This is a genomic window from Pseudomonas sp. Sample_20 (assembly GCF_004307585.1).
GTDB lineage: Bacteria > Pseudomonadota > Gammaproteobacteria > Pseudomonadales > Pseudomonadaceae > Aquipseudomonas > Aquipseudomonas atacamensis.
Genome location: NZ_RCOA01000035.1, coordinates 1 through 42405 on the forward strand (window position 1 = coordinate 1; position 42405 = coordinate 42405).

Sequence of the window (42405 nt, forward strand, 5' to 3'; positions counted from 1 at the left end):
CGCAGGCCGTCGCCACCACCGGTTTTCTCGATCAGGATGCGCGCCAGCAGACGGCCGATACGACCGAAGCCGTAAAGAACAACGTCGGTGCCTTTGCGGGCCGAGGCGTTCTGCTGGCCAACCACGTCAGCCATCTCTTCACGCACGAACTGCTCGGCGCTGCGGCCGTTGCCTTCATTGCGGAATTTGAACGCCAGCTTGCCCAGATCCACCGACGCCGCGCCGAGCTTGAGCTCGCTCATGGCCTTGAGCAGTGGGAATGTTTCGTGGACGGAGAGTTCGCTGTCGTCCGAAGAACGGTGGCGAGCAAAGCGGTGAGCTTTGAGAATCGCGATGACAGACTGGTTGATCAGGCTGCGGCCATAGATCGAGCTAACCACGTTGTTATTGCGGTAGAGCTGACCGATAAGCGGGATCATCGCTTCTGCGAGTGCTTCACGGTCGATCCATTCACCAAGACACTGGTCGGGCTTCTGAGTCACGGTAACCTTCCACATGTAGGGGCAGAAAAAAGGGGCTACATTATGCCGCCGACAAGCCCTTTCAGCAATGCGCGCTTGTCGCGCAATCGGTAACAAAATCCCGTTCAAAAAATTTACGCCTTTCTCCAGCCCAGTAAAACCGGGGCTTTCAGCGCAGTCAATTTTTCGACGACTGTTAGACGATGTCTGTAACCCTCCGTAACACTACCCCGTTTCGGCACTACATAATCATGAAAAAAGTGCTCGTTTTTATGGTTACCACTACATTTCGTCCAAACCGTGAAGATAGACGCAGTCTGCAACTGACAGGCGGCACCGGAGGCCGCTACAATTACCGACTTTGTCGCAACGCCTGGAGCTCAACCTTCCGTGCCTGTTCTGCGTCTACCGCTACTCCCTGCCGAAGCAGGTAAACAGCACTGGGGCAATCTGCCCGGTGCCGCCCTCAGCCTGGCGATTGCCGAGGCTGCCAGCGCTGCCAAGCGCTTTACCCTGCTGCTGACCGCCGACAGCCAAAGCGCCGAACGGCTGGAACAGGAGCTGAGTTTCTTCGCCCCGGATTTGCCCGTACTGCATTTCCCCGACTGGGAAACCCTGCCCTACGACCTGTTCTCGCCGCACCAGGACATCATCTCCCAGCGCATCGCCAGCCTTTACCGCCTGCCGGAACTGGCCCACGGCGTGCTGGTGGTACCGATCACCACCGCCCTGCATCGCTTGGCGCCGACCAAATTCCTCCTCGGCAGCAGCCTGGTGCTCGATATCGGCCAGAAGCTCGACGTCGAACAGATGCGCGCGCGGCTCGAAGCCAGCGGCTATCGCTATGTCGACACGGTGTACGAGCACGGCGAGTTCACCGTACGCGGCGCGCTGATCGACCTGTTCCCGATGGGCAGCAAACTGCCGTATCGCATCGACCTGTTCGATGACGAAATCGAAACCCTGCGCACGTTCGATCCGGAAACCCAGCGTTCGATCGACAAGGTCGAGTCGGTCAAGCTGCTGCCGGCCCGCGAGTTTCCATTGCAGAAAGACGCAGTCACCCGCTTCAAGGCGCGTTTCCGTGAGCGCTTTGACGTCGATTTTCGCCGCTGCCCGATCTTTCAGGATTTGAGCAGCGGTATCACCCCGGCCGGTATCGAGTACTACCTGCCGCTGTTCTTCGACGAAACTTCGACGCTGTTCGATTACCTGCCTCAGGACACACAAGTGTTTTCGCTGCCGGGCATCGAGCAAGCGGCGGAAAACTTCTGGAACGACGTGCGCAATCGTTACGAAGAACGCCGCGTCGATCCTTCGCGTCCTTTATTGCCACCGGCCGAACTGTTCCTGCCGGTAGAGGATTGCTTCGCGCGCCTGAAGAATTGGCCACGCGTCGTTGCCAGTCAGCAGGACGTTGAAAGCGGCGTCGGCCGTGAGCGCTTCCCGGCCCATGCGCTGCCGGACCTGGCCATCGAAGCCAAAGCCACGCAACCACTGGCGGCGCTGGCCGGTTTCCTCGAAGAATTCCCCGGTCGTGTGCTGTTCACCGCCGAATCGGCGGGTCGTCGCGAAGTCCTGCTGGAACTGCTGGAACGTCTGAAGCTGCGGCCGAAAACCGTCGACAGCTGGCCGGACTTCGTTGCCAGCAAGGATCGTCTGGCGATCACCATCGCACCGCTCGACGAAGGTCTGCTGCTCGACGACCCGGCGCTGGCGCTGGTAGCGGAAAGCCCGCTGTTCGGCCAACGAGTGATGCAACGTCGCCGCCGCGAGAAGCGCAGCGACGTCAGCAACGATGCGGTAATCAAGAACCTCACCGAACTGCGTGAAGGCGCGCCGGTGGTACATATCGACCACGGCGTCGGCCGCTACCTGGGCCTGACGATTCTGGAAATCGACAATCAGGCCGCCGAATTCCTCACCCTCGAATACGCCGAGAACGCCAAGCTTTACGTGCCGGTGGCCAACCTGCACCTGATCGCGCGCTACACCGGCAGCGACGATTCGCTCGCGCCGCTGCATCGCCTCGGCTCGGAAACCTGGCAGAAAGCCAAGCGCAAAGCCGCCGAGCAGGTGCGTGACGTCGCCGCCGAATTGCTCGACATTTATGCCCGTCGCGCCGCCCGCGAAGGTTATGCCTTCGCCGATCCGAAGGCCGATTACGCGACGTTCAGCGCCGGTTTCCCGTTCGAAGAAACACCCGATCAGCAAGCCACCATCGAGGCCGTGCGCGAAGACATGCTCGCGCCGAAACCGATGGATCGCCTGGTCTGCGGCGACGTCGGCTTCGGCAAGACCGAAGTGGCCATGCGCGCCGCGTTCATTGCCGTGCACGGTGGTCGTCAGGTGGCGATTCTGGTGCCGACCACCCTGCTCGCCCAGCAGCACTACAACAGTTTCCGCGACCGCTTCGCCGACTGGCCGGTGACCGTGGAAGTGATGAGTCGCTTCAAGTCGGCCAAGGAAGTCAACGCGGCGATCGCCGATCTGGCGGAAGGCAAGATCGACATCGTCATCGGCACGCACAAACTGCTCTCCGACGACGTGAAGATCAAAAACCTCGGGCTGGTGATCATCGACGAAGAACACCGTTTTGGCGTACGCCAGAAAGAACAGCTCAAGGCCCTGCGCAGCGAAGTCGACATTCTGACCCTGACCGCGACGCCGATTCCGCGCACGCTGAACATGGCGGTGTCGGGCATGCGCGATCTGTCGATCATCGCCACGCCGCCAGCGCGTCGCCTGTCGGTGCGCACCTTCGTCATGGAACAGAACAAGAGCACGGTCAAAGAGGCTTTGCTGCGTGAACTGCTGCGTGGCGGTCAGGTGTACTACCTGCACAACGACGTGAAGACCATCGAAAAATGCGCCGCCGATCTCGCGGAACTGGTGCCGGAAGCGCGCATCGGTATCGGCCACGGGCAGATGCGCGAACGTGAACTCGAACAGGTGATGAGCGACTTCTACCACAAGCGCTTCAACGTGCTGATCGCCTCGACCATCATCGAGACCGGCATCGACGTGCCGAGCGCCAACACCATCATCATCGAACGCGCCGACAAGTTCGGCCTGGCCCAGCTGCACCAGTTGCGTGGTCGTGTCGGCCGCAGTCACCACCAGGCTTACGCCTACCTGCTGACACCGCCGCGCCAGCAGATCACTTCCGACGCGGAAAAGCGTCTGGAAGCGATCGCCAATACCCAGGACCTCGGTGCCGGTTTCGTGCTGGCGACCAACGACCTGGAAATCCGTGGCGCCGGCGAACTGCTCGGCGATGGCCAGAGCGGGCAGATTCAGGCCGTCGGTTTCACCCTGTACATGGAAATGCTCGAGCGCGCGGTGAAGTCGATCCGCAAGGGCGAGCAGCCGAACCTCGATCAACCGCTGGGTGGCGGCCCGGAAGTCAATCTGCGGGTGCCGGCGCTGATTCCGGAAGATTATCTGCCGGATGTGCATGCGCGGTTGATTCTGTATAAACGCATCGCCTCGGCCACCGACGAGGAAGGCCTCAAGGACCTGCAGGTGGAGATGATCGACCGCTTCGGTCTGTTGCCGGAACCGACCAAGAACCTGGTGCGGATCACCGCGTTGAAATTGCAGGCGGAAAAGCTCGGCATCAAGAAAGTCGACGGCGGGCCGCAAGGCGGACGCATCGAGTTCGAAGCGCAAACGCCGGTTGACCCGATGACCCTGATCAAGCTGATCCAGACGCAGCCCAAGCGCTACAAGTTCGAAGGCGCGACGATGTTCAAATTCCAGGTGCCGATGGAGCGCCCGGAAGAACGTTTCAATACTGTCGAGGCGCTGTTTGAGCGTCTCATCCCGAAATCCGCTTGAAGGACGCCCGATGCGCCTGTTCCGCTCTCTGACTTTGTTGCTTGCACTTGCAGCACCGACGGCGTTTGCCGATGACACGTATCAGGTCGAAATGATCCTGGTGCGCCAGAATGCCGTCCCGGCCATCGTCAGCCGCGCCGCCCCGGAAGACTGGGCCGCAGGCGCCCAGCGTCTGGGCAGCGACAGCCAGCGCACCCCGGCGCTGAATGATGTAGTGAACAAACTCACCGCCAGCGGCGAGTACACCGTGCTGATGCACAAAGCCTGGCAGCAGAGCCTCGGCGAAGCGCCGGCGAAAGTCGCAGTGAGCGAAGGTCAGGAGCAGTTCGGCCAGTTCCCCATCGAGGGCACGCTGGAAATGAAACTCGGCCGCTTCACCGACGTGACCGCCGATTTCTGGGTCAATCAGATCGACGCCAATGGCCTGGTCACTGCCAGTGAGCGCCTGCGTCAGGACAGCCACACCAAGAACGGCCAGCTCAATTACCTCGACAACGGCCACCTGGCCCTGCTGATCAAGATCACTTCCCTGACCGCGCCAGCGCCTCGCGAAGCGCCTGAAGTCGTGCCGGACTGATCGAAGTCCTTATGCCGCCGCCCCTGAGCAAACCGCTGGCCCCGTCGTGGGTCAGCCGATTCAAAGAACAGAGTCTGGAGCGCGGCCGCCGCTACGCTTTGGAGAATCGAGTGCGCATCGCCCAGGTCGGCGATGCGACCATCACCGCCAGTTGCGAAGGTTCTGGCGGCAGTGTCTACCGGCAGACCATTCATTTGCGCGAATCAGCCAAAGCGACGCTGCTGCTGGTCGACGCCACCTGCACCTGCCCGGTGCGCAGCAACTGCAAACACTGCGCGGCGGTGCTGCTGAAAATCCAGGAAACCCTCGACTACCCCGCCGCCGCTAAAGATGCCGAGCTGCTGGAGAAGCTCCAGGCCGTGCTGGAAAACCGCAGCCCGAAAGCGCCGCCGCAAGTGTTGGTGGACAACGTGCAACCGGTGCCGCGCCTGTGGCTGGCGAGCGTCGAGTTCAGCGCCTTCGAGCCGCGCAACGGCAAGATGCAGCGCTACATTCAGCATCGTGCGGCGCTGTCGTTCAGCTATCTGGACGAATACGTCAGCGGGCAAAAACACAGCGATATCCTGATCCGTCAGGAAGCCCAGACCCTGCGGATAAAACGCCACCCGGATGTCGAACAGTCCTACCGCGAACAGTTGCGCATCCTCGGTTTCCGCATCGCCACCCGGCAGAGCAAAGCGCTGCCGGAAAGCGCCGGCGAACTCTACGAGATGGTCAACGACAGCGCCTGGCTGACCTTCACGCTGAATGACTTGCCGAAATTGCGCAGCCAAGGCTGGGAGTTGCAGATCGATGAGGAATTCGGCTTCGACCTGACCGCCGTCGACGACTGGTACGCCACCGTCGAACAGGCGCCGGAGCGCGACTGGTTCGATCTGGAACTGGGCATCATCGTCAACGGCGAGCGCCTGAGCCTGCTGCCGATTCTGCTGAATCTGATGCGCTCGCACACCGAGATCCTCAACCCGGAACGCCTCGCCCGCCGTCGCGATGACGAGCTGATTCTGGTGAACATTCCGCAACGCACCAGCGAGCATGGGCCGTTGCAAGTGGCGCTGCCGCTCGGTCGCTTGAAGCCGGTATTGATGACGCTGGGCGAGTTCTATTTGCAGGAGCCGGGCGAAACCACCCTGCGCCTGAGCAAGGCTGACGCCACCCGGCTCAATTCGCTGGAAGGCCTGCCGCTGTTGTGGGAAGGCGGCGAGCAGATGCGCACCTTCGCCCAGCGCCTGCGCGACATCCGCGATTTCAGCGCCGAAGCGCCGCAAGGTCTGAATGCAACGCTGCGCCCGTATCAGCTCGAAGGTTTGAGCTGGATGCAATCGCTGCGGCAACTGGAGGTCGGCGGGATTCTTGCGGATGACATGGGCCTGGGCAAAACCCTACAGACCCTGGCGCATATTCTCAGCGAGAAGAACGCCGGACGCCTCGATCGTCCGTGCATGGTGGTGATGCCGACCAGCCTGATCCCGAACTGGCTCGATGAGGCGGCGCACTTCACCCCGCAGCTGAAAGTCCTCGCGCTGTACGGCGCCACGCGCAAAAAGCACTTCGACAATCTGGCCGACTTCGACCTGATCCTCACTACTTACGCCCTGTTGCCCAAGGACCTCGAGCGCCTGGCCAAACAGCCGCTGCACGTGCTGGTGCTGGACGAAGCGCAATACATCAAGAACCCCAACAGCAAAGCCGCTCAGGCCGCGCGCGAGCTGAACGCGCGCCAGCGCCTGTGCCTCAGCGGCACGCCGCTGGAAAACCACTTGGGCGAGCTGTGGTCGCTGTTCCACTTCTTGCTGCCGGGCTGGCTCGGCGACGTGAAAAGTTTCAATGCCGATTACCGCGTGCCGATCGAAAAGCGCGGCAGTGAAGTCAGACTGCAGCACCTCAACGGTCGGATAAAACCGTTTCTGCTGCGCCGTACCAAAGAGCAGGTCGCCACGGAGCTGCCGCCGAAAACCGAAATCATTCATTGGGTCGAACTCAACGAAGCGCAGCGCGACGTGTACGAAACCATGCGCTTGGCGATGGACAAGAAGGTCCGTGACGAGATCACTCGCAAAGGCGTGGCACGCAGCCAGATCATCATTCTCGAAGCATTGCTCAAGCTGCGCCAGGTCTGCTGCGATCTGCGCCTGGTCAACGACGCCACCCTGCCCGCGCGCGGCAGCACTTCGGGCAAGCTCGACAGCCTGATGGAAATGCTTGAAGAATTGTTCGAGGAAGGTCGGCGGATTCTGCTGTTCTCGCAATTCACTTCGATGCTGACATTGATCGAAGAGGAATTGAAAAAGCGCAAGATCGCTTACGCGCTTCTCACTGGCCAGACCCGTGACCGGCGTACACCGGTGAAGGAATTCCAGAGCGGCACGCGTCAGATCTTTCTGATCAGCCTGAAGGCCGGTGGCGTCGGTTTGAACCTCACCGAAGCCGATACGGTGATTCACTACGACCCGTGGTGGAACCCGGCAACCGAGAATCAGGCGACTGACCGGGCCTATCGAATCGGCCAGGAAAAACCGGTGTTCGTCTACAAGATAATTGCCCGGGGCACAGTGGAAGAGAAGATTCAGCACCTGCAGAAGGAAAAGTCAGACCTGGCAGCGGGCGTGCTCGATGGGCGCAAGGCCGGGGACTGGAAGTTGCAGAGCGATGATATTGAAGCGCTGTTTGCGCCGTTGCCGGACAAAATCGACAAGCGTTGAAAGCGGCGTCGCTGGTTAGATAGCTATCGCTGGCAAGCCAGCTCCCACAGGGTTATGAGCTGTACCGAAGATTGTGACTCTACTCGATATCTGTGGGAGCTGGCTTGCCAGCGATGGGGTCATCCGATATTGCGCAGTCACTCAGTGCTCAACCCTTGGAAGCCGGCAACGGCGCAAACAGCGCCTCGATATCACTCTGTTCCAGTTTGAATCCGCCCGTCGTGCCACCCTCAAGCACCGCCCCGGCCAGCGCCGCTTTCTCCTGCTGCAACGCCTGGATCTTTTCCTCCACGGTACCTTTGGCAATCAACTTGTAGACGAACACCGGATTGTTCTGCCCGATGCGATACGCCCGATCAGTCGCCTGATTCTCCACTGCCGGGTTCCACCACGGATCGAAGTGAATCACCGTGTCCGCCGCCGTCAGGTTCAGACCGGTACCGCCGGCCTTGAGGCTGATCAGGAACAACGGCACCTTGCCGCTCTGAAAATCCTTCACCGGCGTGCGCCGATCGGTGGTGTCGCCGGTCAGCAACGAGTAGGCAAGCCCGCGTTGCTGCAACTCCTGCTCAATCAGCGCCAGCATCGAGGTGAATTGGGAAAACAGCAGAATGCGCCGACCTTCGCCGAGCAATTCTTCGAGCATCTCCATCAGGCTGATCAGCTTGCCGCTGCCCGAGCGCAACGCCTTCGCCGTGAGCGGCATATTGACCAGACGCAGATCGCAGCAGACCTGGCGCAGCTTGAGCAGCGCATCGAGGATGATGATCTGACTGCGCGCCACGCCGCTGCGGGCGATTTCGTCGCGGACCTTTTTGTCCATCGCCACACGCACCGTCTCATAGACGTCGCGCTGACCATCGCTGAGTTCGACCCAGTGGATGATCTCGGTTTTCGGCGGCAACTCGGTGGCGACCTGATCCTTCTTGCGCCGCAGCAAAAACGGCTTGATGCGCGCGGTCAGGTGCTGCATGCGCTGGACATTGCCGTGTTTCTCGATCGGTGTGCGGTAATCGCGGTTGAAGGATTTGCTGTCGCCGAGCCAGCCGGGCATGAGGAAATGGAACTGTGACCACAGCTCACCGAGGTGGTTTTCCAGCGGCGTACCGCTCAGACACAAGCGCTGACGGGCCTGCAAGTCACGCGCGGCCTGGGCGGCTTTGCTCAGCGGGTTCTTGATGTTCTGCGCTTCGTCGAGAATCAGCACGCTCCACGACTGCGGCTGCAAGATTTCCAGATCCCTGGGCAGCAATGCGTAAGTGGTCAGCACCAAGTCGTATTCGCCCAGATTGGCAAAGTCCTTTTGCCGCCCGGTGCCGTGCAGCGCCAGGACTTTCAACTGCGGCGTGAAGCGCTCGGCCTCGTCGAGCCAGTTGGGAATCAGGCTGGTCGGCATCACCGCCAGTGCCGGACAGTCCAGACGCCCGGCGTGTTTCTCCGTGAGCAGATGCGCAAGGGTCTGCAAAGTTTTGCCCAGGCCCATGTCATCACCCAGAATGCCGCCGACCTCCAGCTCGCGCAGGGTCTGCATCCAGTTCAGGCCTTCGAGCTGATACGGACGCAGCTGCGCGTTGAGGCCGGCCGGCGCAGCAACCTGGGCGTGGCTGGAATTCTGCAGACGCTTGGCAAAAGTGCGCAGACGTTCGCCGCCCTGCCAATCCAGCGGCACGCCATCGAGCATACTCAGACGCGCGGCGTCTGGAGCGGTCAAGCGCAGCGCATCACCATGATGGCCGCCCAGGTACAACTCGCCTAGCGTCGCCATCAGCGGTTTGACCCGACTCAGCGGCAACGCGACTTTGGCGCCCGCCGGTTCGCCAAAACCGCTGGGCTTGAGCTCGATCAGGAGTTTTTCATCATCGCTGCGCTGCGCCAGATTGACCGGGTCGAGCAAGCGCGGCTGGGTCCGCAACAGGTGTAGAAGAATCGGCAGCAAGCTGTAGCGCTCGCCGTTGACGACGATACCCAACTGCAAATCAAACCACTGATGCGTAGCCTCTTCTTCAACCTCCGCGTACCACTGCTCAACCGGTTGTACATCGAAATGGAAACCGGGACTGATCTCGATTTTCCAATTTGCGGCGCGCAGCGTGGCCAGCCCTTCGTGCATGAACCCGAGCCAGGCGGAATCATCCGGCAAGGTAAACATCTCGCCAGGACGATCCATTGCACTCTTGCGCGTGGCTTTCTTGAAGCCATGTTTTTGCAGGTTCTGGCGTAGCTTCTTTTCCAGCGCAGGCTGGCGTTGAATACGCTGGGTCTCTGTGCCGCTGAGGATCATCACCTCCGGGTTGCGATCCACCGCCGGATGACCGTTGTAGGTAAACAGCAGAGCGGCGCGGTGTTCCAGCACGTATTCCCAGCGCGAGCGTTCTCGGCCGCTGACCAGGGTCAATTGCGGCTGCGGCAGCACGTCATCGATGATCCGTTCGGTGAGCTTGTGCGGTGGCGCAATTTGGGTCGCCGCGCTCATGCGATGGCTGAACTGCATGGCCTGACGCGCCGGAATGTCTGGCGCCAGGGTCAAATGGCAGGCGAGCTTTTCTTCCAGCTCAGTGAACAGCGGGCCAACCTGGCGCTGCTCACGATCAAGGTAATAAAGCGGCTCCAGCGCCAGCACGGTTTCCTGCGCGGCTTCGGCACTGCTCCATTGCGCGCGGAATCCGCCATCGGCCTGCTCAGCCCAAGAGAACTGACCCACGCGTTTCGCCCCCGGTGTCAGCGCTCGCAGGTCTTCGAAATCGAGGAACAGCCGCGAGGTGCGCAGGAGCATTTCCAGCAGTTCGGCGCCACTGCTGCCTTCCAGCGGATAGCCGCTGTAGTAGGCGTGATGGGAATGCATGGCGACCAACAGCCGGGCGATGCGCAGATCCAGCTCGGACAGGTAGCCGGGCTGGCGCATGAGCATTTCCGCGAGCGAGTACATCGGTTTGACCTCGCGTAACTCGCCGCTCTTGAGCTGGTAGACCTTGAAAATATCCAGGAGCCACTTGCCGTTCGCAGACGTCGGTTTGAGCTTGTAAAACAGACGCGTACCTGCGGTTTGCGCACTTTCTTCAGCGGGCTTGGCCGGCACGGGAATTGTCGAAAGCCAATGCTCCAGCGCTCGTCCCAACGGGGTCTGCGCGTCACTTCCAGACGCATCCTCGCCAGTGCCCAGCAGGTGATAGAGCACCGCTGCGCTGTGCTTGCAGTCCAGTGCAACCGGACAGCTGCACAGACATCGCAAGCTAACCGATCCCAACCGATCTTCTGACAGGTAAATGGTTTGCTCATACGCCTGAAGTTGCGATCCGACGCAGAACGCCTCTATCTTCCTGTCATCGATCTCGAGGATCTCGACCCGGTCATCGGCGGCATAAGCGCGGGCCTTGGCCAACGCCTTGCTGCTGAATGCGTGGGTCCACGTCAGCCCTTTGAGCCGCTCGATGAAAATGCTCATGGACAGTCCTTAGCTGGCCAGCACTCGGGCCAACGTTGATTTCACCTTGCCCATGCCGTCGTGCAGGGCCTGCTCGATTTCGGCCATGGTGATGACTTCGGTGGTCTTGCCGGCTGCAGGATTCACCACCAGCGCCAGACAGGCGTAATCCAGATCCAGCTCACGGGCAAGCGCCGCTTCCGGCATGCCGGTCATGCCGACGATGTCGCAGCCGTCACGCTCCAGTCGCACGATCTCGGCGACCGTTTCCAGACGCGGTCCCTGGGTGCAGGCGTACACGCCTTGATCGCTGAATTCGCAGCCTTCGGCGGCGACTGCTGCAATCAATTGCTGACGCAACGGCTCGCTGTAGGGAAAGCTGAAATCGATGTGGGTGACGTGCTCCAGATCATCGGCGAAATAGGTGTGTTCGCGCCCACTGGTGTAGTCGACGATCTGGTGCGGCACGCAGAAATGCCCGGTGCCCATGGCCGGATGGATCCCGCCCACCGCGTTAACGGCGATGATCGCTTCGGCACCGGCCTGCTTCAACGCCCACAGGTTGGCGCGGTAGTTGACCTTGTGCGGCGGGAAACGATGCGGGTGACCGTGACGGGCGAGGAACAGCACTTCCTTGCCGGCGTATTCACCAATCTGCACCTCGGCCGAAGGCGCGCCGTACGGGGTGTCGACTGCCAGCGACTGGCGAATGCTCAGGCCTTCGAGCTGAGTCAGGCCAGTGCCACCGATGATTGCGTAAACGGTCATAACGAAAAAATCCTTAATCGATCAGTTGAGCGTCTTTGAGCGCGCCGAGGGCGGTGAGCCAACGCGGGTCCTGACGATAATCGGTGCTGGCGAAGGCCTGCCCGCGCATCTTCGCGATGCGCGCGGAAGGCTTGACCTTCATACGCTGGGCAGCACTCAACGCCAGCTCGGCTGCCGCGCGGTCGTTGCACACCAGACCCATGTCGCAACCGGCACTCAGCGCGGCTTCGATGCGGCTGGCAGCGTCGCCGACCACGTGGGCGCCGGCCATCGACAGATCATCGCTGAAGATCACGCCATCGAACTGCAACTCCCCGCGCAGAATCTCCTGCAGCCAGCGTCGGGAGAAACCGGCGGGCTGCGAGTCGACTTGCGGATAGATGACGTGGGCCGGCATGACGGCGGCCAACTGCTTGCTCAAACGGGCGAAGGGCACCAGATCATGGGCGCGGATTTCGTCGAGGCTACGCTCGTCGTTCGGAATCGCCACGTGGGAGTCTGCTTCGGCCCAGCCGTGGCCCGGGAAATGTTTGCCAGTGGCGGCCATGCCGGCGCTGTTCATGCCGCGAATGAATGCACCGGCGAGCAAGGCTGCGCGCTCGGGATCGCCTTCGAATGAACGGGTACCGACCACAGCGCTGCGCTGATAGTCCAAGTCCAATACAGGGGCGAAACTCAGATCGAGCCCGACCGCCAGCACTTCGGTGGCCATGATCCAGCCGCATTGCTTGGCGAGATACTCTGCATTCGGGTTATCGGCGATGGCGCGCATCGCTGGTAGACGGACGAAACCCTGACGCAGGCGCTGCACGCGCCCGCCCTCTTGATCCACCGCCAGCAGCAGATCCGGGCGAATCGCACGGATCGCGGCGCTTAGTTCGCGCACTTGGCGAGGATGCTCGATGTTGCGGGCGAAAATGATCAGGCCGCCCACTTCGGGCTGACGCAACAATTGGCGATCTTCGGCCGTCAGCCAGGTACCGGCGACGTCCACCATCAACGAGCCTTGCAGGCCAGCAGTCATAGAGATTCCTTGAAAACGAAAAACCCGATCTGCTTGCATTCGCTACCGTGGACATTGCCCGGACGGTCAGCAGAATTCATGCAGATCGGGTTCAGTACGAGAGTCGGCATGGCCGGCTAGCTTAGCGGATACCAGCTGCCGCGCCCACCCGTGCGCGGTCAAACCTTGGCGGCGACCGGCATGGATTTGCTGCGCGGACGCAATTGCGCGCTGGCCATGGCTGTATCGGTGACGCCGGTTTCGGCGCGCATGCCGGCAGCGAGGAACGGCACCATCAGGCGCATCACTTGCTCGATGGAAGTATTGACGCCGAAATCGGTCTCGGCAATCGCGCGCAAGGCCTTGATCCCGGACATGCTGAACGCAGCGGCGCCAAGCATGAAGTGCACGCGCCAGAACAGCTCGATCGGCGGAATGCGTGGCGCCGCTTCATTGACCAGCAGCATGTAGCGGCGAAACACCTTGCCGTACATGTCTTCCAGATAACGTCGCAAGTGGCCCTGGCTCTGACTGAACGCGAGGCCGAGCAAGCGCATGAAGATCGACAGGTCATTACCGCTGCGAGGCTGCACGACGAGCGCTTGCTCGACGAGAATTTCCAGCAACTCTTCGAGGGTCGGTTTGTTCTCAGGCTTGGCCTGACGGCGCTCCAGCTCTTTATCGAGGCTCACGCAGAACGGACCGAGGAAGCGCGAGAACACAGCTTGAATCAACGCCTTTTTCGAGCCGAAGTGATAATTCACCGCAGCCAGATTGACGCCAGCCTTGCTGGTGATCAAACGCAATGAAGTTTCAGCGAATCCTTTCTCCGCGAACAACTGCTCGGCAGCATCAAGAATGCGTTCAACGGTTTCCGACTGGGCCATGGCTACTCCGCATGACAAACACTTGTTTGAAACATACGTTTCAGCCTGTGCCTTGTCAAGCCTGCCGGTTCGTTTTGGGAATGGTCGGTCAGCTATTTAACCACACAAGGCGCCAGCATTAATAAGTGCCCTGCGCGACCGCTCGGCGGGCGGCAAAAAAACGCCCATTGCCAAGACCGCTTCACTGTATATAATCCCAGTCACTGTATAAAAAGACAGAGCGATCAATATGCTAAAGCTGACGCCACGCCAAGCCGAGATTCTGGCCTTTATCAAACGTTGCCTCGAAGACAACGGCTATCCGCCCACCCGTGCGGAAATCGCTCAGGAACTGGGTTTCAAATCGCCAAATGCGGCGGAAGAACATCTCAAGGCCCTCGCCCGCAAAGGCGCGATCGAGATGACCCCGGGCGCTTCCCGCGGCATCCGTATTCCCGGCTTCGAAGCCAAGGCCGACGACTCCACCCTGCCGATCATTGGCCGAGTGGCTGCCGGCGCGCCGATCCTCGCCCAGCAGCACATCGAAGAATCCTGCAACATCAACCCGACCTTCTTCCATCCTCGCGCCGACTACCTGTTGCGTGTGCACGGCATGAGCATGAAGGACATCGGCATCTTCGACGGCGACTTGCTGGCTGTTCACACCACCCGCGAAGCGCGTAACGGTCAGGTTGTGGTTGCCCGCATCGGCGACGAAGTGACGGTCAAACGTTTCAAGCGTGAAGGCAGCAAAGTCTGGCTAATCGCCGAAAACCCCGAGTTCGCCCCTATCGAAGTCGACCTGAAAGATCAGGAACTGGTGATCGAAGGCTTGAGTGTTGGCGTCATTCGCCGCTAAAGGAGGCTCCATGCAGTTCCCACACACACCTCAGCAAACACAACTGCCTTTGTTTGAAGCGTTTCTGGCGCAACCGATTGCGCCGATCCTCAAAGACGTGGTCGAGCGTGACTGGAATGCCAAACCTGACGCCTTCAGTGAGCTATCACTGCGTGGTGCGGCCGGGAACTGCCTGAACCTGCTAGCGCCGATCCTGCGTGAATTGAGCGAGGATCAGGATGCGCGCTGGCTGACGCTGATCGCCCCACCCGCCAGTCTGACGCAAACCTGGCTGCGCGATGCCGGCCTGAATCGCGAACGCATTCTTCTGCTGCAACCGCGCGGCACTCAGAGTGCTCAGCAACTGGCGTGCGAAGCGTTGCGGCTGGGTCGCAGCCACACCGTGGTGACCTGGCTAAACCCGTTGAATGCCAATTCGAGGCAACAACTGATCAGCGCCGCGCGTACGGGCGAAGCTCAGAGCCTGAACATTCGTTTGGGTTGATTGATTGGTAATGCGCGCTGTGTGAAGCGCAGGGCTTCTCCAGGGACAGAGAAGCCGATCTGAAGCGCAAGCGACCGAGAAAAGACCAAAGCGTGGATCAATGAAGAACCCGCGGCCCCTCTTCCTTATCAAACTCGCCTTCAACCATACGACCTGCCATCTGCACGCCTACGCTCAACATCGCTTTGGCAATTTCAACGTGCTGGCCTTGCAGGAACGCCTTGGCATCCTCGGAGAAATCCAACGTCACCAGAGAACCTTCGTCCTCGGCCCTGCGCAGTTCGATTCGGCCGTCTGGTAACTCGACAATTTCTAGAAAGGACGTTGGCATATAAGTCTGTTCTCCACGAAAGGCAGCGATTATATAGACATCATTCGAGCTTCGCTCAGGATCTTGACCAGCAGCATGTTTCAGATTGCCACTGCGTCAAATCCAATCAGCACTCATTCAAACCTTCACGGAAACGCAGGGCCAGACCTTTGAGGTTCTGCCGCCAGCTCTCCAGCTCATCTCGACTGAGCTCTTCCGGCGCCTCTTCTTCATCAAGATTAATCGCTTGAATCAGCGGTTGTGTCACGTCGCCTTTTGGCTTGCGTGGCGCCCTCGGTGGCTGAAACAGTGCTGCGTGCGCCGCCAGCAGTTTCGCCAGCCAGGTTTCCGGATTACCTGCCAGCTCGACCATTTCGGCCAACTCCGGAATGGCGATCGACTCCAGCACTTCGCGCTTCAACAACTCCTCTGCCCTCGGCGAATTGGCCTGCGGCAGACGATAAAAGCCGGCGATCTCATGACACAAGCCCAGCAGTGCGCCGTAGAGGTGGAACAACGCCGACTCACGCCCGGCCTGGATCAGCGCCAGAGAATTCATCGCCCGCCCCTCTTCAGCACGAGCCAGAGCTTCGAGTGACAGGCCGGCGAAATAGATCTTCTGGTTGGTGCGGGTATAGAGTTCGTGGGCCATGACGGCAGCCTCCACAACGAAATAATTGCTTCACACAGGTCGGACAGTGTCGTGGATCAGCCGATGCCACCGCAAGCACAAAACAAAAAGGCCGCATGAAACCCTCAAGGTTTCATGCGGCCTTTTCGCTGTTCAGACTAGCGCTTACTCAGCCTTGGCCTTTGCGCTGCGCTTGTCTTCAACAGTCCACTTGCCACCGTCGTAATACGCCTTCCAGCCTGTCGGCTTGCCGTCGACTTCGGTCTGTACGTATTGCTCCTTGGTCTTGCGGCTATAGCGAATGACCGCTGGCAGACCGTCAGGATCCTTTTGCGGAGCCTCGCACAGGAAGTGGTACTTCGGATCGATCTCGTCCTTGTGCGGCAGAATCTCGATCACCAGCGGGGCGCGGGTCTCGCGGTTTTTCGGGAACTGGCTGGCGGCCAGGAACAGGCCGGACGCACCATCGCGCAGGATGTAGGTGTCGTTGACCTTTTCGCATTTCAGCTCAGGCATCTTCACCGGATCCATCTTCGGCGGCGCCGCATCACCGCTCTTCAGCAGTTTGCGGGTGTTCTTGCACTCCGGGTTGGTGCAACCGAAGAACTTGCCAAAACGGCCGGTCTTGAGCTGCATCTCGCTGCCGCACTTATCGCATTCCAGACTCGGACCTTCATAGCCCTTGATGCGATAGCTGCCTTCTTCGATTTCGTAACCGGCGCAATCCGGGTTGTTGCCGCAGATGTGCAACTTGCGCTTTTCGTCCAGCAGGTAGGCGTCCATCGCCGTGCTGCAGATCGGGCAGCGATGCTTGCCACGCAGTACCAGCGATTCCGATTCGCCCTCGTCGTCCGCTGCGATTTCATCGCCCGGCACCAGGTTGACCGTGGCCTTGCAGCGCTCTTTCGGCGGCAGGCTGTAGCCCGAGCAGCCGAGGAACACGCCAGTCGATGCGGTACGAATCTGCATCGGACGACCGCAGGTGGTGCACGGAATGTCAGTCATGACCGGCTGGTTGGCGCGCATGCCGCTGTCCGGGTTTTCCGCTACTTCGAGTTTCTTCTTGAAGTCGCCGTAAAACTCGTCCAGCACGTTTTTCCAGTCGCGCTCGCCCTGCGCCACGTCATCGAGGTTCTCTTCCATGCCGGCGGTGAAGCCGTAGTCCATGAGATTGGAGAAGCTCTCGGACAGACGCTCGGTGACGATGTCGCCCATCTTTTCCGAGTAGAAACGACGGTTGTGCAGGGTCACATAACCGCGATCCTGAATGGTCGAAATGATCGCAGCGTAGGTCGAAGGACGACCGATGCCGCGCTTTTCCATTTCCTTGACCAGACTGGCCTCGGAGTAACGCGCCGGTGGCTTGGTGAAATGCTGCGACGGATCGAGCTTGATCAGCCTCATCACATCGCCCTGCGCCATGTCAGGCAGCACGTCGTCATCGCCAGGCTTGGCAATCTGCGGCATCACCCGGGTGTAACCGTCGAACTTGAGGATACGGCCCTTGGCACGCAGCTCGAAGTCGCCAGCGCCGACGCTGACGGTGGTCGACAGGTATTGCGCCGGAAGCATCTGGCAGGCTAGGAACTGGCGCCAGATCAGCTCGTACAGACGCTCGGCATCGCGCTCCATACCCGCCAGCTTGCTCGGCGTGGTATTGGCGTCGGACGGACGAATCGCTTCGTGAGCCTCTTGCGCGCCTTCCTTGCTGCTGTAAACGTTCGGCGTTTCCGGCAGGTATTTCTTGCCGAACTCGTCTTCGATGTAAGTGCGCGCCATCGCCACGGCGTCGGCCGAGAGATTGGTCGAGTCGGTACGCATGTAAGTGATGTAGCCGGCTTCGTACAGACGCTGCGCCATCATCATGGTTTTCTTCACGCCGAAACCGAGGCGGTTGCTCGCAGCCTGCTGCAAGGTCGACGTGATGAACGGCGCCGATGGTTTGCTGCTGGTCGGTTTGTCTTCGCGCTTGACGATGCTGTAGCTGGAAGACTTGAGCTTCTCCAGCGCAGCCATGGCCTGGGCTTCGTTCAGCGGCTTGAAGGCTTCGCCTTTTTCGCGAGCCACTTCGAAACGCACGGTCGAGCCTTTGGCAGTACCGAGATCGGCATGCACTTCCCAGTATTCTTCGGGATTGAACGCACGGATTTCGCGCTCACGCTCGACCACCAGTTTCACAGCAACCGATTGCACGCGCCCGGCAGACAGACCACGGGCGATCTTGGCCCACAGCAGCGGCGAGACCATGTAGCCGACGACGCGGTCGAGGAAACGACGCGCCTGCTGGGCGTTGACACGATCAATGTCCAGCTCGCCCGGCTCGGAGAAGGCTTCCTGAATCGCCTTCTTGGTGATCTCGTTGAACACCACGCGCTTGTAACGGCTGTCATCACCACCGATGGCTTCGCGCAGGTGCCAGGCAATGGCTTCCCCCTCGCGATCCAAGTCGGTTGCGAGATAGATGGTGTCAGCATCCTTGGCGAGCCGGCGCAGCTCTTCGATGACCTTCTCTTTGCCGGGGAGGATCTCGTATTGGGCTTTCCAGCCGTGTTCGGGATCGACGCCCATGCGCGAGACCAGCTGCTTGCGCGCTTTCTCTTTCGGCGAGAGCACCGGACCTTCGCCCGCAGCAGCCTTGCCGCGCTTGGCGGCTGGCTCTTTGCTGGCGCTAGCCGAACCGCTGGTGGGCAGGTCTCGGATATGGCCGATACTCGACTTCACCACGTATTGGTTGCCCAGATACTTGTTGATGGTCTTGGCCTTAGCCGGGGATTCCACAATGACCAGCGATTTGCCCATGGATCAGAAAATTCCTGAATTCTAGAAGTGAAAGGCGGTTGGCGCCTGACGCGGCACCGCTATATATAGTTGATACAAGGTGAGGTCAAGCGCAGGGTTGTCTGCGCAGTCGCCTCAATCCTTGTCAAAAAGGCTCGGTTCGGCTTGCACCAAAGCAAAGCGCGGCACCTGCTCGCCGTCAACCTCGACCGACTCGACGAACATGCTCAGCGGGCGCACCCAAAAGCCGTAATCGCCATACAGGGCTTGGTAAAAGACCACTTCTTCTTCGGTTTCGGAATGCCGCGCAACACTGAATACACGGTATTGCGGACCTTTGTAATGTTGGTAGAGCCCAGGTTGTATCGGCATGCTTCGGCCCTCACTGAAATCTTTTCAAAAATAAATAAAAAACCCAAAAACAAAAACCGGGGCACTGGGCCCCGGCTTCCATCGACGAGACGCTTAAACGCGTTCGAAGACGGTGGAGATGCCTTGGCCGAGACCAATGCACATAGTGGCCACCCCGAAGGTGCCGCTATTCTGCTTCATCACGTTCAACAGGGTGCCGGAAATACGTGCACCGGAGCAACCGAACGGGTGACCCAGGGCGATCGCGCCGCCGTGCAGGTTAACCTTCTCGTTCATCTTGTCGAGCACTTTCAGATCTTTCAGCACTGGCAAGGCCTGTGCGGCGAAAGCTTCGTTGAGCTCGAAGAAGTCGATATCGTTAATGCCAAGGCCCGCACGCTTCAGGGCTTTTTGTGTCGCCGGCACTGGACCATAGCCCATGATCGCCGGGTCCACACCCGCTACTGCCATCGAACGGATCACCGCCATCGGCTGGATACCCAGGTCCTGTGCACGCTGCGCCGACATCACGATCATGCACGAAGCACCGTCGGTGATCTGCGACGAAGTACCGGCAGTCACGGTGCCGCCCTTCGGATTGAATGCCGGCTTGAGCGCCGCCAGACTTTCCAGGGTGGTTTCCGGACGAATGGTTTCGTCGTAGTCGTACAGTTTCAGGAAACCGTTCTCGTCGTAACCCTGCATCGGGATGATTTCGTCCTTGAACTTGCCTTCCACGGTTGCCTTGTGGGCCAACTGATGGGAACGCACGCCAAAGGCATCCTGCTGCTCACGGGTGATGCCGTGCATCTTGCCGAGCATTTCCGCGGTCAGGCCCATCATGCCCGAGGCTTTCGCCGCATACAGCGACATGTGCGGGTTCGGATCGACACCGTGCATCATGCTCACGTGGCCCATGTGCTCGACGCCGCCGACCACGAACACGTCACCGTTGCCGGTCATGATCGCTTGCGCAGCAGTGTGCAGCGCGCTCATCGACGAACCGCACAGACGGCTGACGGTCTGGCCGGCCGAAGTGTGCGGAATCTGGGTCATTAGCGACGCCATGCGCGCGATGTTCCAGCCCTGTTCCAGGGTCTGGTTGACGCAGCCCCAGATCACGTCCTCGACTTCCGCCGGGTCGACCTTGCTGTTGCGTTCCAGCAGTTTGCTGATCAGGTGCGCCGACATGTCTTCAGCGCGGGTGTTGCGGTGCATGCCGCCCTTGGAGCGGCCCATCGGAGTACGACCGAAGTCGACAATCACGACGTCTCTAGGATTCAAGCTCATAAGTTCACTCTCACTCTAGTTGGGGGCGCTTAACCGAAGAAGCTCTGGCCGTTTTTGGCCATTTCGCGCAGCTTCGCGGTCGGGTGGTACAGCGCGCCCAAATCAGCATACTGGTCAGCCAGGGCAACGAACTCGGCAACACCGATCGAATCGATGTAGCGCAGCGCACCGCCACGGAATGGAGGGAAACCGATACCGTAGACCAGACCCATGTCGGCTTCGGCGGCGGTTTCAACGATGCCGTCTTCCAGGCAGCGCACGGTTTCCAGGCACAGCGGGATCATCATCCAGTTGATGATGTCTTCGTCAGTGACTTCGCGCTGCTCGTAAACGATCGGCTTGAGCACTTCGAGTACCGACGGATCGGCGACTTTCTTCTGCTTGCCTTTCTTGTCGGCCTCGTAGGCGTAGAAGCCCTTGCCGTTCTTCTGGCCCAGGCGTTTGGCTTCGTACAGCACGTCGATGGCCGAACGACGGTCATCCTTCATGCGATCCGGGAAACCTTCAGCCATGACGTCGCGACCGTGGTGACCGGTGTCGATGCCGACCACGTCCATCAGGTACGCAGGACCCATCGGCCAGCCGAATTTTTCCATGACTTTGTCGATGCGGACGAAGTCGACACCGGCGCTGACCAGCTTGGCGAAACCGCCGAAGTACGGGAACAGCACGCGGTTGACCAGGAAGCCGGGGCAGTCATTGACCACGATCGGGTTCTTGCCCATTTTCTTCGCATAGGCAACGGTGGTAGCGATCGCCAGTTCGCTGGACTTCTCGCCACGGATCACTTCCACCAGCGGCATCATGTGCACCGGGTTGAAGAAGTGCATGCCGACAAAGTTTTCCGGACGCTTGAGGGCCTTGGCCAGCAGGCTGATGGAAATAGTCGAGGTGTTCGACGCGAGGATGGTGTCCTCTTTGACCTTGTCTTCGACTTCAGCCAGCACCGCTTGCTTGACCTTCGGATTCTCGACCACAGCTTCGACGACCAGATCGACGTGACCGAAGTCGCCGTACGACAGCGTCGGACGAATGCCGTTGAGCACTTCAGCCATCTTCGCAGCGGTCATGCGACCCTTGTCAACGCGGCCGACCAGCAGCTTGGCGGCTTCGGCCAGACCCTGCTCGATACCGTGCTCGTTGATGTCCTTCATCAGGATTGGCGTGCCTTTGGAGGCCGACTGATAGGCGATACCGCCACCCATGATGCCGGCGCCCAGAACGGCAGCCTGCTTCACGTCTTTGGCGATTTCGTCGTAGGCCTTGGCCTTCTTCTTCAGTTCCTGATCGTTCAGGAACAGGCCGATCAGGCTCTGCGCAGCAGAGGTCTTGGCCAGTTTGACGAAGCCTGCAGCTTCCACTTCCAGTGCCTTGTCGCGACCGAAGTTCGCGGCTTTCTGGATGGTCTTGATCGCTTCAACCGGCGCCGGGTAATTCGGGCCGGCCTGGCCAGCCACGAAACCTTTGGCGGTTTCGAAAGCCATCATTTGTTCAATGGCGTTCAACTTGAGTTTTTCAAGTTTCGGCTGACGCTTGGCCTTGTAATCGAACTCGCCGGAGATGGCGCGCTTGATCAGCTCAAGGGCAGCTTCCTGCAGCTTCTCTGGAGCAACCACGGCGTCGACGGCGCTGACTTTCAGGGCGTCTTCAGGACGGTTTTCCTTGCCGGCGGCAATCCACTCGATGGCATTGTCGACACCGATCAGACGCGGCAGACGTACGGTACCGCCGAAGCCCGGGTAGATGCCCAGTTTGACTTCCGGCAGACCAATCTTGGCCTTGGTGGACATGACGCGATAGTCAGCCGCCAGGCACATTTCCAGACCGCCACCGAGGGCGATGCCGTTGATGGCCGCGACGGTCGGCACGTTGAGGTCTTCGAAATCGCTGAAGATCTTGTTGGCTTCGAGATTGCCAGCAACCAGCTCGGCATCCGGCAGCTTGAAGTTGTCGACAAATTCGGTGATGTCGGCGCCGACGATGAACACGTCCTTGCCGCTGCTGACGATCACGCCCTTGATCGAAGCATCTGCCTTGATGGTGTCTACGGCCTGACGCAGTTCGTTCAGGGTTAGACGGTTGAACTTGTTGACGGACTCACCCTTGAGGTCGAATTTCAATTCGACGATGCCACTTTCAAGAGCTTTAACCGTGATGGCTTTACCTTCGTAAATCATCAACTGATCTCCACGATATGGAAGCTGAACAGTACACGTCGGACGCAGGCTTATGGCTCAGAAGGACGCTTTGCTCGTCGATACTGACACCGTCCGCCTGGCACACCCGCCAACGCGATAGTCGGGATTCTGTAGGAGCAGTCTGTAAGACAAACGCTCAATTCATACGCCCGTTTGATTCGGGTACGTCACCTTCACGGAATTTCTGACAATTGTCAATCGCCCTAAATTCGGGCTGAAATGCGACTTTGCAGTCATTTCTGCACCATGATGAGCAGCAACACCCGTCTCGATGTTGAGCCATTCATAGAATCTATAGTTAGAAGAGTCGCCCTAATTTCCGCCGAGCCCTGTTCAGAAGGCTACGCTGGGGGGACTGCGAGGAAATTTGCCGGGGCGAACAAGCGCCTGCCGCAACAAAAGATTACCGGCCTGCCTGGCCAACCCGCCCGACGAATCATGTCGGGCTTTTTATTGCTCGTCTGCCAGACCTTCCACACCGTTGCAGTGAGAAAAGTCGCCGTTTCACGCCAGCGCTTTCAGCGTCGCGTCGATATCCTGCAGAACCGTCGCCTCGCCCTTCTCGCCCCAGTACAAGGCGATCATCTGCTTGTCCGCTTCGATCTTGAAAACATTCCCCGGCAATTTTTCGAAATAATCGAGCAGGGTCCGGTCATCGCAGACTTCTTGCCATTGATTGACCCACACGCCCGGGGTTTTCTGCCAATAGGTCCAGCACGCCGGTTGACTGCCACGCCGCGGCCGGTGGAACTGGGCGCACGGATTCGGCGGCTCCGGCAGCAGCCAGTGCGGCCACTCCTGCGGCGCCAGCTGCATGGCCAGGCCGATGCGTCGCGCCTCCATGCGCAGGGCCATGCGCCCGCTCTGCGTGCGCGATGGGCGCAACCATGCCAGCGGGCTTAAAACTACCAGCAGGATTGACACCACCAGCCAGACCGTCATATCTGTACTCCCGATTTTTGATGAGCCCATTGTGTCACTTGCGAACCAATGCGCTTGAAACCAGCCATACTTACCAATATCGAACCCTCAGGAGGAGCACCTCATGCCCTACCACCACATACTGGTCGCCGTAGATCTGACCGAAGAGTGCGACCCTGTGATCCACCGCGCCCGCGAGCTGTCGGTGAGCAACGCTGCCAAGTTGTCGCTGGTGCATATCGTTGAACCTATGGCCATGGCCTTCGGTGGCGACGTGCCGATGGACCTGTCACAACTGCAACAACAGCAGTTTGATCAGGCCAAGGAGCGTCTTGAAAAACTCAAATCGAAATACCCCGAGCTCGAAGGCGCCAATTGCCATCTGACCTACGGCCAGCCACGCCAGGAAATCCATCATTTTGCCAAGGAACAAGCGTGCGATCTGATCGTGGTCGGCAGTCACGGCCGTCATGGCCTGGCACTGCTGCTCGGCTCGACCGCGAATGACGTGCTGCACGGCGCACCATGCGATGTACTGGCGGTGCACCTGGTCAAACGTTGATCTGTCTTGCTCTTTGTGGGAGCGAGCCTGCTCGCGAATACGTCGGCACATTCAATATGAGTGGTGCCTGACACACCGCCTTCGCGAGCAGGCTCGCTCCCACAGGTGACCTGCTCCCGCCTGTAGATCGCGTTACATATGAAAAGCCCGGCGCTCATCACTGAGCGCCGGGCTTGTTTACATCAGGAGCAATCAGGCATCCAGCTCGGCCCAACGCTCCACCAACGCATCCAGCTCGGCCTGCAATTGCTCCAGCGAAGCAATCACTTTGGCCGTTTCCGCCGGCGGACGCTGATAGAAACCGGCTTCAGCCATTTCGGCTTCAACCGCGGCGATCTGTTGCTCCTTGGCGTCGATGTCGCCCGGCAAGGCTTCCAGCTCGCGCTGCAGCTTGTAGCTGAGTTTTTTCTTGGCAACCGGAGCAGCAGCGGCAGGCGCAGCCACCGGAGCCGGCTCAGCGGTAACCACCGCCGAGTTCAGGTCAGCCTTGCCCGACTTGCTTTCAGTCACGCCCAACAGACGCGGCGAGCCGCCCTGACGGATCCAGTCCTGATAGCCGCCGACATATTCACGAACCTTGCCTTCACCTTCGAAGACCAGGGTGCTGGTCACCACGTTATCGAGGAATGCCCGGTCGTGGCTGACCATCAGCACGGTGCCGTTGAAGGTCAGCAGCACTTCTTCGAGCAGCTCGAGGGTTTCCACATCGAGGTCGTTGGTCGGTTCGTCGAGTACCAGCAGGTTCGCCGGTTTGCTGAACAGCTTCGCCAGCAACAGACGCGCACGCTCGCCACCGGACAACGCCTTGACCGGCGTGCGTGCACGCTGCGGGCTGAACAGGAAGTCGCCGAGATAGCTCAGCACATGGCGGCTCTGCCCGTCGATGTCGATGAAGTCGCGACCTTCGGCGACGTTGTCGATCACGGTTTTTTCCAGATCCAGCTGATGGCGCAACTGGTCGAAGTAGGCGACATCGATACGCGTGCCCTCTTCCACTTTGCCGCTGGTCGGTTGCAGACCGCTGAGCATCAGTTTCAACAGAGTAGTCTTGCCGGTACCGTTAGCGCCGAGCAAACCGATACGGTCGCCGCGCTGCAGGACCATGGAGAAATCCTTGATCAGGAACGGCCCGCCCGGATGCGCGAAGCTCACGTTCTCGAGCACCATCACCTGCTTGCCGGATTTGTCGGCGGTTTCCAGCTGGATGTTGGCCTTGCCGGTACGCTCGCGACGCTCACTACGCTCAACGCGCAGGGCTTTGAGGGCGCGCACGCGACCTTCGTTGCGAGTGCGGCGGGCCTTGATGCCCTGACGGATCCACACTTCTTCCTGAGCCAGACGCTTGTCGAACAACGCGTTGGCGGTTTCTTCAGCGGCCAGCGCGGCTTCTTTGTGCACGAGGAAACTGGCGTAGTCGCCGTTCCAGTCGATCAGGCCGCCGCGATCCAGTTCGAGGATGCGCGTGGCGAGGTTTTGCAGGAAGGAACGGTCGTGCGTGATGAACAGCACGGCGCCCTGGAAATCTTTCAGCGCTTCTTCGAGCCAGGCAATCGCACCGATGTCCAGGTGGTTGGTCGGTTCGTCGAGCAGCAGCAGATCGGGCTCGGACACCAGCGCCTGCGCCAGCAGCACGCGACGACGCCAGCCGCCGGACAACTCGGCGAGGGTCTTGTCGGCCGGCAGTTGCAGGCGGCTCAGGGTGCTGTCGACCAGCGTCTGCAAGCGCCAGCCGTCACGGGCTTCAAGGTCGTGCTGAACGTGCATCAGCTTGTCCAGATCGGCGTCGGTGACGATGTTCTGGCTCAGGTGATGGTATTCGGCGAGCAAGGCGCCAACACCATCAAGGCCTTCAGCGACCACGTCGAATACCGTCCGGTCGTCGGCCACTGGCAATTCTTGCGGCAATTCGCCGATTTTCAGACCGGGGGCACGCCACACCGAGCCGTCATCGGGCTTCTGGTCGCCCTTGACCAGTTTCATCATGCTGGACTTGCCAGTGCCGTTGCGGCCGATGATGCACACCCGCTCACCACGGGCGATCTGCCAGGACACCTTGTCCAACAACGGCATAGCGCCGAACGCAAGGGACACATCGCTGAATTTGAGCAGGGTCATGAGCTTCTCCAAAAACCGGGCGCGCATTCTACCTGACTTGAGGCTTCAGCAGGCCGGCAATTTGTCTGTCGAAGCACTCTGCACAACATTTGTTGCGAACTTGTGCAGCGAGGCTCGCAAAGCTTTCGCCGCTTGCTGGCAAAAGGCTAAGCTACAGGCAATTCAGTGCGGATTTCGATCGGCACTTGTCATGATTTCTCTGCCCGGATGTCTCATGCGCAGTCGCCTTTTCAGTGTTTTGTCCTGCTTGTTTCTTACCGCCGCTGCCGCTCAATCCGTCCAGGCGGTGGACTTGTCCACCCAACGCCAGTATTACGATGAAGCCAAGCGCGCCTTGGCCAAGGGTGATACCGGCCCGTATTTCCGTTACAGCCAGGCGCTGGCCGATTATCCGCTGGAACCGTATCTGGCCTACGACGAGCTGACCGCGCGTCTGAAGACGGCGAGCAACGCCGAGATCGAGAAATTCCTCGCCGAACACGGTGATTTGCCGCAGGCCAATTGGATGAAACTGCGCTGGTTGCGCTGGCTCGCCGACCGTGGCGACTGGGCGACCTTCGTCAAGTATTACGATCCGAAGCTGAATTTCACCGAACTGGACTGCCTCAACGCGCAGTACCAGATCAGCCACGACAAGAAAGCCGAAGGGTATGCCAGTGCGGAAAAACTCTGGCTGACCGGCAAATCGCAACCGGCTGCGTGTGACGCGCTGTTCGGCATCTGGGCCGCCGATGGCCAGCTCACCGAGCAAAAACGCTGGGAGCGCACCAAACTTGCCGCGCAGGCACGCAACTATCCACTGGCCAACAGCCTGATCAACGGCCTGACCACCCTCGCCCCGCGCGGTCGCTTGCTGGTCGACGTGGCGCAGAAACCCGAACTGCTCAACCAGCCGTCGCGCTTCACCCCGGCCGACGAGCCGATGTCAGACGTCGTCAGCCTCGGCTTGCGCCGCCTCGCCAGGCAGGATCCGGACAAGGCCATGGCTTTGCTCGACGGTTACGCCAGCAGCATGCATTTCTCTCGTGATGAAAAAGTCGCGATTGCTCGCGAGATCGGCCTGACCCTTGCGCGCCGCTTCGACAGCCGCGCGCTGGACGTCATGACCAAATACGATCCGGAGCTGCGCGACAACACTGTCTCGGAATGGCGCCTGCGCCTGCTCTTGCGTCTGGCACGCTGGAATGATGCCTATGAGCTGACCAAACGTCTGCCGCAAGACCTGGCCACCACCAACCGTTGGCGCTACTGGCAGGCGCGCAGTCTGGAACTGGCCGAGCCACAAAACCCGCAAGCGCTGACCCTGTACAAGAATCTGGCGCGGGAACGAGACTTTTACGGCTTCCTCGCCGCAGACCGTTCACAATCGCCTTACTCGCTGAACAACAAGCCGCTGGTGCTCAGCCAGGCGTTGATCAACAAAGTCCGTAACACCCCCGGCGTACGTCGCGCGCTGGAGTTTCATGCACGCGGGCAGATCGTCGACGGGCGCCGCGAGTGGTATCACGTCAGCCGACATTTCAATCGCGATGAAATGGTCGCACAGGCCAAACTGGCCTACGACCTGAAATGGTACTTCCCGGCGATCCGCACCATCAGTCAGGCACAGTACTGGGACGATCTGGACATCCGCTTCCCGATGGCGCACCGCGATACCCTCGTGCGTGAAGCCAAGGTGCGCGGCCTGCATTCGAGCTGGGTGTTCGCCATCACCCGGCAGGAAAGCGCCTTCATGGATGACGCGCGCTCCAGCGTCGGCGCCAGCGGCCTGATGCAATTGATGCCCGGCACGGCCAAGGAAACCGCGCGCAAGTTCAGCATTCCACTGGCCTCGCCCCAGCAAGTGCTCAATCCAGACAAGAACATCCAGCTCGGCGCCGCTTATCTCAGCCAGGTTCACAGCCAGTTCAACGGCAACCGCGTACTCGCCTCCGCCGCTTACAACGCCGGGCCAGGCCGCGTGCGTCAGTGGCTGCGCGGCGCTGATCACCTGAGTTTCGACGTCTGGGTGGAAAGCATCCCGTTCGACGAAACCCGTCAATACGTGCAGAACGTGTTGTCCTACTCGGTGATCTACGGGCAAAAACTCAACTCGCCGCAACCGCTGGTGGATTGGCATGAGCGGTATTTTGATGATCAGTAATCACCAGGCTGACGCCGGATCATGAAAAATGCCCGTATCGTGAGATACGGGCATTTTTTTGGTCGGTTACTTGGTCGGTTACTTGGTCGGTTACTTGGTCGGTTACTTGGTCGGTCACTTGGTCGGTTACTTGATCGGTTACTTGGTCGATTGCTCAGTCTGCTGTGACAGATCGACCATCATTAAACTGCAACGCCGCCAGCCGTGCGTACAGCGGATTGCTGGCGATCAACTCCTGATGTGTCCCCACCGCTACCAGCTTGCCTTGATCCATCACTGCAATGCGGTCAGCGTTCTTAACCGTGGCCAGTCGGTGCGCGATGACCAGCGTGGTGCGGTTCTCCATCAGCGTTGGCAGGGCCTGCTGGATCAGATGCTCGCTCTGGGCGTCGAGGGCACTGGTGGCTTCGTCCAGGAGCAGGATCGGCGCGTCTACCAGCAAGGCGCGGGCAATGGCCAGACGCTGGCGCTGACCGCCGGACAACCCGAGGCCGCCATCTCCCAGATGAGTTTGATAGCCGTCCGGCATTTGTTCGATGAAGTCGTGGGCGTGGGCAATTCGCGCAGCTTCCTTGACCTGTTCAAGCGTGGCCGTCGGGCAGCCGTAGCGGATGTTGTCCTCCACACTGCCGAAGAACAATGCAGGGGTTTGCGAGACCAGGGCGAAACAGCGGCGCAGATCCAGCGGGTCAAGGCTGGTCAGCGGCACGCCATCGAGGAGAATCTGCCCCTCGCGTGGATCGTAGAAGCGCAGCAACAAGTCGTAAACCGTGGACTTGCCGGCGCCGGACGGCCCCACCAATGCCAGGGTTTCGCCTGCCCTCACCGTCAGATTCAAGCCATCGACGGCGTAGCTTTGCGGACGCGACGGGTAGGAAAAACGCACGTCGCGCAGTTCAAGTTCTCCTTTGACTCGCGCTGGCAAAGTGACCAGTCCGGTCGACGGTGGCTGGATGATGTTTTCCGAACGCAGCAATTCTGCGATGCGTTCAGCGGCACCCGCAGCCCGTTGCAGTTCGCCGATCACTTCGCTCAGCGTGCCGAACGCGCTGCCGACAATCAGGCTGTAGAAAACGAATGCCGCCAGCTCGCCGGCTGATATCCGTCCCGCCATCACATCCATGCCGCCGACCCACAACATCACCGCCACCGCGCCAAGCACCAGCACGATCACCAAAGTGATCAACCACGCTCGCTGGAAGATCCGTTTACGCGCGGTTTCGAACGCCTGCTCGACGGTCGAAGCGAAACGCTGCTCGTCCTGAACCTGGTGGTTGTAGGCTTGTACGGTTTTGATCTGGCCGAGGGTTTCCGACACATAGCTGCCAATGTCGGCGATACGGTCCTGGCTCTGGCGCGAGAGATTGCGCACACGGCGGCCGAAAATCAGGATTGGCGCGATCACCAGCGGCAGTGCAATCACGACAATGCTGGTCAACTTCGGATTGGTGATGAACAGCAGCACTACACCACCGATCACCATCAGCAGATTGCGCAGGAACAGTGAGAGTGACGAACCGATCACCGATTGCAGCAAGGTGGTGTCAGCGGTCAGGCGCGACTGGATTTCCGAGCTGCGGTTGTCCTCATAAAAGCCCGGATGCAGATACACCAGGTGATTGAACACCTGACGGCGAATGTCGGCGACCACGCGCTCGCCTATCCACGACACCAGATAGAAACGGGCAAAGGTGCCCAGCGCCAGCCCGAGCACCAGCAACATGAAAATGCCGATGGACTGATTGAGCAGATGCGGCGAACGGGTCATGAAACCCTGGTCTACCAACAACTTGATGCCCTGCCCCATCGACAGGGTAATGCCGGCGGTGACGATCAGCGCGAGCAAAGCGCCGAAGGCATGCCAGCGGTACGGCAGGAGAAAATGACTGGTCAGGCGCAGGGCGCGCCGGTGTCGGGAAGAAAGCATGGAGATCATGGAGTTCACGTCTGCGCAGATGGATCGGGCCAGCCTACAGACTCAGATGGGGTGGAACTCTGTAAATCACAATGAGTCAGGTTAAATATGCCCGGGATGTCCGGATGCTAGAAACGATTGGTCTAAGGTTGCGGTTGAGACGAGCGGTCATTTCTGTTTGAGTAGAGATGCCGCCCGCCGACAGACCGCAGGGAGTTGTCACAGCCTGGTCACGTGGCGGTTTTAACTTAGGCACACAACCTGATGAGGAGACAGGCCATGTCCTTGCAACACAGCAGCGAAGACAAGATTGAAGTGATCCGCACCAAACCCGACCAGTCTCTGGGTTGCTCGATTATCGATGAGCAGGGCCGCGAAGTACCGATCACTGAAGACATGATCCAGGACGCTTGCCGCGAACTGGAGAAGCGATTGGTCAAGCCTGCCGAACAAGAGTGATGTAGCCACCGTCTTCCCGACCCGGCCCTGATTGGCCGGGTTTTTTATATCTGCAATTCGGGATTGGTGGTCTGGCTTTCGCGAGCAGGCTCGCTCCCACCTTTAACTTTGCTGCACTGTAGATCCCCTGTGGGAGCGAGCCTGCTCGCGAAAAGGCCAGCGCTGATTCAGACAGCCACCGCCCCCAGCGCCTCAACAATCTGCCGCAACCCCGGCGCATCACCTTCAATTCGCACCTTCAGCCCTTCAATCTCGCGGCGCACCGGATACTGCTTGCGCAACACGTCAAACGCCGCTCGCTGCTCGGCGACATTCCCCACCAGACTGCGGCGGAAATCCGCATCATCGCGGCGCGGGTCGTACACGCCCCGGCACAACATCGCCAGCGCCCATGCCGGATCGCTGTCACCGTGCAGGGAAACTTCCGACAACCAGGTTGCTGGCAGCAGATCGCTGAGCTGGATAGCAGCAGGTTGGCCGCTGAAAGCGCAGTAGGCCTGATAAATCTGCGCGGTCCCGCGTTGCTTGCCGTCGAGGCTGTAACCGGCAATATGAGGCGTGGCCAATACGCAGAGCTCGGCCAGCGCAGGGTCGACTTCCGGCTCCTTCTCCCAGACGTCGAGCACCGCTTGCAGGTCCTCGCGCTCCAGCAGCACCTCACGCAGCGCAACGTTATCCACCACAGGGCCGCGCGCCGCGTTGATCAGCCATGTTCCCGGCTTGAGTTGCTGCAAACGCTGTTGATCGAACAGGTGCCACGTCGCGTCGTCGCCATTGCGAGTCAATGGCGTATGCAGACTGATCACGTCGCACTGTTCGATGATCTGCTCGAGGCTGACATATTCGCCGCCCTCGGCAGCCTGACGCGGCGGATCGCAAACCTTCACATTCCAGCCCAGGCCCTTGAGGACCTTGATCAAGCGCCCCCCCACTTCACCGGCGCCGACGACACCGTAAGTACGCTGAGTCAGATCCGCGCCTTCGATTTCGGCCAGCGTCATCAGACTGCCCAGTACGTAATCGACCACGCCACGGGCATTGCAACCCGGCGCGCTCGACCAGCAGATCCCGGCCTCGTTGAAGTAATCGAGATCCAGATGATCGGTGCCGATGGTGCAGGTGCCGACAAAGCGCACCTTGCTGCCAGCAAGCAGCGCGCGATTGACGTTGGTCACCGAACGCACCAGCAACACATCGGCGTGCTCGACCGTCGCGCGGTCAATGGAGCGGCCCGGCACTCGGCGGATGTCACCGAAACCGGCAAAAAAGGCATCGAGCAGCGGGATATTTTCGTCGGCAACAATCAGCATGGCGGGCTCCTTGGGCGGATCGGCAGTTTAGGTGCTGACGCGTCGATCAGCCAGCAGGGTTTGCGCTTACAAATGCGCAACAGAGGATTTTTCCTGACCGAGGCGTCAGCGGCGTAGAATGCGCCGCTCTGCGCATCAATACTTTCTGGACGCTTTGCCTGTGAACCCTGTAACTGACCAACCTGTCGCCGTCTCGCTGAGCCGCCCTGCGCGGATTCGCCTGGAGTTGAAAAACCTGCTCGCCCTCGCCCTGCCGATCATCATCGCGCAACTGGCGACCACGGCCATGGGCTTCGTCGATGCGGTGATGGCCGGGCGCGTCGGGCCCAAGGACCTGGCGGCAGTGGCATTGGGCAACTCGATCTGGGTTCCGGTATTTCTGTTGATGACCGGCACCCTGCTGGCCACCACGCCAAAGGTCGCGCAGCGTTTCGGCGCCGGCAAGCACAGCGAGATCGGCCCGATCGTGCGTCAGGCGTTGTGGCTGGCATTGGTAGTCGGATTGATCGCCACCTCGATGCTGATCGCTGCCGAGCCGGTCCTGCATCTGATGAAAGTCGATCCCGAGTTGATCGGCCCGTGCATGCAATATCTGCACGGCATCGCCAGCGGCTTGCCGGCGGTGGCCTTCTATCACGTGCTGCGCTGCACCAGCGACGGCATCGGCCGCACCCGCCCGGCCATGGTGTTGGGCCTCTGTGGTCTGGCGCTGAACATCCCGCTGAACTACATCTTCATCTACGGCCACTTCGGCGTACCGGCCATGGGCGGCGTCGGTTGCGGCTGGGCCACGGCGATCGTGATGTGGGTGATGGCGCTGGGCCTGGCCGGGTACGAACGCTGGGCACCAGCCTATCGCTCAAGCGAACTGTTCAGCCGCTTCGACTGGCCGCAGTGGGCGGTGATCAAACGTCTGCTGTCGATTGGTTTGCCGATCGGCATCGCGGTGTTTGCCGAGTCGAGCATCTTCGCCGTGATCGCCCTGCTGATCGGCAGCCTCGGCGCGACGGTGGTGGCCGGGCATCAGATCGCGCTGAACGTCAGCTCGCTGGTGTTCATGATCCCGTACTCGCTGGGCATGGCGGTTACCGTGCGTGTCGGCCAGGCGCTAGGCCGCGAGGAACCGCGTGAGGCGCGTTTTGCCGCTGGAGTCGGCATGGGCACGGCGCTGGCCTACGCCTGCCTGTCGGCGAGCCTGATGCTGGCGCTGCGCGAGCCGATTGCGGCGATCTATACCGCTGATCCAACGGTGATTCACATTGCGGCGATGCTGATTGTCTATTCGGCGCTGTTCCAGTTTTCCGATGCGATCCAGGTGACTGCGGCAGGCGCACTGCGTGGTTATCAGGATACTCGGGTAACGATGATCCTGACTCTCTTCGCCTACTGGGGGATTGGTTTACCGGTCGGTTATGCGCTGGGCCTGACCGATTGGCTCGGCGAGCCACGCGGTCCGAGCGGTTTGTGGCAGGGTTTGATCGTCGGTTTGAGCTGCGCAGCGTTGATGCTGTCGATTCGTCTGACACGCAGTGCGCGCAAGCGAATTCGAATCAGTCGTTCGGCGGGTTGATCACCCATAAAAAAAGACCTGCATTTGCAGGTCTTTTTTTGCCCTGAGTCAGGACTTCTTGCGAATCCAGTACAGATAGGTGCCGGCCTCTTCGTGCTGGCTGACCAGCTCATGGTCAAGAAACACGCAGAACTTGGGGATATCGCGCTTGGTCGAGGGATCGGTGGCGATCACCTTGAGCAGGCCGCCGGGCACCAGATCGCGGATGTGCTGGTGCAACATCATCACCGGTTCCGGGCAATTGAGGCCGGTGGCGTCGAGGGTGCCGTCGACCGGGGTGTTGATCATTTCGCTCATGGTTTACTCCAGAAACTGGCCGGCATTGTCGCGCATCGCCGGGAATATCGTCCAACGTCTGCCGGTTAGCGGGACTTGGGCTTTTTGCTGTCGTGGCGGCGCAAGTGGCAGGTGACTTCCTCGCGGTCGTGATACAACTGCTTGCAGCCGATATCAACCTTGATCCCACGTGCCTTGAATCCATCGGCAATGCGCTCGAGCAGACGTTTCACCTCGGCATAACGCTGTTTCATCGGCAGCTTCAGGTTGACCACGGCCTCGCGGCAATGTCCCTCGCCAATCCATTCTTCCAGCATCGCCGCGTTACGCGCCGGTTTCTCGACAATGTCGCAAACCATCCAGTCCACCGGCTGTTTGGGCTTGAAGGTGAAACCATCCGCCATCAGATGCTGGACCAATCCGGTTTCCATCAGGCTTTCAGCCATCGGGCCGTTGTCGATAGCCGTCACCAGCATGCCACGGTTGACCAGTTGCCAGGTCCAGCCGCCCGGCGCGGCGCCGAGGTCAACGCCGGTCATGTCGCTGTGCAGCCGGTCTTCCCACTGATCACGTGGAATGAAGTGGTGCCACGCCTCCTCCAGCTTCAAGGTCGAACGGCTGGGTGCCTCGCGAGGAAACTTCAGGCGCGGGATGCCCATCGGCCACATCGCCGAATTGCCGGCATCGGCCATGCCGAGAAACACTTCGCGACCACTTTTGAAGGTCAGCAACAAACGCGGCTTGCTGGCGTCTTCCACCAGTTTGCCAGCGGCGGTCAGCGCCTTGCGCAGCGGGCCTTCGAACTTTTTGCAGAAATTCGACAGTTCCTTGCCGTCATTGGTATCGACCACTTCCAGCCACAGACTGCCAAACACCGGGAAATCGGCCATGTGCGCGAGGATTACGCTGATGCGATCGTTTTCCGGCAGATCGATGAAAAAGCCGCGCGCCCACTGCCGCGGGAAGATCAATTCGGCGAAACGCTGACCGCGCATCAGGCGTTCAGCGCCGTCCGCTTCAGTGCAGACAAACTCGGCGCAGGCCGTGGCGGTTTTGGCTTTGGCGTAACCGGCGACATTGAGACGGGCAGCGAGATCGGAAATCTCCGAACAGACTTCGCCTTCGAAGCCGGGCCGGCAATGCATGAATAGGGTGTTCATTCTTACTCCTGGGCAGCGGTCGATCATTCGGCCGCTGCGCGATGCTCAAGCCTTGCGTTGCCGCAATGCCTGTCACGAAATCCGGCGCATGATAGCTGAAGTCGGAACCTTGGTTCCGTCCATAGAGTCCAGTTATTAGCCAGCTACTCAAAACAGGGCTAGGTTTAATGCTCTGCCCGTCCCCTCAGTCCGTAGCCGTGCGGACTCAAAGGAGTGATCGTAATGCCGTCCCTCGATAGTCTGAAGTCACTGAAAACCCTACAAATCGACGCCACGACCTACCACTATTTCAGCCTGCCGGAAGCCGCCAAAAGCCTGGGCGATCTCGACAAGCTGCCGATGTCATTGAAGGTCCTGCTGGAAAATCTGCTGCGCTGGGAAGACGAAAAAACTGTCACCGGCGCTGACCTCAAGGCCATCGCCGCCTGGCTCAAGGAGCGCCGCTCTGATCGGGAAATCCAGTACCGCCCTGCCCGTGTATTGATGCAGGACTTTACCGGCGTCCCCGCCGTGGTCGATCTCGCCGCCATGCGTGCGGCGATGGCCAAGGCCGGCGGCGATCCGCAGCGGATCAATCCGTTGTCGCCGGTGGATCTGGTGATCGACCACTCGGTGATGGTCGACAAGTTTGCCAGCGCCAGTGCGTTTGAACAGAACGTCGACATCGAAATGCAACGCAACGGCGAGCGCTATGCCTTCCTGCGCTGGGGCCAGAGTGCGTTCGATAACTTCAGCGTGGTCCCGCCGGGTACCGGCATCTGCCACCAGGTCAACCTTGAGTACCTCGGCCGCACCGTCTGGACCAAAGACGAGGATGGCCGCACTTACGCGTTCCCCGACACGCTGGTCGGCACCGACTCACACACCACCATGATCAACGGCCTCGGCGTACTCGGCTGGGGCGTGGGCGGGATCGAAGCGGAAGCGGCGATGCTTGGGCAACCGGTATCGATGCTGATTCCGGAAGTGATCGGCTTCAAGCTCACCGGCAAACTCAAGGAAGGCATCACCGCCACCGATCTGGTGTTGACCGTGACGCAGATGCTGCGCAAAAAAGGCGTGGTCGGCAAATTCGTCGAGTTCTACGGCGACGGTCTCGCCGACCTGCCACTGGCCGACCGCGCGACCATCGCCAACATGGCCCCGGAATACGGTGCGACATGCGGCTTCTTCCCGGTCGACAATGTCACGCTGGAATACCTGCGCCTGTCGGGTCGGCCGCCGGAAGTAGTGAAATTGGTCGAGGCCTACACCAAAGCTCAAGGCCTGTGGCGTCTGCCGGGTCAGGAGCCGGTGTTCACCGACAGCCTGGCGCTGGATATGGGCAGCGTCGAAGCCAGTCTGGCCGGGCCGAAACGCCCGCAGGATCGGGTCTCGCTGCCGAACGTCGCGCAGGCCTTCAGTGATTTCATCGACCTGCAATTCAAACCCACCAGCAAGGAAGAAGGACGCCTGGAAAGCGAGGGCGGTGGCGGCGTGGCGGTGGGCAACGCCGATCTGGTCGGTGAGGCGGACTACGAATACGAGGGCAAGACCTATCGCCTGAAAAACGGTGCCGTGGTCATCGCCGCGATCACTTCCTGCACCAACACTTCCAACCCGAGCGTGATGATGGCTGCTGGACTGCTGGCGAAAAAAGCCGTCGAAAAAGGTCTGACACGCAAGCCGTGGGTGAAAAGCTCTCTCGCCCCCGGCTCGAAAGTGGTCACCGACTACTACAAAGCTGCCGGGCTGACTCAGTACCTTGATCAGCTCGGGTTTTCGTTGGTCGGCTACGGTTGCACCACCTGCATCGGCAACTCCGGGCCACTGCCGGAGCCGATCGAGAAAGCCATTCAGAAAGCCGATCTGACCGTCGCGTCGGTCTTGTCCGGCAACCGCAACTTCGAAGGTCGCGTACACCCACTGGTGAAAACCAACTGGCTGGCCTCGCCTCCGCTGGTCGTCGCTTACGCACTGGCTGGCAGCGTGCGCACCGATATCAGCAGCGAACCGCTGGGCGAGGATCAGCAGGGCAATCCGGTGTACCTGCGCGATATCTGGCCGAGCAGCCGGGAAATCGCCGAAGCGGTGAATCAGGTCAATACGGCGATGTTCTACAAGGAATACGCCGAAGTGTTTGCCGGTGATGAGCAATGGCAGGCCATCGAGGTGCCGCAAGCGGCCACTTACGTCTGGCAGGACGATTCGACCTACATTCAGCATCCACCTTTCTTCGACGACATTTCCGGCCCTCTGCCGGAAGTCAAAGACGTTAAAGGCGCGCGGGTCTTGGCCTTGCTCGGCGATTCAGTGACCACCGACCACATCTCCCCCGCCGGCAACATCAAGATCGACAGCCCGGCCGGGCGGTATCTGCAGGAAAAAGGCGTCGAGCCGCGCGACTTCAACTCCTACGGTTCCCGTCGCGGCAATCATGAAGTGATGATGCGCGGCACGTTTGCCAACATCCGTATTCGCAACGAGATGCTTGGGGGCGAGGAAGGCGGGAACACCATTTACATTCCCACCGGGGAAAAAATGGCGATCTATGATGCGGCGATGAAATATCAGGCGTCGGGTACGCCGTTGGTGGTGATTGCCGGTCAGGAGTACGGCACCGGGTCGAGTCGTGACTGGGCGGCGAAAGGCACCAATCTGCTGGGCGTCAAAGCCGTGATTGCGGAGAGCTTCGAACGCATTCACCGCTCGAATCTGGTCGGGATGGGTGTGCTGCCGTTGCAGTTCAAGCTTGATCAGAACCGTAGGAGCCTCAATCTGACCGGCAAAGAGACGTTCGAGATTCTGGGATTGACCGGCGTCGAGCTAAGGCCGCGGATGAACCTGCCGCTGGTTATCACTCGCGAGGATGGGCGTCAGGAGAAGATTGAAGTCTTGTGCCGGATTGATACCTTGAATGAAGTTGAGTACTTCAAATCCGGGGGGATTCTGCATTATGTATTGCGGCAGTTGATTGCTTCTTGACGGGGTGACATTCGTCCAGGCTGTGATCTTTTTGACTTGGCTTTCAAAAGCAGGATCAAAAGATCGCAGCCTCCGGCGGCTCCTGCATTCAGGCAAAAAAAAACCCGCCGAAGCGGGTTTTTCCCAAGACCATTATCGACTCCCTGTCGGCAGCGATCCTTGCGATGGTCGATCGTCCATGATCCTGAAACACTCCCTGTGTCTCAGTTGATGTGTGTAGATTACCCAGTGGATCCAATCAGCAATAGTCGTAAAAGCTACCAACGCGTGTAAGACATTCGCCATACAAACACTTCCGAAAACCCTTAGACCTGTCAGGCACCGCCGCTTTCACGAGCCCTGGCGCTTTCGGCGAGAAACTGTTCAAGCCTGCTCAACTGCTCCTCCCAGCCGCGACTGTCCATGTAATACGCCTCTTTCTGACGGATATCAGGGATGTGCGCGAAGCCGGATTCCGAGACCTTGAGTAGTGTGCCGTCTTCGAAGTCCTGCAATTCGAACTTGACCAGCGTGGTCGGCTCCTGTGAGTAGTCGATCTTCGGGTTGACCGCATACGGGTGCCAGCGGAAAGAAAACAACTGCTGCGGCTCGACCCGCTCGATCAGCACATTCCACAATACGTGTTCATAACCGGGGTACGTGACCTGGCCCTGCGTCCACTCGCCAGCAATGAAGCGCCGGCCCTCTAGCGCGACACCAAACCACTGGCCAAACGCTTCGGCATCGACCAATGCACGCCAAACGTGGGAACGCGACGCCTTGAGCGTGATTTTGCGTTCGAAACTGTTAGGTACTGGTTTCATACGTCACCTCCTGTTCTGAACACTAGGCTTGTATGACCACATGTCCAATGCGAAGTTGTATCCAGGCGCTGCAGACACCGATTCGAGCGGACACATTCTGCGGTAGTTTGCGCTCTGTGATCGGCGCCGCCTGACCTGTTATCTTTCCAGCGAATCCGCAGAAACAAGGACGAATCATGCAGCCTTCTCTCGCCGATCGGTATCGCGGCGCCATCCTCGGCCTGGCTTGCGGCGATGCGGTCGGCACAACGGTTGAGTTCCAACCGCGAGGATCATTCCAGCCGCTGACCGACATGATCGGCGGTGGTCCGTTTCAGCTCAAGCCTGGGCAATGGACCGATGACACGTCGATGGCACTGTGCCTGGCCGAGAGCCTGCTGAGCAAAAACGGCTTCGATGCGGCTGATCAGATGGGCCGCTATCTCAATTGGTGGAAATGGGGATATCTGAGCTCCACCGGTGAATGTTTCGACATCGGCATGACCGTGAGCCAGGCGCTGCAACAGTATCAGCGAAGCGGAGAGCCTTTTGCCGGCTCGACTGACCCGTTGACAGCTGGCAACGGGTCGCTGATGCGGTTGGCACCAGTCGTGCTGTTTTATTTTCCGGACGCTCGACAGATCCAGATTCACGCCGCCGACAGTTCGCGCACAACCCATGCGGCGCCGGAGGCAATCGAGTGCTGCCAATTGCTGGCTGATCTGATTGCACGAGCGCTTGAGGGTGCGGAGAAAACACAGCTTCGCCGGGCGCCACTGCTCAAGCTTTCCCAGCCCAAGGTGGTTGCGATTGCTCAGGGTGAGTACCTTCACAAAGCTGAAACTGAGATAAAAGGCAGTGGCTATAGCGTCCAATCGCTGGAAGCCGCTTTGTGGTGCTTTCACCATACGCAGACATTCGCCGAAGCGGTGTTGAAAGCAGCCAATCTCGGTGATGATGCGGATACAACGGCTGCTATCGTGGGTCAGTTGGCAGGTGCTTACTACAGCGCTCGGGCGATCCCCGAGCACTGGCTGGAGCAGTTGCATGAAGGCGAGGAAATCACCGCCACTGCGGATCGCTTGCTTGAGGCCTCCCGGCTACGTACATAACAATCGATACACTCTTTCCACTCGAGATAGCGAGAACCTTATGTCAGTACGTTTGCTTCTGGCCTCTGTGCCTTTTTTGTTTGCCCCTTTCGCCCATGCCGCCGTTGATTGCGCCAACGCCAGCGATCAGGCGACGATGAATCAATGCGCGGGGCAAGCGTTCAAAGCAGCAGACAAGGAGTTGAATACGCTCTATCAGCAGATCAACGGACGCCTGAAGGACAACCCGGACGGAAAGAAGCTGCTGGTCAACGCGCAGCGGGCGTGGGTCAGCTTTCGGGATGCGGAGTGCAAGTTTTCGGCTTCTGGGGTGGCGGGCGGGAGTGTTTATCCATTGGTTTACAGTGGCTGTCTCACAGCCGTCACCAAGGCTCGGGTAGAAGCCTTCAAGCAATATTTGAAATGTGAGGAAGGTGATATGAGTTGCCCGGTACCTGGTGCGTAATCACAGGCTCACTTACGGGAGCCTGTGCTGTGAAACCGTTACGCTTCAGACGTGAGGATCGCCCGGCGCTTTGCTCGGTGCCGCATATTGCGGCTTGAGGTGGCCATCCTGATCGAGTAACCAGGCGTCCATGATCTGCCGCACTACTGGACCGGCAACACGACCACCCGCCTCGCCGTTCTCGATCATTACCGAGATGGCGATCTTTGGATGTTCGGCCGGTGCAAATCCTACAAACAGGGCGTTGTCACGGTGGCGCTCGAGGGTTTTCTCACGGTTGTAGCGCTCACCCTGCTTGATCGCCACCACTTGCGCCGTACCACTCTTGCCGGCAATGCGATATTGCGCCCCCGCAGCCGCCGCTCGTGCGATGCCTCGAGCATCGTGCATGACCATCTGCATACCGTGATTGACCTGTTCCCAATCCCGCGGATCCTTGAGCAGAATGTTCGGCATCGGGTGCTCGTCAACCGGCGCTACACCGTCGACCGACTTGGCCAGATGCGGTCGATTCCATATCCCTTTGTTGGCAATCAGTGCAGTGGCTTGGGCCAATTGCAGCGGTGTGACCTGCATGTATCCTTGGCCGATGCCCAGAATAACGGTTTCACCGGGATACCAGGCCTGCCGCCGAGTAGCGCGTTTCCACGCTTGCGACGGCATCAGACCGGGGGACTCTTCAAACATGTCCAGCGAGACTTTTTCACCAAGGCCGAACATCGCCATGTAGTCGTGCAGACGATCGATGCCAAGCTTGTGCGCCAGGTCGTAGAAGTAGGTGTCGTTGGAACGCATGATCGCCGCGTCCATGTCCACCCAACCGTCACCACTGTGGTTCCAGTTGCGATACTTGTGATCGAAGTCGGGTAATTGGTAGTAGCCGGGATCGTATACGCGGGTCTGCGGGGTCACGACGCCGGCGTCCAGACCAGCGATGGCGACTTCCGGCTTGATCGTCGAGCCTGGGGCGTACAGGCCGCGCAGTACGCGGTTAAACAGCGGACGGTCGATGGAATCGCGCAGCGCTGAATATTCCTTTGAGCTGATGCCAGTCACGAACAGATTCGGATCGAAGCTCGGATTGCTGACCATCGCCAGCACTTCTCCAGTGGACGGATCAAGGGCTACCACTGAGCCACGACGGTCGCCCAAAGCAGCTTCGGCAGCTTCCTGCAGCTTTACATCGAGGCTAAGGACGATGTTTTTACCTGGAACCGGATCGGTGTGCTTGAGTACGCGCAGCACACGGCCTTGAGCATTGGTCTCCACTTCTTCGTAACCGACATGGCCGTGCAACTGCGCCTCATAAAAACGCTCGATACCGGTTTTACCAATGGATTGAGTGCCTCGGTATTCAACGGAATCGAGCGTCTTCGATTCTTTTTCATTGATCCGACCGACATAACCAATCGAATGGGCGAAATGGGCCCCAAGGGGATAGTGCCGGACAAACTGCGGTTCGACATCAATGCCCGGCAAGCGAAATTCGTTCACCGCCAGGACGGCAATCTGCTCTTCCGTCAGCTCATAAAACAGGGTGACCGGTGTGAACGGATGCCGGGATTGCTTCATCGCCTTGTCGAATACCGTGCGGTCTTCAGCAGGCAAGTGCAGCAAGTTGATGACTTCGTCCAATTCTTGATTGACGTCGGTGGCACGCTCACGGGTGATGGTCAGGTTGTAGCTGGGGCGATTGTCGGCGAGCAACACACCGTTGCGGTCGTAGATCAATCCACGGGTTGGCGGTATCGGGAGGACATGGACGCGATTGTTTTCGGAGATGGTCGAGTGGTAGTCGAATTCCACGACCTGGAGGATGTACAGGCGCACCACCAGAGCGCAGCTGATGGCGAAGACAAACAGAGCGCAGGCGATCAATCGTTTGTTGACCAGCCGCGTCTCTTTTTCATGATCCTTGATCGGGATTGGTTCAGGCATTTCTACAGCAACTCTTTGACATAAATGAGTGCCGATCCGTGGGCATGACATCAGTCCGTTAAAAAACGAGCTGCACCATACCAAAACTCGCCATCCACTTCAGGATGAATTTCCCCGGTGGCAGGCTGAAAACTTTCTTGCAGGCAAAACAAAACCCCAACTGCTTTCGCAATTGGGGTTTCGGAATTTAATCT

30 protein-coding genes and 1 pseudogene are annotated in these 42405 nt (G+C 59.6%); 12 read left to right on the forward strand and 19 right to left on the reverse strand.

Annotated elements, in window-relative coordinates; genetic code table 11:
* Window positions 1–497: pseudogene (locus tag D8U70_RS08890) on the reverse strand (glyceraldehyde-3-phosphate dehydrogenase); the annotation flags it as partial.
* A gap of 354 nt (window positions 498–851) precedes the next feature.
* On the opposite strand from D8U70_RS08890, the gene mfd reads away from it, so the two are divergent.
* Genes mfd through D8U70_RS08905 form a run of 3 tightly spaced genes read left to right on the forward strand, consistent with a single transcriptional unit; the run spans window position 852 to window position 7580 of the window.
* Window positions 852–4301 (forward strand): transcription-repair coupling factor, encoded by a 3450-nt coding sequence (mfd, locus tag D8U70_RS08895; RefSeq protein ID WP_024013632.1) that lies wholly within the window; start codon window positions 852–854, stop codon window positions 4299–4301.
* Between the two features lie 10 nt (window positions 4302–4311).
* Window positions 4312–4878, forward strand: coding sequence for a CsiV family protein (locus D8U70_RS08900; protein WP_056791507.1), 567 nt, complete (start codon window positions 4312–4314; stop codon window positions 4876–4878).
* Between the two features lie 11 nt (window positions 4879–4889).
* Window positions 4890–7580: a DEAD/DEAH box helicase gene (locus D8U70_RS08905; RefSeq protein WP_130928662.1), complete on the forward strand. Its 2691-nt coding sequence runs from the start codon at window positions 4890–4892 to the stop codon at window positions 7578–7580.
* A 148-nt stretch (window positions 7581–7728) separates the two neighbouring features.
* On the opposite strand, the gene D8U70_RS08910 is transcribed toward D8U70_RS08905, so the two are convergent.
* From D8U70_RS08910 to D8U70_RS08925, 4 genes are all read right to left on the reverse strand, one after another.
* Window positions 7729–11022 carry a DEAD/DEAH box helicase gene (locus tag D8U70_RS08910; RefSeq protein WP_130928663.1) on the reverse strand — a complete coding sequence of 1098 codons (3294 nt, stop codon included), beginning with the start codon at window positions 11020–11022 and terminating at the stop codon, window positions 7729–7731.
* 9 nt (window positions 11023–11031) lie between these two features.
* Entirely contained in the window at window positions 11032–11769 is a 738-nt protein-coding gene (locus D8U70_RS08915; protein WP_071173058.1) for an S-methyl-5'-thioinosine phosphorylase, read from the reverse strand.
* 13 nt (window positions 11770–11782) lie between these two features.
* Window positions 11783–12781 (reverse strand): beta-N-acetylhexosaminidase, encoded by a 999-nt coding sequence (nagZ, locus tag D8U70_RS08920; protein WP_177433954.1) that lies wholly within the window; start codon window positions 12779–12781, stop codon window positions 11783–11785.
* Between the two features lie 170 nt (window positions 12782–12951).
* The gene (locus D8U70_RS08925) at window positions 12952–13659 is read right to left on the reverse strand and encodes a TetR/AcrR family transcriptional regulator (protein WP_016775489.1); all 708 of its coding nucleotides are present in this window, start codon (window positions 13657–13659) and stop codon (window positions 12952–12954) included.
* Window positions 13660–13888: 229 nt separating this feature from the next.
* Between D8U70_RS08925 and lexA the strand changes: the two genes are divergently transcribed.
* Complete coding sequence (lexA, locus tag D8U70_RS08930) at window positions 13889–14497, forward strand: transcriptional repressor LexA (RefSeq protein WP_016775490.1); 609 nt, start codon at window positions 13889–13891, stop codon at window positions 14495–14497.
* A 10-nt stretch (window positions 14498–14507) separates the two neighbouring features.
* A complete protein-coding gene (gene sulA, locus D8U70_RS08935; RefSeq protein WP_041477346.1) occupies window positions 14508–14981 on the forward strand; it encodes an SOS-induced cell division inhibitor SulA in 474 nt (157 codons plus the stop codon).
* 97 nt (window positions 14982–15078) lie between these two features.
* Here sulA and D8U70_RS08940 read toward each other — a convergent pair whose 3' ends face one another.
* From D8U70_RS08940 to D8U70_RS08970, 7 genes are all read right to left on the reverse strand, one after another.
* Window positions 15079–15312 (reverse strand): hypothetical protein, encoded by a 234-nt coding sequence (locus D8U70_RS08940; protein ID WP_003226592.1) that lies wholly within the window; start codon window positions 15310–15312, stop codon window positions 15079–15081.
* A gap of 106 nt (window positions 15313–15418) precedes the next feature.
* Window positions 15419–15943, reverse strand: a complete 525-nt coding sequence (locus D8U70_RS08945; RefSeq protein ID WP_041477347.1) for a DUF6586 family protein — start codon at window positions 15941–15943, stop codon at window positions 15419–15421.
* A 144-nt stretch (window positions 15944–16087) separates the two neighbouring features.
* Entirely contained in the window at window positions 16088–18721 is a 2634-nt protein-coding gene (topA, locus tag D8U70_RS08950) for a type I DNA topoisomerase (RefSeq protein WP_130928664.1), read from the reverse strand.
* 114 nt (window positions 18722–18835) lie between these two features.
* Window positions 18836–19072 (reverse strand): DUF1653 domain-containing protein, encoded by a 237-nt coding sequence (locus D8U70_RS08955; protein ID WP_071173061.1) that lies wholly within the window; start codon window positions 19070–19072, stop codon window positions 18836–18838.
* 93 nt (window positions 19073–19165) lie between these two features.
* A complete protein-coding gene (gene fadA, locus D8U70_RS08960) occupies window positions 19166–20341 on the reverse strand; it encodes an acetyl-CoA C-acyltransferase FadA (protein ID WP_016775495.1) in 1176 nt (391 codons plus the stop codon).
* 29 nt (window positions 20342–20370) lie between these two features.
* Window positions 20371–22518, reverse strand: a complete 2148-nt coding sequence (gene fadB / locus D8U70_RS08965) for a fatty acid oxidation complex subunit alpha FadB (RefSeq protein WP_024013640.1) — start codon at window positions 22516–22518, stop codon at window positions 20371–20373.
* A 525-nt stretch (window positions 22519–23043) separates the two neighbouring features.
* Window positions 23044–23481 (reverse strand): hypothetical protein, encoded by a 438-nt coding sequence (locus D8U70_RS08970; RefSeq protein WP_110603450.1) that lies wholly within the window; start codon window positions 23479–23481, stop codon window positions 23044–23046.
* A 103-nt stretch (window positions 23482–23584) separates the two neighbouring features.
* Between D8U70_RS08970 and D8U70_RS08975 the strand changes: the two genes are divergently transcribed.
* Complete coding sequence (locus tag D8U70_RS08975) at window positions 23585–24022, forward strand: universal stress protein (RefSeq protein WP_016775498.1); 438 nt, start codon at window positions 23585–23587, stop codon at window positions 24020–24022.
* A 192-nt stretch (window positions 24023–24214) separates the two neighbouring features.
* Here D8U70_RS08975 and D8U70_RS08980 read toward each other — a convergent pair whose 3' ends face one another.
* Window positions 24215–26137 (reverse strand): ATP-binding cassette domain-containing protein, encoded by a 1923-nt coding sequence (locus D8U70_RS08980; RefSeq protein ID WP_039760799.1) that lies wholly within the window; start codon window positions 26135–26137, stop codon window positions 24215–24217.
* A gap of 214 nt (window positions 26138–26351) precedes the next feature.
* Between D8U70_RS08980 and D8U70_RS08985 the strand changes: the two genes are divergently transcribed.
* Complete coding sequence (locus tag D8U70_RS08985; RefSeq protein ID WP_122752135.1) at window positions 26352–28280, forward strand: transglycosylase SLT domain-containing protein; 1929 nt, start codon at window positions 26352–26354, stop codon at window positions 28278–28280.
* A 154-nt stretch (window positions 28281–28434) separates the two neighbouring features.
* On the opposite strand, the gene D8U70_RS08995 is transcribed toward D8U70_RS08985, so the two are convergent.
* Window positions 28435–30216, reverse strand: coding sequence for an ABC transporter transmembrane domain-containing protein (locus D8U70_RS08995; protein WP_163012194.1), 1782 nt, complete (start codon window positions 30214–30216; stop codon window positions 28435–28437).
* Between the two features lie 258 nt (window positions 30217–30474).
* Between D8U70_RS08995 and D8U70_RS09000 the strand changes: the two genes are divergently transcribed.
* Window positions 30475–30654, forward strand: coding sequence for a PA1571 family protein (locus tag D8U70_RS09000; protein WP_024013646.1), 180 nt, complete (start codon window positions 30475–30477; stop codon window positions 30652–30654).
* Window positions 30655–30821: 167 nt separating this feature from the next.
* On the opposite strand, the gene pdxB is transcribed toward D8U70_RS09000, so the two are convergent.
* On the reverse strand, window positions 30822–31964 hold the full coding sequence (gene pdxB / locus D8U70_RS09005; protein ID WP_130928665.1) for a 4-phosphoerythronate dehydrogenase PdxB: 1143 nt from the start codon (window positions 31962–31964) through the stop codon (window positions 30822–30824).
* A 160-nt stretch (window positions 31965–32124) separates the two neighbouring features.
* Here pdxB and D8U70_RS09010 point away from each other — a divergent pair, with 160 nt between their 5' ends.
* Window positions 32125–33534: an MATE family efflux transporter gene (locus tag D8U70_RS09010; protein WP_041477396.1), complete on the forward strand. Its 1410-nt coding sequence runs from the start codon at window positions 32125–32127 to the stop codon at window positions 33532–33534.
* Between the two features lie 48 nt (window positions 33535–33582).
* Here D8U70_RS09010 and tusA read toward each other — a convergent pair whose 3' ends face one another.
* Both tusA and rlmM read right to left on the reverse strand, forming a co-directional pair.
* Window positions 33583–33831 carry a sulfurtransferase TusA gene (gene tusA / locus D8U70_RS09015; protein WP_071173066.1) on the reverse strand — a complete coding sequence of 83 codons (249 nt, stop codon included), beginning with the start codon at window positions 33829–33831 and terminating at the stop codon, window positions 33583–33585.
* Window positions 33832–33896: 65 nt separating this feature from the next.
* Window positions 33897–34970 carry a 23S rRNA (cytidine(2498)-2'-O)-methyltransferase RlmM gene (rlmM, locus tag D8U70_RS09020; RefSeq protein ID WP_122746895.1) on the reverse strand — a complete coding sequence of 358 codons (1074 nt, stop codon included), beginning with the start codon at window positions 34968–34970 and terminating at the stop codon, window positions 33897–33899.
* A gap of 222 nt (window positions 34971–35192) precedes the next feature.
* Here rlmM and acnA point away from each other — a divergent pair, with 222 nt between their 5' ends.
* A complete protein-coding gene (gene acnA / locus D8U70_RS09025) occupies window positions 35193–37934 on the forward strand; it encodes an aconitate hydratase AcnA (protein WP_130928666.1) in 2742 nt (913 codons plus the stop codon).
* Between the two features lie 314 nt (window positions 37935–38248).
* Here acnA and D8U70_RS09030 read toward each other — a convergent pair whose 3' ends face one another.
* The gene (locus D8U70_RS09030; protein ID WP_016775506.1) at window positions 38249–38737 is read right to left on the reverse strand and encodes an SRPBCC family protein; all 489 of its coding nucleotides are present in this window, start codon (window positions 38735–38737) and stop codon (window positions 38249–38251) included.
* A 176-nt stretch (window positions 38738–38913) separates the two neighbouring features.
* On the opposite strand from D8U70_RS09030, the gene D8U70_RS09035 reads away from it, so the two are divergent.
* Together D8U70_RS09035 and D8U70_RS09040 are read left to right on the forward strand one after the other, a co-directional pair.
* On the forward strand, window positions 38914–39828 hold the full coding sequence (locus D8U70_RS09035; protein ID WP_071173068.1) for an ADP-ribosylglycohydrolase family protein: 915 nt from the start codon (window positions 38914–38916) through the stop codon (window positions 39826–39828).
* Window positions 39829–39868: 40 nt separating this feature from the next.
* The gene (locus D8U70_RS09040; protein ID WP_073471450.1) at window positions 39869–40273 is read left to right on the forward strand and encodes a lysozyme inhibitor LprI family protein; all 405 of its coding nucleotides are present in this window, start codon (window positions 39869–39871) and stop codon (window positions 40271–40273) included.
* A gap of 45 nt (window positions 40274–40318) precedes the next feature.
* Here the strand turns inward: D8U70_RS09040 and mrdA are convergent, their stop codons facing one another.
* Complete coding sequence (mrdA, locus tag D8U70_RS09045) at window positions 40319–42211, reverse strand: penicillin-binding protein 2 (RefSeq protein WP_024013654.1); 1893 nt, start codon at window positions 42209–42211, stop codon at window positions 40319–40321.
* Window positions 42212–42405: the final 194 nt, after the last annotated feature.

Excerpts from the sequence above, each read along its gene's own strand:
- D8U70_RS08900 (WP_056791507.1), top strand. The coding sequence starts at position 4,312 with ATGCGCCTGTTCCGCTCTCTGACTTTGTTGCTTGCACTTGCAGCACCG.
- D8U70_RS08905 (WP_130928662.1), top strand. The coding sequence starts at position 4,890 with ATGCCGCCGCCCCTGAGCAAACCGCTGGCCCCGTCGTGGGTCAGCCGA.
- D8U70_RS08910 (WP_130928663.1), bottom strand. The coding sequence starts at position 11,022 with ATGAGCATTTTCATCGAGCGGCTCAAAGGGCTGACGTGGACCCACGCA.
- D8U70_RS08915 (WP_071173058.1), bottom strand. The coding sequence starts at position 11,769 with ATGACCGTTTACGCAATCATCGGTGGCACTGGCCTGACTCAGCTCGAA.
- D8U70_RS08925 (WP_016775489.1), bottom strand. The coding sequence starts at position 13,659 with ATGGCCCAGTCGGAAACCGTTGAACGCATTCTTGATGCTGCCGAGCAG.
- lexA (WP_016775490.1), top strand. The coding sequence starts at position 13,889 with ATGCTAAAGCTGACGCCACGCCAAGCCGAGATTCTGGCCTTTATCAAA.
- sulA (WP_041477346.1), top strand. The coding sequence starts at position 14,508 with ATGCAGTTCCCACACACACCTCAGCAAACACAACTGCCTTTGTTTGAA.
- D8U70_RS08940 (WP_003226592.1), bottom strand. The coding sequence starts at position 15,312 with ATGCCAACGTCCTTTCTAGAAATTGTCGAGTTACCAGACGGCCGAATC.
- D8U70_RS08945 (WP_041477347.1), bottom strand. The coding sequence starts at position 15,943 with ATGGCCCACGAACTCTATACCCGCACCAACCAGAAGATCTATTTCGCC.
- topA (WP_130928664.1), bottom strand. The coding sequence starts at position 18,721 with ATGGGCAAATCGCTGGTCATTGTGGAATCCCCGGCTAAGGCCAAGACC.
- D8U70_RS08955 (WP_071173061.1), bottom strand. The coding sequence starts at position 19,072 with ATGCCGATACAACCTGGGCTCTACCAACATTACAAAGGTCCGCAATAC.
- fadA (WP_016775495.1), bottom strand. The coding sequence starts at position 20,341 with ATGAGCTTGAATCCTAGAGACGTCGTGATTGTCGACTTCGGTCGTACT.
- fadB (WP_024013640.1), bottom strand. The coding sequence starts at position 22,518 with ATGATTTACGAAGGTAAAGCCATCACGGTTAAAGCTCTTGAAAGTGGC.
- D8U70_RS08970 (WP_110603450.1), bottom strand. The coding sequence starts at position 23,481 with ATGACGGTCTGGCTGGTGGTGTCAATCCTGCTGGTAGTTTTAAGCCCG.
- D8U70_RS08975 (WP_016775498.1), top strand. The coding sequence starts at position 23,585 with ATGCCCTACCACCACATACTGGTCGCCGTAGATCTGACCGAAGAGTGC.
- D8U70_RS08980 (WP_039760799.1), bottom strand. The coding sequence starts at position 26,137 with ATGACCCTGCTCAAATTCAGCGATGTGTCCCTTGCGTTCGGCGCTATG.
- D8U70_RS08985 (WP_122752135.1), top strand. The coding sequence starts at position 26,352 with ATGCGCAGTCGCCTTTTCAGTGTTTTGTCCTGCTTGTTTCTTACCGCC.
- D8U70_RS08995 (WP_163012194.1), bottom strand. The coding sequence starts at position 30,216 with ATGATCTCCATGCTTTCTTCCCGACACCGGCGCGCCCTGCGCCTGACC.
- D8U70_RS09000 (WP_024013646.1), top strand. The coding sequence starts at position 30,475 with ATGTCCTTGCAACACAGCAGCGAAGACAAGATTGAAGTGATCCGCACC.
- pdxB (WP_130928665.1), bottom strand. The coding sequence starts at position 31,964 with ATGCTGATTGTTGCCGACGAAAATATCCCGCTGCTCGATGCCTTTTTT.
- tusA (WP_071173066.1), bottom strand. The coding sequence starts at position 33,831 with ATGAGCGAAATGATCAACACCCCGGTCGACGGCACCCTCGACGCCACC.
- rlmM (WP_122746895.1), bottom strand. The coding sequence starts at position 34,970 with ATGAACACCCTATTCATGCATTGCCGGCCCGGCTTCGAAGGCGAAGTC.
- acnA (WP_130928666.1), top strand. The coding sequence starts at position 35,193 with ATGCCGTCCCTCGATAGTCTGAAGTCACTGAAAACCCTACAAATCGAC.
- D8U70_RS09030 (WP_016775506.1), bottom strand. The coding sequence starts at position 38,737 with ATGAAACCAGTACCTAACAGTTTCGAACGCAAAATCACGCTCAAGGCG.
- D8U70_RS09035 (WP_071173068.1), top strand. The coding sequence starts at position 38,914 with ATGCAGCCTTCTCTCGCCGATCGGTATCGCGGCGCCATCCTCGGCCTG.
- D8U70_RS09040 (WP_073471450.1), top strand. The coding sequence starts at position 39,869 with ATGTCAGTACGTTTGCTTCTGGCCTCTGTGCCTTTTTTGTTTGCCCCT.
- mrdA (WP_024013654.1), bottom strand. The coding sequence starts at position 42,211 with ATGCCTGAACCAATCCCGATCAAGGATCATGAAAAAGAGACGCGGCTG.